The sequence below is a fragment of the Azospirillum lipoferum genome (assembly GCF_024170005.1).
GTDB classification, from domain to species: Bacteria; Pseudomonadota; Alphaproteobacteria; order Azospirillales; family Azospirillaceae; genus Azospirillum; species Azospirillum lipoferum.
This window is the reverse complement of sequence record NZ_JALJXJ010000004.1, coordinates 447,503-503,861: the sequence shown is the minus strand read 5'-3', so window position 1 is coordinate 503,861 and position 56,359 is coordinate 447,503. Positions and strand designations below refer to the sequence as shown.

The following is a 56,359-nucleotide window of genomic DNA, read 5'->3' as shown; positions in this document are numbered from 1 at the left end:
CGGTGGCCAGACGGGGCAGCCACTTCTTCTTCTGCTCCTCGCTGCCGTAGGAATAGATCGGATGCATGACCAGCGAGGACTGCACCGACATGGCGGAGCGGTAGCCGCTGTCGACCCGCTCCACCTCGCGGGCGACCAGACCGTAGGCGACGTGGCTGACGCCCGGCCCGCCATACTCCTCCGGGATGGTCGGGCCGAGCAGGCCCAGCTCGCCCATCTCGGTCATGATCTCGCGGTCGAACCGCTCCTCGCGGAAGGCTGAGATGACACGGGGTTGCAGCCGGTCCTGGCAGTAGGCGCGGGCGCTGTCGCGCACCAGCTTCTCATCCTCGGTCAGCTGGGATTCAAGGAGGAAGGCGTCGTCCCACTGGATGCTCTGCACGGTGCGTCTCCTGGTCATGTCGTGTGGCGGTTGAGCCGCCGGCCATCGATTGAACGGCACTCTGCCGCGCCAGCGCCATAGCTGCAAACACATATTTTCTATCATAGCCATAACGTTTTTATATGGCCCAAAAGAAACAGTCGCTATGTCGCACGGTTCCATAAAAGTTTTAACGTGAAGCTTACCATTTCCTATGCAATTTTGCCGAAGGCACCGTAGCCGCCCCCTACCCAACGGACACCCCGCCCGTGTTTGCTGCATTGCAACCAATAACCGCCTTCGCCGGTTTTCCCCTGTTGCTGGGCCTTGCTTTGCTTACGCTTCTGCACGAAGACGTTGCAATTGCGGTCGGCGCGAGCCTGGTCAGCGTCGGCACCGTCAGCATCGGCGTGACAGCCATCACGCTGCTGTGTGGAATTGTTATCGGCGATTTGTTCATTTATGTCCTCGGACTATTGTCTCTGCGGATCAGTTGGATCCGGCGGCGGACCGAAGGGCCTATGCTTGAACGCTGCCGCGGCGCCTTGCAGAGGAACCTGCTGCCGACACTGGTGACTTGCCGTCTGGTGCCCGGCGTCTTGTTCCCGACCTATTTCGCCTGCGGCGTGATGCGGGTGCCGCTCCTGCGCTTCGTCGCCATCACGCTGGCGACCGCCGGCGTGCATGTCGGGCTGCTGCTGACGCTGATGACCTCCTCGCTGGAGGCGGCGGCGTTGCAGGTCCAGGTGATCGGCATCGGCTGCGCCGCCCTGTTGGTGATCCTGCGCACCAAGCGGGCGCAGTCCGTCGCCCGTGCGCTGTTCGGCCGCATCCGGGCGGCGCTGGAGCCGCTGCTGCCCAAGGGCCTGCGCGATGCGCTGCACGGCAGCCCGACCCCGCGCACCATCGCCCTGCCCGGCCTGCCGCTGGTGCCGGCCGGCGCCCGCACCATCGGCTGGGCGGAGCGCATCCCGCCGCTGCTGTTCTACATCCCGCTGGTGGCGCAGTGGTTCGCGCTGGGTGTCCGCTACCGCAGCCTGTCGCTGCCGACCGCCGCCAACCCGTCGATCGAGGCGGGCGGGCTGCTGGGCGAGTCGAAGATCGCCTGCATGGACCTGATCGGTCCGGAGGCGCGGCAATGGGCGGCGAAATCCGTCGCCCTGGTCAACCGCCCGTCGCTGACCCCGGCGCAGCTGGAGTCGCTGGCGTCCGGCGCCGGGCTGTCCTTCCCGCTGGTCGCCAAGCCCGACATCGGCTGGCGCGGCATCGGCGTGCGGCTGGTGCGCGATGCCGCCGACCTCTGCACCTATCTCCACGGCTTCCCGGCCGACGTCCGGCTGATCCTCCAGGAACATGTGCCCTACGCCGGGGAGGCCGGGATCTTCTACGTCCGCAAGCCGGGGGAACGGCACGGGCGCATCTTCTCGATGACCTTCCGCTATTACCCGCATGTGGTGGGCGACGGCCGCTCCACCCTGCGCCAGCTGATCGCCGCCGATCCGCGCGCCTCCTGGAAGGCCGACATGCATCACGAGGCGCTGGCCGACCGGCTGGACGAGGTGCCGGAGGCCGGACGCACGGTGCGTCTGTCGCTGGTTGGCAGCAGCCGCGTCGGCGGCCTCTACAAGGATGCCTGCGGCCATGTCACGGCGACGCTGACCGCGCGCTTCGACGAGATCGCCGACCAGATGCCGGGCTTCCATTTCGGCCGCTTCGACGTGCGCTTCGCCTCGGTGGAGCGGCTGGCGGTGGGCGAGGATTTCCGCATCATCGAGGTGAACGGCGCCGGGGCCGAGGCCATCCACATGTGGGATCCGGAGTTCAGGCTGGGCGACGCCTATGCCACCCTGTTCCACCAGCAGGCGCTGATGTTCGAGGTGGCGGACGCCTGCCGGGCCGCCGGGGCTCAGCCGCTGACCGCGCTGGAATTGGTACGCTATCAGCGCCGTCAGCAGACCTTGCTTCCGCTCTATCCCGCCTCCAACTGAACCGGCGTGCGCCTCGCCGCACGCCGTCAGTGGAGACAAGATGCGCCGCAGCCTGACCCATCTGCGCAACCGCCCATCGCTGAGCGGGGCCCTGGTGATCGCCCTGCTTGCCGGGGCCGCCGCCGCCGTCTGGCTGCGGCCGACCACCGCCCTGCTGACCGGCTGGGATTGCGGTGTCGCCGCCTACATCCTGCTGGCCAGCATCCTGATGAGCCGGGCCACGGTGGCGTCGATGCGCCGGCGGGCCAAGCTGCTCGACCCCGGCAAATGGGGGGTGCTGGCCGGGGCGGTCCTGGCCTCGCTGGCAGCCCTGGTCGCCATCGTGGCGGAGCTGGTGTCGGCCAAGGGCTCGCCGCATGAGGGCGTGGCGGCCGCCCTGTCGGCGGTGACGGTCCTGCTGTCCTGGGGTTTCCTGCACGTCTTCTTCGCCCAGCATTACGCCCACGATTATTGGCTGGGCGGGCAGGCGGTCCAGGAACGCAGCCTGGATTTTCCCGGCAACGACGCGCCGGACTATCTGGAGTTCCTCTATTTCAGCTTCACCGTCGGCATGACGGCGCAGGTGTCCGACGTGACCACCCGCGGCGCCGGCATGCGCCGTCTGGTGCTGATGCATGGCGCCCTGTCCTTCCTGTTCAACACCGCGGTGCTGGCTCTGGGCGTCAATCTGGCCGCCGGGCTGGTCAGCTAGAGTCCGGAAAAGCTCCCTCTCCCAGGGCGGGAGAGGGAGCCATATGCGCCACCTCCTGACCAAAGCCGCAGGAGAGGCTTCCCGGCCGCGCGATCTGCGCTACTCTGATCGGGTTGACCGCCACGCTTCGCGACGCAAGGCCATGCCGACCGCACCGCTCCCCGCCCGTGCCCTTCCCTTGCGCCCCCGGTGGCCGATCCGGCTCGGCGCGGCACTGCTGCTTCTGCTGCTGGGGCTGCTGTCGACAGCACCGGCGTTCGCGGAGGCGTCGGCTCAGGCCGCGGCGCCGCAGGCCGCCGCTCCCGCCCCAGCCGCCCAAACGCAAGCCGCTGCCGCCACGGACACGGCCGATGGCATGATGATGCAGATGCTCAGCGAGGGGCGCGACCGCATGGCGGGGTTCCGCGGCAAGCTCGCCAAACGGCTGCATGCCACGCCACGGATTCCGGCCGCCATCGTCACCACTCTGACCGCCCAGAGCCCGACCGGCAAACCCGTCTATTTCCTGCAACTGATCGGCCAGATCTTCGCCCTGATGGCGGTCGGCCACGGGGTGCAGCATCTCGTCTATCAGCGGCCGGTCGCCCGGCGCCTGCTGCCCCGCCCTGCCGAGCCGAGGCCGGGCGGTTCGGTGCTGGCCGCCCGCTTTCCCCGTCTGGTCGCCCATGCGCTGCTGACGCTGGGCGGCATGCTGATCGCCACGCTGATCGGGTTCGGGCTCGCCACCGTGCTGCTCCCGGAACCGACGCCGATGGCCGAGAAGACCGCCATCATCGCCGGGGTCGGCTATCTGCTGGTCTGGGCCATCGCCCTGTTCTGGCGGCTGGTGATGCCGCCCGGTGCGGTCGCGGACGCCGGGGTGGCGCCGGCCGTCCGCCGGCTGCGGCGCGACCTGACCGTCAGCGGTGCCGTCGGCGTCGCCCTGATGAGCAGCACCGTCTGGCTGGAAGCGCTGGGGATGCCCTACGACCCGCATGCGGTGCTGGTCGCGCTGTTCGGCCTGCTGACCGTGCTGGCGACGATCACCGCACTCTACGTCAACCGGAAGACGGTCGAGCGCGCCTTCCTTGCCGGGCGCCCGGCGGCGGCGGTGGCGCCGCTGGAGCGGCTGACCCTGCGCCTGTGGTTTCCGGTGGTGGCGGCTTATTTCGCCTATGCCTGGGGGACACTGGTCAACCGCCTGATCCTGGGCTGGCCGACCGAGCTGCCGCTGCTGATCGGCGCCTATGCGGTCGCCGGGGCGATCCTCGCCGTCTATGCCACCGTCACCTATGCCACCGAATGGCTGTTCCACCATCGCCGCACCCTGTGGCGGCCGCTGGAGGAGAGCCAGGAGGGAGCACCGGACGGCAGCCACCCTGCGGAGGCCCCGCGGCCCGCCACCCTCGACAGCTACGAGGCGCTGGCCCGGCGGGTGGCCGGCATCCTCGCCGCCGCCGCCGGGGTGGCGGTGACGCTGTCGGTGTGGAACGTCCCGCGCATGCACGGCGATGCGGCGGACAAGCTCATCAGCATCATGACGGTCTGCCTGATCGGCTATGTCGCCTATCACGGTGTCCGCATCTGGATCGACCGCCGGATCGCCGAAGAGGGGCCGACATCCGGCGCCATTCCAGGCGACGAGGGCGGCGGCCACGGCTCGGCCAGCCGGCTGGCGACGCTGCTGCCGCTGGTGCGCAACTTCATCCTGCTGTCGATCATCGGCGCCATCCTGCTCAGCGTGCTGATGGATCTCGGCGTCAACATCGCGCCGCTGTTCGCCGGGGCGGGTGTGGCCGGCATCGCCATCGGTTTCGGCGCGCAGACGCTGATCCGCGACATCTTCTCCGGCGCCTTCTTCCTGATCGACGACGCCTTCCGCAAGGGCGAGTACATCGAGATCGGCGCCATCCGCGGCACGGTGGAGAAGATCTCGGTGCGCTCGATGCAGCTCCGCCACCATCGCGGCCCGCTGCACACCGTCCCCTTCGGCGAGATCCACCAGCTGACCAACTATTCGCGCGACTGGGTGATCATGAAGCTGCCGCTGCGCATCACCTACGACACCGATGTCGAGAAGGTGCGCAAGCACATCAAGCAGCTGGGCCAGGAACTGCTGGACGATCCCGATCTGGGGCCGAAGTTCCTGCAACCGCTGAAGTCGCAGGGCGTCATCCAGATGGAGGATTCCGCGATGATCCTCCGCGTCAAGTTCATGACCCGGCCCGGCGACCAGTGGGAGATCCGCAAGCGGGTGTATCAGGAACTCCACGCCCTGTTCCGCCGCGAGGGCATCCGCTTCGCCCACCGCGAAGTGACGGTCCGCTTCGCCGGGGAGGCGACGGCGACCAGCCCCAACATCGACCCGATGGGCATGCAGATCGGAGAGGAGGAGCGCACCCTGGCCGCCGGCGCCGTCCTGCACGCGCTGGGCGAGGAGGCGCTGGAGGCCAAGGCCGGAGCCGGACGACGCCTGAAAACCTAGGAGTCCCCACCGCTCCCGTTGCCGCGCAGGACTTCCAGGAACCGTTCCAGCACCAGATTCGGCTGGGCGCCCTTCTTCGTCACCACCTGGAACTCCAGGGCATGACGGTAGGTGTCGGGCAGCAGCGCCCGCATCATGCCGCGTTCCACCCATTGCCGCGCATAGTGGATGGGCAGGAAGCCGACATAGCATCCGGTCAGGATCAGGAACGCCACCCCCTCGCGGTCGGTGGCGGTGGCGGTGTTGTTCAGCTCATGGGGAAGCTGCGCCTGGGTCGGCGCCACCGCGTCGGCCGCCTCCACCGCTTCCCGTGTCACCACGCCACTGGCCCGGTCGAACAGCGGATGGCCGTCGCCACAATAGAGCAGCGACTCCTCACTGTAGAGCGGCAGGCCCACCAACCCCGGCAGCCCCCGGCGCACCGGGACGACGCCGACATGCAGCTGCCCGTCCAGCACGCCGCGCTCGATCTCGTTGGGCGGGATCATGCGGATGTTGACGCGGACCTCCGGCGCCAGCTGCTTCAGGCCGCGCAGCGCATGCGTCACCCGCATCTGCGGCATGGTGACGAGGTTGTCGGTGATGCCGATGTTCAATTCGCCGCGCAGGCGGCGGTGGACCGTGTTGATCTCGCTGCGGAAGCTCTCCGTGCTCGCCAGCAGGCGCAGCGTCGCCTCATAGGCCAGCCGCCCTTCCTCCGTCAGCCGAAACCCCGCCCGCCCGCGCCAGCACAGCGTCAGGCCGAGCCGGCGCTCCAGATCGGCCATATGCTGGCTGATCGCGGCTCGGCTGATGTTCAGCTCCACCTCGGCAGCGGAGAAGCCACCGCACTCAACCACCGTCCGGAATACGCGCAGCAGCCGGATGTCGGCATCGCTGATCGGGGCCATTGACCGGGCCGGCTTGCTCATGCTGTTGCCCAGGAAAGTTAAGCGGGAAAGTTAAGCGGATGGTTACGTGAAGTTCTTCCACTTTGGATTTGATGGCAACCACGAACCGCTCACACTGACGACCGACAGCACCCCTGACATATGCGTCCCCCAAACCGAATCGGGAGAACAGCGGATGGCCCCCCTCGACAACGACCACGCCCATGCCGATGCCCTGGCCACGGCTGCCGGACTGACGCGCGAGGAGCTTGACGCGCACTGGATGCCCTTCACCGCCAACCGCGAGTTCAAGAAGAACCCGCGCATCATGACGAAGGCGGAGGGCGCCTGGTACTGGGACGCACAGGGCCGCAAGATCTATGACAGCCTGTCCGGCCTGTGGTGCAGCGGCGCCGGCCATTGCCGCCGCGAGATCGCCGACGCGGTGGCGCAGCAGATCGCCACGCTCGACTACAGCCCCGCCTTCCAGTACGGCCACACCGCCGCCTTCAAGCTGGCGCACAAGCTGGCCTCGATGACGCCGGCCGGGCTGGACCATGTCTTCTTCGTCAATTCCGGGTCGGAAGCGGCCGACACCTCGCTGAAGATGGCGCGGGCTTATTGGCGAATGAAGGGGCAGCCGGCCAAGACCAAGCTGATCGGCCGGGTGAAGGGCTATCACGGCGTCAATTTCGGCGGCACCAGCCTGGGCGGCATCGTCGGCAACCGCAAGCTGTTCGGCACCGGCGTCGACGCCGACCATCTGCCGCACACTCTGCTGCCGCAGAATCTGTTCATCAAGGGCATGCCGGACGAAGGCGCCCATCTGGCCGACGCGCTGGAGGATCTGGTGGCGCTGCACGACGCCTCCAACATCGCCGCGGTGGTGGTGGAGCCGATGGCCGGGTCGGCCGGCGTGCTGCCGCCGCCCAAGGGCTATCTCCAGCGCCTGCGCGAGATCTGCACTAGGCATGGCATCCTGCTGATCTTCGACGAGGTCATCACCGGCTTCGGCCGCATGGGCACCGCCTTCGGCGCCGATTACTTCGGCGTGGTCCCTGACATCATGAACGTCGCCAAGGGCCTGACCAACGGTGCGGTGCCGATGGGCGCCGTGGTCGCCAGCCGCGAGATCTACCAGACCTTCATGGACAATGGCGGGCCCGAGTATCTGGTGGAGTTCCCGCACGGCTACACCTACTCCGCCCACCCGGTCGCCTGCGCCGCCGGCCTCGCGGCGCTGGAGCTGTTCGAGCGCGAGAAGCTGGCCGACAAGGCCGCGGCGCTGATGCCGCATTTCGAAGGGCTGATCCACGGGCTGAAGGGGCTGAAGAACGTCGCCGACATCCGCAACTGCGGCCTTGCCGGCGCCGTCACCATCGCGCCGCTTCCGGGCGAGCCGGCGCGGCGGCCCTACGAGATCGCCATGAAGTGCTGGGACGCCGGCTATTACGTGCGCTACGGCGGCGACACCCTCCAGTTCGGCCCGCATTTCATCAGCGAGCGCGAGGATCTCGACCGTCTGTTCAACGTCGTCGCCGACGCGATCCAGGCCACGGCGTAAGGGCCACGGCGTAAGAACCTCCACACGCGACATTCCGGGAAAAGCCCAATGCCCATCGTTCCGCACCTGATCGGCGGCAAGACCGACGCCCCCGCCGACAGCCGCACCGCCGACATCGTCAACCCCGCCACCGGCGAGATCGCCGGTCAGGTGGCGCTCGCCGGCCGCAAGACGGTCGAGGAGGCGATCGCCGCCGCCGAGGCCGCCTTCCCGGCCTGGCGCGCCACGCCGCCGGCCAAGCGCGCCCGCGTCATGTTCCGCTTCAAGCAGTTGCTGGAGGAGAATGCGGAGCGCGTCTGCGCCCTCATCACCCAGGAACACGGCAAGGTCCTGGACGACGCCTTCGGCGAGCTGACCCGCGGCATCGAGAATGTCGAATATGCCTGCGGCGTGCCGGAGCTGCTGAAGGGCGAGTTCTCCAAGAATGTCGGCCCCAGCATCGACAGCTGGTCGGAGTTCCAGCCGCTGGGCGTCGTCGCCGGCATCACGCCCTTCAACTTCCCGGCGATGGTGCCGCTGTGGATGTACCCGATCGCCATCGCCTGCGGGAACACCTTCGTCCTGAAGCCGTCGGAGCGCGACCCGAGTGCCGCCCTCTACGTCGCCCAGCTGGCCGAACAGGCCGGCCTGCCGCCGGGCGTGCTGAACGTCGTCAACGGCGACAAGGAGGCGGTGGACACGCTGCTGACCGATCCGCGGGTGCAGGGCGTCAGCTTCGTCGGTTCCACCCCGATCGCCGAGTATGTCTATGCGACCGCCACCGCCCATGGGAAGCGGGTGCAGGCGCTGGGCGGGGCCAAGAACCACGCCATCGTCATGCCCGACGCCGACCTCGACAACGCGGTCAGCGCACTGATGGGGGCAGCCTACGGCTCCTGCGGCGAGCGCTGCATGGCGATTTCCGTCGTCGTCGCGGTGGGCGACGAGGTGGCCGACCGGCTGCGGGACAAGCTGTCGGTGGCGCTGCGCGACCTCAAGGTCGGTGCCGGCACCTCGGCCGGCTGCGAGATGGGGCCGCTGGTCACCCGCGCCCATTACGAGAAGGTGAAGGCCTATGTCGACCAGGGCGTCGCCGAGGGCGCCGAGCTGGCGGTGGACGGCCGCGGGCTGGTGGTGCCCGGCCATGAGAACGGCAATTTCCTGGGCGGCTGCCTGTTCGACCGCGTCACCCCGGACATGACCATCTACCGGGAGGAAATCTTCGGCCCGGTCCTCTGCCTCGTCCGGGTCAGGACGATGCAGGAAGGCATGGACCTGATCGACGCCCACGAATACGGCAACGGCACCTGCCTGTTCACTCGCGACGGCGAGGCCGCCCGCTATTTCAGCGACATGATCAAGGTCGGCATGGTCGGCATCAACGTGCCGCTGCCGGTGCCGGTCGCCTATCACAGCTTCGGCGGCTGGAAGCGGTCGCTGTTCGGCGATCTGTCGGCCTACGGTCCGGACGGCGTGCGCTTCTACACCCGCCGCAAGACCATCACCCAGCGCTGGCCGGCCGGCGGCGTCCGCGAAGGCGCCCAGTTCGCCTTCCCGTCCATGAAGTAGGGGCCTGCGGATAAGGGGCGACGGTGAGGATGGCAGGCCGCCGCCTCACCGCCCCCCAATACAGGACAGCCTCTCAGGGCGGCTTCAGGACCACGAGAAGCACGATCACGACGACCGCGCCGACGATCGCCGGCAGTGCATGGCCCGATGCCGGCGAAGGCCGCTCATCAGGCCGGGCAAGTTTGCGGAGCGTGCCCGACAGCATCCCGTGCAGGCCGGACAGGGCGACGACGAACACCAGCTTCATCATCAGCCAGCGCGCGCCGAACCAGCCGCCTTCGGTCGCCACCGCCAGCCCGAAGAGCCAGGCCAGCAGCATCGCCGGCGAGGTCGCCCGCCGGTCCCAGCGACGCACCGCCCCAATGAGGTCAGCTCGTCCAGGCGCGTCGGGCAGGCTCTTCGATGCGGCGATGGCGGCCACGGCGATGGCCGCGACGAACATCCCGCCGATCCAGACCGTCACCGAGACGATGTGGAACGCCTTCAGCCACAGGTAGATCATGGCCGCGCCTCACTGGGTGGAGGCGAGCGCCGCCCGCCGGGTCAGGGTGCGCGCGCTGAAGAAGGCGCCGAAGGGCACCATGGCGGCGACGAAGAGCTTGATCGTCTCACCCCGCGACCAGCCGCCGGCCGACACCATCCGGGTCAGCATCCAGAGATAGGTCAGGAAGGCGAGACCGTGGATCGGTCCCATCGCCTTCACCGCGTCGGGAAAGCCGGCGAGATGCTTCAACGGCACGGCCACGAAAAGCAGGAAGATCAGCGTGCCGCCTTCGACGAGGCAGGCCGTCCGCATCCACAGCATCTGCCTGCGATCTTCGCTGCCGGCCCTTTCACCATCGGACTGTGGCACCATCATCCGACGTCCTTCAGGACTTTCTCCACGCTGGCGAGCCGGCCCTCGATCTGTGTGACGCTGCCCCTGATCGAAACCAGGGTCGCGGTCAGCTCCTCCTGCGCCTTGAGCGTCCTCTCGGCAAGGTCGCGGTATGCGGCGTCGCCGGCGGTCTGTGCCCGGATCCGGCGGGCCGACGAACAATACTTCATCGCGAAGATCAGGAGGATCGTCATCAGGACGAGGATCGTGACGAGAAGGAAATAGGATTCTCTGCCGGTCATCGGGCGCTCCTTCAGGAGTCGGAATGTCTGCTGGTTGCGGTCAGGGAAGGCGCGGCTTCGGCGATCGCCGCAGGCGTCAGCTCGATCGCGAACGGGGCGACTTCGAAGAAGTTGAGGGCCTTCCCATCCGGAGAGATTTCAAGCCGGCTGGTGACGAGCCCCGCCTCCTCCAGCTTCCGCAGATGAAGGTGCAGAAGCGGGCGGCTGATGCCGATCTCGCGCGCCAGTTGACTGACATAGGTCCGCCCCATGCTGCTCAGCGTCGCCAAGATCCGCAGCCGGTGCGGGTTTGCCAGCGCCGACAGCATCTCGAGCAATTGGTCGCCGCTGCAGGTCATGTCCGCTCCGCCACCCACCAGTAAGATTTTACTTACAGGTGGGCCGACATACCGTCAAGAAAAACTGACAGGTGACAGAATTCCCTTTCGCACTTCCTTCACGCAGCCGGCCGGCCGGGCCACTGCCGCCACAGCTTGACCGCGCAGGCGGCCAGCGGCACCGACAGGGTCGCCCAGCACAGCCAGTCCCACAGGCCGTCGCCCAAAATGGCGGCGGCCAGCCCGATGACGGACAGCACGGCCAGCGCGGCCGGAATGCGCCAGACCCCGCTCATGCCTTCCCCGCTCATGCCTTGCTCCCCAGCTTGGCGCCGGACGCATTCCTGTCAGATGCCGACCGCGCCCGCGGCCGTTTCAGCCAGACGACGAAGCCGGTCACCGTCACCACCCCGGTGACGATGGTGAACAGCGCCCAGATGATCTGCAACGGCAGGCCGCCGTAATCGCCGAAATGGAACGGCCCCGACAGCATCAGCACCGTCATGTACCAGGGCGTGCCGGCCGCCTCGGCGACCACGCCGGTCTCGGCATCGACCAGGGCGACGCTGAGCAGCCGCTGCGTCAGTTCGGTATGGCCGCGCACCACCACGCTGAAATGGCGGCTGCCGGCATACTCGTTGCCGGGATAGGCGATGAAGGCGAGATCCTTGCCGGGAAAGGCCGCCAGCCCAGCCGCGGCCACCCGGTCGATCGACACCGCCGGTCCCGTCATCGGCTCCGGATGGCGGGCGGTCATCGCCGCCAGCTCCGTCTTCTGCCAATAGCCGGTGATCAGCGGCGAGAAGGACAGGATGGCGCCGGTCAGCCCGACGACGAAGGCCCAGACCAGGGTCGCCACGCCGAACAGATTGTGCAGGTCGATGTTGCCAATCCGGGTTCCCCGGCCGAAGCGCAGGATGCCGAAGGCCAGCTTCTTCATGAAGGGGCCGTAGACGACCAGCCCGCTGACCGTGCTGACCACGAACAGCAGCCCCATCACCCCGACGAACATCTGGCCGGCGAAGCCGGTGAACAGGTCGACATGCAGCTTCAAGAGGAAGCCGACCAGCGTCTCCTCCGGCTGCTTCAACATCTGGTTGGCCCCGGTGAAGCCGTTCAGCACCACCCAGCGCCCCAGGTCGAAACCGCGCTCCTCCGGCTGGCCCAGATAGATGTAGTTGACCGCCTTGTCCTCCGGATCGAAGGACAGCAGCTTGGGCACCAGCGCCGGGTCGGCCTTCTGCGCGATGTCGACCAGCGACTGGAGCGGCAGGCGGGCCTGCCCCTCCGTGTAGCTGCTGTCGAGATCCTCCCCCATCAGATGCTGGATCTCGTGGTGGAACACCAGGATCAGCCCGGTGACGCAGAGGATCAGCAGGTTGGCCGAACAGATCAGGCTGGTCCAGCGGTGGACGAGGCGCCAGCCCCGCAGGCTCGCAGGCGTCATGACGGCTTCCTTTGCCAAGGGGGAAGGAGGGACGGCACGGGATTTACCAGCGGTAGCGCAGGCCGGCGGTCACCGTCCGCCGATACCCGTAGGCACACCAGTCGCCGTAGTAGCAGGAGGCGACATATTCCTTGTCGAACAGGTTCTTGCCGTTGACGGTGACCTCCGCCCCCTGGAGCTTCGGCGACAGGGCGCCCAGGTCGTAGGACACCGTGGCGTCGACCAGGGTGAAGGACGGCACCTTGAAAGTATTGGCCGTGTTCACGGTGCTGCCGGTGTAGCGCAGGCCGGCGCCGACGCCGAGGCCAGTCAACGCGATGCCCTCCGGCATGTGGTACATCGCCCAGGCCGACGCCTGATGGCGCGGCACGGCGGCCAGGCGCTTGCCCTCCAGCCCGCTGTTGTCCTTGGTGTATTTGGTGTCGAGGAAGGTGTAGGTGCCGATCAGCTCCAGGTCCTTGGTGACGCTGGCCTTGGCCTCCAGTTCGATGCCGCGCGACCGCGCCTCGCCGGTCTGGACGGAGAAGCCGGGGTGGGCGGGGTCGCTGGTCAGCAGGTTGCTGCGGGTCAGGTCGAACAGCGCCGCGGTGAACAGGCTGTTGAGGCCGGGCGGCTGATACTTCACGCCGACCTCGTACTGGGTCCCCTCCTCCGGCTTGAAGGGCTTGCCGCCGAAATCGACGCCGCTGCTGGGCGTGAAGGATTCGGCATAGCTGATGTAGGGGGCGATGCCGTTCTCGAAGACGTAGGTCAGGCCGGCGCGGCCGGTCCAGGCCTGATCGGACTGTGTGCTGCTGCCGAACGCGGTGGTCGAGGTGGTCTTCGCCCAGTCGCGGCGCCCGGCGACCGTCAGGACGAAGCCGCCCAGCTTCATCTGGTCCTGGAGATAGACGCCGGTCTGACGGCCGTCGATGTCGGTGCGGTAGACCGCCGGCGGAGTGACGGCGATGCCGTAGACCGGGTTGAAGACGTCGATGGATGGCGCCAGCCCGAAGCCGGCTGTGTAATGGCCGTCCAGCCGCTGATGGTCGACGCCGGCCAGCAGCGTGTGGCCGACCGGACCGGTGGAGAAGCGCCCTTCGATCTGGTTGTCGAAGGCGTAGGCGTTCATCTCCTCCCGCGAGGTGGCGATGCCGCGGTAGAGGGTGCGGTTGTCGGCGTCGAGGCCGTTGGCATACAGGCTGTCGTAGGCGACCTTGGCGTTCAGCCAGCGCCCGTTCAGCCGCATGGTCCAGACGTCGCCCAGCTTCTTGTCGAAGGCATAGCCGACCGAGGCCTGACGGCGGTCGAACTTCTCGTAATTCGGGTCGCCGTCATAGAAATCGACCGGGATTTTGCCCAGCGGGTTGGACAGCACCGTACCCTGTGGCGGGATGCCGCCATAGGAATTGCCCTTCGGGTCGTGCTGGTAGAAGCCCAGCAGGGTCAGGCTGGTCTCGGCATCCGGCCGCCAGGTGAAGGAGGGGGCGACGGCGATGCGCTCGTTCTCCGTCATCCGGATCTGGCCGTCCTCGCTGAGGCCCACCGCGGTCAGCCGGTAGAGGAACTTGCCGTCCTTGTCGATCGGACCGGAGAAATCGGCGGTGCCGCGCCAGTGATTGTCGGTGCCGTATTCGATCCCGACCTCGTTCAGCGCGGTGGCGGTCGGGCGCTTGCTGACCTGATTGATGATGCCGCCGGGCTGCGCCTGCCCATACAGCACGGAGGTCGGGCCCTTCAGCACCTCCGCCCGCTCCAGCAGATAGGGATCGATCTGCGATGCCGTGTAATAAAGCGACTGGAGCTTCAGCCCGTTCAGATAGGTGTCGGCGTCGAAGCCGCGGATCTTCAACTGGTCATAGCGGGTCGCCACCGCGCCGCGCGTCTCCGCCGTCACGCCGGCGGTGTAGCGCACCACCTGATTCAGCGTCTGCGCGTTCTGGTCGCGGATCTGGTCGGCCGGGATGACGGAGATCGACTGCGGCGTCTCGATCAGCGGCGTATCGGTCTTGGTACCGGTCGCCTGCTGGTTGGCGACATAGCCGGTCACCGGCGTCAGCGCCGTTTCGCCCCGCCCGGTCACCGTCACCGCCGGCATCTGCAAGGCGGTACCATCGGGTCCACCGGCGCCCTGCCCCCCGGCACTTTGCGCCACCGCCACCTGGGCCACCGCCGGCACCATCAGGCCACCCAGCACCATGGCGCCGAACGCCGCCCCTCGCGACATCCGACCGCCGTCCACTCGTCTCTTCACGTGATCGCCCCCTCAATACGAATAAGAATCATTCGCACTTTGACGCCCTCATAATGCAAATGATTATTATCTTCAATTCCTATTCGGGTATGCACGCCGACAATCGCGTGCACCCCCCTCTTCCGCCCCGGGAGAGGGCAGCAGGTGCCTCTAAAAAAATCTTCACCACCCCCCCGACGAATCCGCCCCGCCGCCCCGTACCAGGGACGGACAGAAAGACCGGGGCGGCCGAACGCGCCGTCCGGTCAAGCGTCCGGACAAGCGTCGGAACAGGTCATGACGATTCGTTGGAAGCCGGTGGTCACCGGTGTTGTTCTTGCCGGGCTGGTCGGCGGCATCGGGTACGCGGTCCAGCAGAAGCTGGCGCCTCAGGCGACGTCCGAGCCGGGCCAGCCCCCCGGTCCGCGCGGCGCTCCTCCCGGCGGACCGCGCAACAGCGTGGTGGCGGTTCAGGCCGGCACGGTGGCGCGCGAGGACGTGCCGATCTGGTTCGACGGCATCGGCACGGTCCAGGCCTTCAACACGGTCACCGTGCGCGCCCGCGTCGACGGCGAGCTTCAACGCGTCTCGCTCCAGGAAGGCCAGCTGGTCAAGGCCGGCGACCTGCTGGCGACCATCGATTCCCGCCCGCTCCAGGCCCAGCTGGCGCAGGCGGTCGCCAAGAAGGCGCAGGACGAGGCTCAGCTCGCCAATGCCCGCCGCGACCTCGAGCGCAATATGGGCCTGAAGGAATTCGCCTCGCGCCAGACGGTGGACACCCAGCGCGCCCTGGTCGCCCAGTACGAGGCGCAGATCCGCGCCGACGAGGCGGCGATCGAGGCGGTGCAGGTCCAGTTGAACTACACCACCATCACCGCCCCGCTCAGCGGCCGGATCGGCCTGCGCAACGTCGACCAGGGCAACGTGGTGCGGGCCAGCGACCAGAACGGCATCGCCACCATCACGCAGATCCAGCCCATCGCCGTCCTCTTCACCCTGCCGGAGAAGCAGTTGCAGGCGGTGCTCGCCGCCCAGGCGCAGGGGCCGGTGAAGGTGGAGGCGCAGGACCGCGAAGGCCGCCGCCTGCTCGACTCCGGCAAGCTGTCGGTGGTGGACAATTTGATCGACACCGGCACCGGCACCATCCGGCTGAAGGCCGAGATGCCCAACGACCCGCAGAAGCTGTGGCCGGGCCAGTTCGTCAATGTCCGCCTGCTGTCCACCATCCGCCGCGGCGCCACCACCGTCCCCGCCACCGTGGTGCAGCGCGGGCCGCAGGGCACCTACGCCTACGTCATCAAGGACGACCTGACGGTGGAGCAGCGCCCGATCAGGGTCGCCCGCCAGGAGGAGACCAAGGCGATCATCGACGAGGGCCTGACCCCCGGCGAGCGGGTGGTGGTGGACGGCCAGTACCGTCTGCAGCCCGGCTCCAAGATCCGCATCGTCGAGCCCGTCGCCTCGGCAGCGCCGGTTGGGGCAGCCCCGGCCGGCACCGCCCCCGCCGCCCCGCGTGAGGGACGGCAGCCCTCATGAACATCTCCGCCCCCTTCATCTTGCGGCCGGTCGCTACCGGCCTGCTGATGCTGGCGGTGGTGCTGCTGGGCCTGCTGGGCTACAGCACCCTGCCGATCTCCTCGCTGCCGACGGTCGATTTCCCGACGGTGCGCGTCACCACCCAGTTGCCGGGTGCGGCCCCCGACGTGATGGCCTCCTCAGTCACCGCCCCGCTGGAACGGCAGCTTGGCCAGATCGCCGGCATCTCGTCGATGGTGTCGACCAGCTCCTTCGGGCTGTCGGTCATCACCCTGCAATTCGACCTGACCCGCGACATCGACGCCGCCTCGCAGGATGTGCAGTCTGCGATCAGCGCCGCGTCGGGCACTCTGCCCAAGGGCCTGCCCAATCCGCCGGTCTACGACAAGGTCAACCCGGCCGACACGCCGGTGATGGTGCTGGCGCTGAGTTCCGAGTCCCTGCGGCTGGAGACCGTCAGCGACGCCGCCGACACGCTGCTGGCGCAGAAGCTGTCCCAGGTCGACGGCGTCGGCTATGTCGGGATCGAGGGCGGGCTGCGCCCCGCCGTCCGCGTCCAGGTCAACCCCGCCGCGGTCGCCGGTCTCGGCCTGACGCTGGAGGACGTGCGGACCACCATCACCCAGGCCAACGTGAATGCGCCCAAGGGCAGCTTCGACGGCCCGCGCCAGTCCTGGTCGATCGGCGTCAACGACCAGATCGAGAATGCCGCCGCCTACCGCCCGATCATCGTCGCCTACAAGAACGGCGGCCCGGTGCGGCTGACCGACATCGGCACCGTCGTCGATTCGGTGGAGAACACCCGGCTCGCCGCTTGGCATGACGGCAAGCCGGCCGTGCTGCTGAACGTGCTGCGCCAGCCCGGCGCCAACATCATCGACACGGTCGACCGCATCCGCAAGCTGCTGCCCGCGCTCCAGGCCAGCCTGCCGCCGCAGATCCACATGGCGGTGCTGACCGACCGGACGGAGACCATCCGCGCCTCGGTGGTCGATGTGCAGAAGACGCTGGTGCTGACCGCCGGGCTGGTGGTGCTGGTGATCTTCCTGTTCCTGCGCAAGGCGTGGGCGACGGTGATCCCGGCCGCAGCATTGCCGCTGTCGCTGATCGGCACCTTCGGCATCATGGCGCTGTGCGGCTTCAGCCTGGACAACCTGTCGCTGATGGCGCTGACCATCGCGTCCGGCTTCGTCGTCGACGATGCCATCGTGATGATCGAGAACATCGTCCGCTACATCGAGGAGGGCGAGAAGCCGTTGCAGGCGGCGCTGAAAGGGGCGCGCCAGATCGGCTTCACCGTCGTTTCGCTGACCCTGTCGCTGATCGCGGTGTTCATCCCGCTGCTGTTCATGGGCGGCGTGGTCGGCCGGCTGTTCCGCGAATTCGCCATCACGCTGTCCATCGCCGTGCTGGTGTCGGCGGTGATCTCGCTGACGCTGACGCCGATGATGTGCGCCCGCCTGCTGAAGCCCGAAACGGAAAGCAAGCCCAACGGCCTGTTCCGCTGGACCGAGCGCGGCTTCGACGCGCTGCTGAGCGGCTATGCCGCCTCGCTGCGCTTCGTGCTGCGCCACCAGCCGGCGACGCTGCTGGTCACCATCGCGACGCTGGCCGCCACCCTCTACCTCTATGGCGTGGTGCCGAAGGGCTTCCTGCCGCAGCAGGACACCGGCGTCGTCATCGGCGTCACCGACGCCGCCCCTTCCATCTCGGTCAAGGCGATGGCGGAGCGCCAGCGCGAGGTCGCCGACATCGTGCGGCGCGATCCCGACGTCGCCGGGGTGGCGAGCTTCGTCGGCACCGGCACGGTGAACGCCACCACCAACACCGGCAACCTGACCATCGCGCTGAAGCCGCGCGACCAGCGGAGTTCTTCGGCGGAGGAGATCATCGCCCGCCTGCGCGCCGCCACCGGCGACCTGAAGGGCGTCTCGCTGTTCATGCAGGCGGTGCAGGACGTGCAGATCGACAGCCGGGTCAGCCGCACCCAGTACCAGTATGTCCTGCAGGACGCCGACCCGCGCGAGCTGGAAAGCTGGACTCCGCGCCTGCTGGAGGCCTTGCGCGCGAGGCCCGAACTGACCGACGTGGCGACCGACCAGCAGCCGGACGGCCTGCAGGTCTATCTCACCATCGACCGCGACGCGGCGAGCCGCCTGCATGTGCTGCCCCAGGCCATCGACGACACGCTGTACGACGCCTTCGGCCAGCGTCAGGTCTCCACCATCTACACCCAGACCAACCAGTACCGCGTGATCCTGGAGGTCGAGCCGTCCTTCCAGATGGACCCGGCGTCGCTGTCCAAGATCTATGTAAAGGCCAGCGGCGGCACCGTCGTGCCTTTGAACGCCATCGTGTCGGTGGAGCGCAAGACCGCGCCGCTGGTCATCACCCACCAGGGCCAGTTCCCCTCCGTCACCCTGTCCTTCAACGTGGCGCCCGGCGTCTCGCTGGGGGCGGCGGTGGCGGCGATCCAGCAGGCGCGCGACGGCATCGGCATGCCCGACACCGCGACCGCCCGCTTCGCCGGCACGGCCGCCGAGTTCCGCTCCTCGCTCGACACCCAGCCCTGGCTGATCCTGGCGGCGGTGGTCGCCGTCTACATCGTGCTGGGCGTGCTGTACGAGAGCACGATCCACCCCATCACCATCCTGTCGACCTTGCCGTCCGCCGGCATCGGCGCCCTGCTGGCGCTGATGGCGACCGGCCATGACCTGTCGCTGATCGCGCTCGTCGGCATCGTGCTGCTGATCGGCATCGTCAAGAAGAACGCCATCATGATGATCGACTTCGCCCTGGAGGCGGAGCGCAACCAGGGCATGGCGCCGGAACGCTCGATCTACGAGGCCTCGCTCCTGCGTTTCCGCCCGATCATGATGACCACCATGGCGGCCCTGCTCGGCGCCCTGCCGCTGGCGCTGGAGAACGGCACCGGCTCGGAACTGCGCAAACCGATGGGCATCGCCATCGTCGGCGGGCTTCTGCTCAGTCAGGTGCTGACGCTCTACACCACGCCGGTGGTCTATCTCTACATGGACCGGCTGGGCAACCGGCTCGGCCGCTGGCTGCGGCCGTGGCGGCGGAAGGACGCGGCGGAGCCCGGCAACGACGCCTCCGCCGGCCGGGCGGCGGCGGAGTAGCCGGCCATGCTTCCCGCGAATCTCCTCCCCTCGGCATCCTCGCTCTCCGCCCTGTTCATCCGGCGGCCGGTCGGCACGTCGCTGCTGATGGTCGGGCTGATGATCCTCGGTGCGGTGGCCTACCGCTTCCTGCCGGTGGCGCCGCTGCCACAGGTGGAATTCCCCACCATCATCGTCACCGCCTCGCTGCCCGGCGCCAGCCCGGAAACCATGGCCGCCTCCGTCGCCACGCCGCTGGAGCGCCGCCTCTCCCGCATCGCCGGCGTGTCGGAGATGACCTCCAACAGCAAGCTCGGCAGCACCACCGTCGTCGTGCAGTTCGACCTGAACCGCGATGTCGAGGCGGCGTCGCGCGACGTTCAGGCCGCCATCAACGCCGCCGGCGGCGACCTGCCGGCCGACCTCCCGAGCCCGCCCCGGATGCGGCGGATCAACCCGGCCGACGCGCCGGTGATGACGCTCGCCATGACCTCCAAAACGATGGCCCCGGCGGACCTCTACAACCTCGCCGACAGCATCATCGGCCAGCGCCTGAGCCAGATCGAGGGGGTGGCCCAGGTCTCCATCAACGGGGCGGAGAAGACGGCCATACGCGTCCGGGTGAACGCCACCGCCGCGGCCAACATGGGCGTCAGCCTGGACTCGATCCGCACCGTCATCTCCCAGGCCAACGCCAACGGCGCCAAGGGCAGCTTCGACGGCACCCACGAATCCTGGTCCATCGGCGCCAGCGACCAGCTTTTCGGCGCCGACGCCTACCGCCGGCTGATCGTGACCGAGAAGAACGGCGCCACCATCCGGCTCGGCGATGTCGCCGAGGTGATCGAGGCGCCGGAAAACAGATACACCGCAGCCTGGCAGGACGGCCATCGCGCCATCCTGATCAACATCCAGAAGCAGCCGGGCTCCAACGTGGTCGACACGGTCGACCGCATCCGGGCGGAGCTGCCGACGCTGCGCGGCTGGATGCCGCCGGGGGTCAGCCTGTCGGTGCGCACAGACCGCACCCCGACCATCCGCGCCTCCATCGACGACGTGCAGAAGACGCTGGCGGTCACGGTGGCGCTGGTGGTGATGGTGATGGCGCTGTTCCTGCGCCGGCTGTGGGCGACCGTCATCCCGGCGGCCTCGGTGCCGCTGTCGCTGGCCGGCACCTGCGGCGTCATGTGGATCGTCGGCTACAGCCTGGACAATTTCTCGCTGATGGCGCTGACCATCTCGGTCGGCTTCGTGGTCGACGACGCCATCGTCGTCATCGAGAACATCGTCCGCCACATCGAGAAGGGCGCCAGACCCTTCGAAGCGGCGGTGAAGGGCGCCCGGCAGGTCGCCTTCACCGTGGTGTCGATCAGCCTGTCGCTGGTCGCCGTCTTCATCCCCATCCTGTTCATGGGCGGCATCCAGGGCCGGCTGTTCCGCGAGTTCGCCGTGGTGCTGTCGGTCGCCATCGCCGTCTCGGCGGTGGTGTCGCTGACCCTGACCCCGATGATGTGCGCCCATCTGCTGGAGCCGGAGGCGGAGCGCGATTCCCCCGGCCGCCTCGCCCGTGCGCTCGGCTGGATCGGCGACCGGCTGTTCGGCCTCTATGCCGGCGGGCTGGACTGGGTGCTGGCCCACCGCCGTACCATGCTGCTGGCGACCGTGGCCATCATCGGCATCAGCGTCTGGCTCTACGGGCAGGTGCCGAAGGGCTTCGTGCCGCAGCAGGACACCGGCCTGCTGATCGGCTTCAGCGACCCGCCGCCCGACATCTCCTTCCGCGCCATGGTGACGCGCCAGCAGGCCTTGCAGGACGCGGTGGCCGGCGACCCGGCGGTGGACAGCGTCGGCGGCACCATCGGCGGCGGCGGGCCGGGCGGCACCTATTCCGGCCAGATCTTCATCGGCCTGAAGCCGAAGGCGGAGCGCGACGACCTCGCCACCGTCACCCAGCGGCTGCGCCAGCGCGCCGGCCGGGTGCCGGGGGTGCAGCTCTACCTGACGCCGGTGCAGGACATCCGCGTCGGCGGCTTCCAGGGCCGCAGCCAGTACCGCTACAGCCTGCAGGATTCCGACATCGCTGCGCTGAACGAGTGGGCGCCCAAGCTGGTCGACAAGATGCGCACCCTGCCGGAGCTGGTCGACGTCGCCAACGACCGCCAGAACGGCGGCATCCAGGCCAACGTCATCGTCGACCGCGACGCCGCCACCCGCCTCGGCGTGTCGCTCAGCGCCCTGGAGTCGACGCTGTACGACGCCTTCGGCCAGCGGCAGGTCTCCACCATGTATCTGGCGCAGAACCAGCACAAGGTGGTGCTGGAGGTCGAACCGTCGGAAGCGCTCGGCCCCGACGACCTGAAGCGCATCTATGTGAGCGGCCGCAGTGGCATGGTGCCGCTCTCGGCGGTGTCGCGCGTCGTCATCGGCAATCAGGCCGCCAGCATCCAGCACCAGAGCGGCTTCCCGGTCGCCAACCTGACCTTCGACCTCGCCCCCGGCGTCTCGCTGTCCCAGGCGACCGAACTGATCCAGCGCGCGGCGGAGGACATCGGCATGCCCGCCAGCATCCGCGCCGGCTTCCAGGGCGACGCGCGGGCCTTCCAGCAATCCTCCTCCAGCCAGCCGCTGCTGATCCTGGCGGCGTTGATCACCATCTACATCGTGCTGGGCGTCCTCTACGAAAGCCTGATCCACCCGCTGACCATCCTGTCGACCCTGCCGTCCGCCGGTCTGGGGGCGCTGATCGCGCTGATCCTGACCGGCTACGACCTGTCGATCGTGGCCCTGATCGGCATCATCCTGCTGATCGGCATCGTCAAGAAGAATGCCATCATGATGATCGACTTCGCCCTGGAGGCGGAGCGGGAGCGCGGCCTGTCGCCCCTGGAGGCGATCCGCGAGGCCGGGCTGGTCCGCTTCCGCCCGATCATGATGACGACGATGGCGGCGCTGCTGGGTGCGGTTCCGCTGGCCTTCGATTACGGCACCGGCGGCGAGATCCGCCGCCCGCTCGGCATCGCCATCATCGGCGGCCTGCTGGTCAGCCAGATGCTGACGCTCTACACCACGCCGGTGGTCTATCTGACATTGGAACGGCTGGCCCTGCGGCGCAACCGCCGCCACGCCATCGCCGCGCCCGCGGAATAGGGGGGCGGCGGATGGGTGCACTTTCCGTAATCCTCAGGATTTCCATCACCCTCGCAAGATCCCCTCTCCCCCCCGGGGAGAGGGAGAAATCGCCACGCTGGAACCCACTTGCCCTCTTGGGCATAGTGCTCGCCCACGGCAGGAGCGGAGCCCCGGTGATCGAGGCCAGCGACGACGAACTGATGGGCCGCGTGGCCGGCGGCGACGCCGCCGCCTTCGACCGTCTGGCCGCCCGCCACATGCGCCGCGCCGTGGCGCTGGCCCAGCGGATGACCGGCAACCCGTCCGACGCCGACGAGATCGCGCAGGAGGCCTTCCTGCGGGTCTGGCAGCATGCCGGCCGCTGGGACGGGGGGCGGGCCGCCTTCACCACCTGGCTCTACCGCATCGTCATGAATCTCGCCATCGACCGCGGCCGCCGTCCCGGCTGGTCGCCGCTGGAGGACGCCGGCGATCCGCCCGACGAGCAGCCCGACGCGCTGACCCGCATCGCCGAACGCCAGACCGCCGAACAGGTCAACCGGGCACTGGCCGCCCTGCCCGACCGCCAGCGCGCCGCTGTCGTGCTGTTCCACCAGGAGGGCCTCAGCCTGCGACAGGCCGCCGAGATCCTGACCATGAATGAAAGCGCCTTCGCCTCGCTGCTGGCCCGCGCCCGGGCCGCGCTGAAGGCGGCGCTCAGCCCCGATCCCGCGTGAGGGAGGATGCCATGACCGACGAAGACTTCCTCCGCCATCTGGACGATTACGGCGCCGCGCCGGAACGCTGGCCGCCGGAACTGCGTGCGGACGCCGACACCGCACTCGCCCGCTCCCCCGCCCTGCGCGCAGCACTGGAACAGGCCCGGTCCTTCGACCGCCTGCTGACCGCCCCGGCCGCGCCGGTGGAGGACGCCCGCGTCACCCGCCTGCTGTCGGCCGTCGGCGCCGCAGCACGCGGCATGCCGCAGGAGGGCGTGGTCATGCTGCTGCTCGGCCGGATGCAGCGGCGGAGGGTGGCCGGCTTCTGCGTTGCCCTGCTGGCACTCGGCTGGCTGGCTGGAGGCTGGCTCACCGGCCAGTTCGCCGGCCCCGCCGCCACGGCACCACGCGGCCAGGAGCTGGCCCTGCTCAACGACGAGGTCGTCACCCTGTTCGACGGAGAGTCCCGATGAGCGGTTTCGCCGCCCCCCGTCGCCCACAGCATTCCATGCTGGCCCGCCTGCGGCAACGGATGAGCCTGCGCCGGCTGGCGCTGATGTCGCTGGCGCTGAACCTGTTCCTGGCCGCCATGCTGGTCGGCACCACCGGCAAGCCGGCGCCTCCGCCCTACCGGCCGATGCCCGACCGCTTCGTCGAGCATATGGCCGCCGGCCTGTCCGACGCCGATGCCACCCGCCTGCGCGCCATTTTCGAGCCGCTGCGCCCGCGCTACGACGCGCTGACAGAGGACTATCGCGAAGAGGGGCAGCGGGTGCGCAGCCTGCTTCAGGCCGAGCCTGTGGATTTCGACTCCCTGAACGCGGCGATCACCGCCGCCCGCGCCAAGCGCCGCCTGATCGCTGAATTGACGGAGCAGACCGTGCTGCTCGTCCTGCCCGACCTCTCGCCCGCCGGGCGGCTGCGGCTGGTCGGCGGCTGGGGAACCACCGGCGCCCCCGATACGCCCAAAAAATAGGCAAACCCACTCATCCACAGGCCGGATTGGCCGACCGGCAGGGTGCGGATGATTCTGTTCGGAGATTGCGCACACATCTATCCACAGATTCTGTGGAGAAGAAAACCGGCAGAAATTTTATCCACACAAATTCACAAGTTATCATCCCCAAGTTTTATCGCCCGTCTTCCCGACGATCCTTGTATCCACCCCCGATCCGGCATATCCAAACAGCGTGGATCAGCAAGATTGGTGGGGGATCGTCATGATCGGAGATCCGTTTCATCCAAAGAAGGCGACGATCTCTTTGCGCGTCGACCGCAGAATCAAAGATGTCGCCAAGAATTACGCACGTCAGCGGCAGACGCCTTTGGCCGAGGTCATGCGCGACCTCTTGGCCCGCTATGTCGCCGAATGCGCGCGGGAAAATGCCCAGGCGGCCCCGGACCTGTTGCGGGACCGGCCGGCGCAATATGTGGATTTCGCAAAGCTGGAGGGCTTGATGGGCCGGCGGGAGTAGCCCCGCCCGTCTTGAGCGGGCGGCTCCGGCCCCATACATCGACGGTGGACAAGCTGCCAGGGGAAGGAGCCCCACGATGCCGCCCACCGCCCATTCTTCCACAGCCGGTCAGTCATCCACGGGTGCCGGCAGCCTGCACGTTGCCTGTCCGCATTGCGACACGCTGAACCGCGTGCCTCCGGACCGACTCGGCGGCGGCAAATGCGGCCGTTGCGGCAAGGCCCTGTTCGAAGGCAAGCCGGTGGCGCTCGACGCCCGCCGCTTCGCCGCCCATGCCGAAAAGGGCGACCTGCCGCTGCTGATCGACTTCTGGGCCGACTGGTGCGGCCCCTGCCGCATGATGGCTCCCGTCTTCGCCCAGGCCGCGGCCCAGCTCGAACCCCAGGTCCGCCTCGCCAAGATCGATACCGAGGCCTCGCCCGACCTCGCCGGCCGTTTCGGCATCCGCAGCATCCCGTCGCTGGTCCTGGTCCAGCACGGCCGCGAGATCGCCCGCACCGCCGGCGCGATGCCGCTGCCGGCCCTGGTGGCGTGGATGCGCCAGACAATCCCCTCTCCCCCCTGGGGAGAGGGTTAGGGTGAGGGGGGAGCACAACGAGGATTCTCAAGAACCGCGCAGTCCCCATTCGCCATCCAATCCACCCCTTGCATCCCCCTCACCCCGACCCTCTCCCCGGGGGGGAGAGGGGGAATTACGCCGCCCGCACCGTCGCGATGAAGGTCCCCACTTCCCTGCGCAGCCGCTCGGCCTCGGCGGCCAGTTCGCGCGAGGTGCCGTGGACGCGGCCGGCGGCGTCGCCGGTCTCATGCACCGCGGTGCTGACGCCGGCGATGTTGCTCGACACCTCCTCGGTGCCCTGCGCCGCCTGGGTGACGCTGGAGGCGATCTCGCGGGTGGCGGCGGCCTGTTCCTCGATGGCGGCGGCGATGGCGGTGGTGATCTCGCTCATGTGGCCGATGGTCTTGCCGATGCTGCCGATCGCCTTCTGGGCGCCGCCGGTGGTCTGCTGAATCTCCTGCACCTTGGCCTGGATCTCGTCGGTGGCACGCGCGGTCTGGGTCGCCAGCGCCTTCACCTCGCTCGCCACCACGGCGAAGCCCTTGCCGGCCTCGCCCGCCCGCGCCGCCTCGATGGTGGCGTTCAGCGCCAGCAGGTTGGTCTGGGCGGCGATGCCGCTGATCAGTTCCACCACGGCGCCGATCTGCTCGGCGGCGGAAACCAGGTCGCGCATGGTGCGGTCGGCGCCGTCGGCGTCGGCCACCGCCTGGGTGGCGATGCGGGTGGAGTTCTCCACCTGCTGTCCGATCTCGCTGATGGAGGCCGACAGCTCCTCCGTCGCGGTGGCGACGGTCTGCACGTTGGCGGACGCCTGTTCGGAAGCCGACGCCACCAGCAACGAGCGCTCGCTCGCCTCCTGCGCGGTGGCGCTCAGGGCGGTGGCGGCATCGCGCATGCCGGTGGCGGCGGTGGCGACGGTGTCGACGATGCCCTTCACCGTGCTTTCGAAGGTGTCGGCCATCTGCATCATCGTCTGGCGGCGCTGGGCGGCGGCCTGCCGCTCGCTCTCCTCCTGCGCCTTGCGCATCCGCTCCATCTCCAGCGCATTCGTCTTGAAGACCTGGAGCGCGCGGGCGAGCGCGCCGATCTCGTCCCGGCGGTCGTCGTCGGTGACGGTCACCGTCAGGTCGCCCTGGGCCAGCCGCCCCATCTCCCGCGTGATGCTGCCGAGCGGCCGGGTGATCGCCCGCGAAATCGCCCAGGCCAGCAACAGGCCGAGCAGCACCGCAACGACCGTCACCGCGGTGCCGCGGCCCTCCGCCGATGCCACCTCGGCAGCGGCGGTGACCTCCAGCTGCGACAGGAAATCGGCCGAGTGCGACCGGATCAGCCCGATCTTGTCGTTGATCTGCTTGCCGGCGTTGCCCAGCGTCTCGCTGTTCAGCGACTTCAACTGCTCGGTCAACACGGCGATGCGGTCGATCCCGGCGGCATAGGTGGGGAGCTTGGCGGCCGCGTTGGACAGCTTGGCCTTGATCGGGCCGTCGGCCATGCCGTCGCGCAAGGCGCCGGCCTTCGCCGTCAGTTCGGCCAGATCCTTGCGGATGCGGGCCAGATCCTCGGCCTTCGTCTCCGCCACGAAACGGGCGACCAGCACGCGGACCAGCAGGAACTGTTCGCTGACGTCGGCGGCCCGCACCGTGCGGTCCAGGTCGCCGCCATCCTTCTCCGCCTTGACCGTGTCGCTCAGCGTGCGGCGGATGTCGGCACCCAGCGTGTTCACCACCGACGCGACAATGGAATCGCGCTCCGTCCGCGCGGCGACCAGCCGGTCGAAACCGGCGGTCAGCGTCTGGTGCAGGGTGGCGATCTCCTGCGCCGCCTGCCGGTCGCCCGCATCGGTCATCCGCGCCGACGCATCCTCCAGCTTCCGGCGGAACTTGTCCACTTCGCTGCGGAAGCGGTCGGCGACGGCGGCCGACCCGCTGGACACGAACTCCTCCGCCGCCCCCAGGGCGTCGGACATGTTGGTGTCGGCCTCCGCCACCGCCATCGCCACATGCGACTGCGCCGCGTAGCGGCGAAGCGCATCGTCGCTGGACCGCAAGCCGCTCCACGACACCGCTCCCAGCCCGACCAGCAGCGCCAGCGTGACGCCGAAGCCGGTGTAGATCTTGACCGCCGTGCGCAGATTGGCGAAGGGGCCGGCTTTGCTGGGCCGGCTTTGGCCCGGCTGGCTTGGGCTGGTGGCGTTCATGGTTGGTGACCTCGTCTTCTGACCCGACCGCTGGCGGCGTCCCGATCGTTCGGTCGATCGGTTGTTGACGAGGTAGCCTACAAGAACAGTGCCAAGGGACCATTAACGCCGGGATGTTTTTCTACCCTGCGAAATCGATCTATTTCTGAAGCAGGGACACATTCACCCTCTGCATTTTGCAAAGATCATTGAGATTGCTTCGCATTTTGCCAAAACTTGACCTGCGCAATTGCAAAACCTAAGCCATTAGTTATAGAACTGGCCACCGTTGACCTCGATGGTCTGGCCGGTGATGTAGCCGGCCAGCCGGTTGGAGGCGAGGAACAGGTAGGCGCCGACGCAATCCTCCGCCGTTCCCAGCCGTTTCAGCGGGATGCGCGCCGCGGTCTGCGCCAGCTTGTCGGCGGTCGAGTAGCGCTGGTGGAAATCGGTGTCGATGGTGCCGGGCGACACCGCGTTGACGCGGATGCCGTGCGGCGCCAGCTCCGTCGCCAGCGAGCGGGCGAGGCTGGCCTGGAAGGCCTTGGCGGCGCTGTAGAGCGACGAGCCGGCGCTGCCCCCGGTGCGGCCGGAGATGGAGCCGGTGTTGACGATGGCCCCCGCCGACGCGATCAGCGCCGGCAGGGCGGCGCGGCTGGCGACGACCGCCGAGGCGGCGTTCAGGTCGAACTGCCGTTGCAGGAAGCCGTCGTCGATGTCGGCCAGCGCCACCCGGCCCAGCATGGTGCCGGCATTGTTGACCAGCACGTCCAGCCCGCCCAGCCGGTCGACCGCCTGTTCCACCACCGCACGGGTCTGCCCCTTGTCGGCGAAGTCGCCGGCCAGCCCGACCACGCCACCCCCAATTCCGGCTCCCATCCCGGCCGCCACCGCTTCCACCGCGGCTTGGTCGCGGCCATGGATGGCGACGCGGGCGCCGAGCTGGGCGAAGGCCGCCGCCACCGCCGCACCGATGCCGCGGCGGCTGCCGGTGACCAGAACCCGCTTGCCGCGGAACTCCTGCGCCAGCAGGTCGGCGGGCCAACTGGTGGTCTCGGTGGTGGTCATGACGCGCGGTCTCCCCTGATGTCCGGCCCATCCCATGTTCGGAATCGCAAGCCGGCTTGATTGTTCGTGTTCCGATCCGATCATAGGGGCCGGCATTCCGGCGTCAACAGCCGGGCCATTCCGCGAGAATCCTGTCGATGGAACGCAGCCCTTCGGGCTATGTAGGCGCATGAACACCGACCCGACCAGCCCCGCCCAGCCTTTCGAGATTTTCCTGGTGGCCGCCCCCGGCCTGGAACCCGTGCTGTGCGCGGAGGCCGGCGACCGCGGCTTCACCAACCCGACCGTGGTGAAGGGCGGGGTGACGGTCACCGGCGGCTGGCCGGAGGTCTGGCGCGCCAATCTGGAACTGCGCGGCGCCACCCGCGTGCTGGCGCGCATCGCCAGCTTCCGTGCCCTGCATCTGGCGCAGCTGGACAAGCGCGCCCGCCGCGTCCCCTGGGCCGAGATCCTGCGCGCCGACATTCCGGTGCGGGTCGAGGCGTCCTGCAAGGCCTCGCGCATCTACCATGCCGGCGCCGCCGCCCAGCGCATCGAGCGCGCCATCGCCGAGGAACTCGGCGCCCCCATCGTCAAGGCCGCGCCCAAGAAGACCGGAAAGTCCGCCGACCGGGACACGCCGGAAGAAGACACCCGGGCCGTCCAGATCAAGGCGCGGATCGACGACGACCTCTGCACCATCAGCGTCGACAGCTCCGGCGAGTCGCTGCACAAGCGCGGCCACAAGGAGGCGGTCAACAAGGCGCCGATGCGCGAGACGCTGGCCGCCTTGTTCCTGCGCCAGTGCGGCTATGACGGGCGCGAACCGGTCCCCGTGGTGGATCCGATGTGCGGCTCCGGCACCTTCGTCATTGAGGCGGCCGAGATCGCCGCCGGCCTGAAGCCCGGCCGCTCCCGCTCCTTCGCCTTCGAACAGCTCGCCACTTTCGACGCCGCCCGCTGGCAGAGCCTGCGCAGCGCCGGCACGGTGACGCCGCCGGCGGTGCGCTTCTACGGCAGCGACCGCGACGCCGGCGCCATCACCATGAGCCGCGCCAATGCCGAGCGCGCCGGCGTTGGCGCCTGGACCGACTTCGCCCACCACGCCATCAGCGACCTGACCCCGCCGGAGGGGCCGCCCGGCCTCGTCATCGTCAACCCGCCCTACGGCGCCCGCATCGGCGAGGGCAAGTCCCTGATCCCGCTCTACCACGCCATGGGCCAGACGCTGAAGTCACGCTTCACCGGCTGGCGCGTGGGCATCATCACCAACGAGGCCGCCCTGGCGAAGGCGACGGAACTGCCGTTCCAGGAGGGCGGGGTGTCGGTGTCGAACGGAGGGATCAGGGTGACGCTGTATCAGACGGGAGTTTTGGAATAAAATTTCAATCCTTATGGAAGTCCACGCACCCCTCTGAACAAAGCTGGTTGTACCTACACATTCCCTCATGTATATATCTTATTAGGTATTCGCTTTCACCTGTGTTAAGCGGGCAAACCAATGCAACCAGGATGTGCTACATTGAGAATCCCTCCATCCTTTGTTTAGACACTTAATCTAGGAACAAAAGAAAACTTAATAGACTTTACCCGAGAGGGAACAAAATGCTTGTGCCAAGCGGGCGAAATATTGTGACAGACCAAAAATTTAATTCCGACGAGAATAATTCTTGTTATTCAAATACAACTTTTACACGACTCATTGCAAAGAAACAAAAATTTACGAAAGTAGACTTTAAATACTCTAATTTCGATAGCTGTTACTTGCGCGAATGTCAATTCGATTCATGTGACTTCACAGGATGCCGGTTCGTAGGAAGTAATTTCCACGGCTCTGTATTTGTTGGCTGCAAGTTTGACTATACGTACTTTGAAAAAACTAATATCGATGCAACAATACTGGAAACAGAAAGCCCTGCTCTCGAAAATATTAGACTTAGATTTGCAAGAACTCTTCGCACTAATTTCCAGCATTTAGGAGATGCAAGATCCATTAACCGCGCAATCTCAATTGAACTGCGAGCAACAGGCGAGCATTTGTATAACTCATGGCGCTCACCAGGAAGTTACTATAGAAAAAAGTACTCCGGCTTTTACGCGAGGATTCGGCAGTTTTTGCTATGGTCTGAGTTTAAGGCGTTAGACTTTATTTGGGGAAACGGAGAAAGCATTCTTAAGCTCATTAGGTTTGCACTAATTTTTATTTCAGGAATTTCCATACTCAACGTATATCTCTATGGAGATGCAAAGAGCTTAGACTCTTATTGGAATTCTTTAGCAGATGCTCCGAGCATATTCCTCGGCGTTAACTCGCCAGCTAACTATAACAAGGCATATTTAGCATTTATCGCGCTAATACGACTAATAGTTATTGGTTTTTTCCTTTCCATTATTATAAAGCGATTTAATAGGCGGTGACATGCATATATACGTCTTTGGCTCCATATGTCGTGGTGAACTCGATAAGAACTCTGATGTAGATCTTCTGGCTCTGACCGAAAGCCATGACGCTCTCCTGAGCCAAGAAATGTTCTCAATCTACTCCTACGATAGAATTAAATTTTTATGGAAACAGGGAAATCCATTTGCGTGGCATTTACGTTTGGAGTCAAAGTTGATATTTTCTCCAGACAAAAGTGACTTTTTAGCCGAATTGGGAGATCCTTCTGAATACGAGGCATATAATGATGATTTTTCGAAATTCTACAATCTGTTCCGCAGCTCACGAGACTCGCTTATTTTAGAGAATGAATGCCGGGTGTTTGATCTATCTTCTATATTTCTCAGCATAAGGAATATTGCAACATGCTTTTCACTGGCAGCATTGAATAGTCCTGTCTTTTCTAGAAGCTCTGCTATGAATATCGGTAAGCACAGCATATGTATAGATCCAGATGCATATAGGGTTCTTAAGCGCGCTCGCATATTATGCACGAGAGGAACTGGTGAAAAGATCACAGAGAATGAGTTCTCCCTAGTTATGTCTTGCCTGCAAGACATCGAAGATTGGATGCTAAATGTCTTGAAATTGGAGAGTACCCGTGAGCGAGTTTAATAATCGTATGGAAGCTCAACGCCACATTCTAAAAACTATCAACAAATTTCCCGGCTGGGCAGAGGAGCTATATGGCTTATCGCGAAAAGCAATTGAACGATGGGTAGGTTCAAACCATCTGGACTCGTCGTCACCACTCGTACTTTCTGTTAACGATGCGTCTGAAGCATTGTTTTTTATGGCGAATAAAAGCCAAGAACATATCACCGATGAATACGCTAAAGTTGTTCGAAGGATAGATTCCATCTCTTATCAGATAGAAATCGAGATTGAGAGGATGACTAGATCACCCAAGAAAATGCTGTAATATCTGGAAATAAGTAGGGTAATTAGAAAAATGGCGTCCCCGACGGGAGTCGAACCCGTGTCGCCGCCGTGAAAGGGCGGTGTCCTAGGCCTCTAGACGACGGGGACGTTGTACCTTCAACCTGCGCTCAACGAACTCATCCAGCGCGTGGATGGCGTCCCCAAGGGGAGTCGAACCCCTGTTACCGCCGTGAGAGGGCGGTGTCCTAGGCCTCTAGACGATGGGGACGTCTGGTCCCGATGCATGGCATGCGGCGGTGGAGGCTGCCACCGGCCGCGCGACCCAACCCTGGAAGGTTGGCGTCCCCAAGGGGAGTCGAACCCCTGTTACCGCCGTGAGAGGGCGGTGTCCTAGGCCTCTAGACGATGGGGACGTCATCGGCGTGGGCGGCTTTCTATCGAAGGCCGCCCGTCCGATCAAGCCTTTTCTTACAGGCTGCGCAAAATACCCAGCAATCCATCGACCGCTGCCGCCGGCGTGTCGAAGGCCGTCACGAAGCGCGCCGTGCCGTCGTCCCAGCGGTAGAAGCCGTAGCCGGCCGCCTCCAGCACCTCGGCGTAACGCCCCGGCAGGCGGACGAACAGCTCGTTCGCCTCCACCGGATGGGCCAGCTCGACGCCCGGCAGTACCGTAAGCCCGGCGGCCAGCCGGTCGGCCATGGCGTTGGCGTGGGCGGCCAGCCGCAGCCACAGCCCGTCATCCAGCCAGGCGTCGAGCTGTGCCGACAGGAAGCGCATCTTCGACACCAGATGGCCGCCGCGCTTGCGGCCGAAGCCGAAATCCTCGGCCATCGCCGGGTTGAAGAACACCACCGCCTCGGCGGCGAGGCAGCCGCCCTTGGTGCCGCCCAGCGTCAGAACGTCGACCCCGGCGCGCCACGTCACGTCGGCCGGCTTGCAGCCCAGCCGGGCGATGGCGTTGGCGAAGCGGGCGCCGTCCATATGCACGGCCATGCCGTTGGCATGGGCGACCTCGACCAGAGCCTCGACCTCCGCCGGGCTGTAGACGGTGCCGGCCTCCGTCGCCTGGGTCAGGCTGAGGGCGGCGGGCTGCACGCGGTGGACGACGCCGACGCCGGCCTTCGCGATGTGGCGCGACACCGTGTCGGGCGTCAGCTTGCCATGCTCGCCGGCCAGCGGGACGAGCTTGGCGCCGCCGGTGAAGAACTCCGGCGCGCCGCATTCGTCGATGGTGATGTGCGCCTCGTCATGGCACAGCACGGCGCCATAGGGCGGCACCAGCGCCGACAGCGCCAGCGAGTTGGCCGCCGTGCCGGTGGCGACGGGGAAGACCGCGACCTCGGTCTCGAAGATCGCGCACAGCCGCTCGGTCACCCGCGCGGTCCAGGGATCGTTGCCATAGGGCGAGGCGGTGCCGGAGGACGCGGCGGCCAGCGCCGTCATCACCTGCGGGGCGGCACCGGCGACGTTGTCGCTGCGGAAATCATGCATCATCTGTGTCCGGATAGGAGGGAACGGTCACTTGCCGGCGGTCACCGTCGCGGTGACGGCGCCGTTGCGCGGGTCGATCAGATAGAGGCGGTCCGGCCCCTGCGGCACGGTCACCTTGAACAGGACGCGGTTGCCGACCGCCAGCATCTCGCCGATGCGGGCGCCGGCCGGGACGTCCAGCGTCACCTCGGCCGGGCGCTCGGCCGGGATGGGCGCCGGGGCGGCGGCGGTCAGCGAGGCGCGGTTGGGGTCCGACATCCGCTTGTACAGCTCCACCCCCAGAAAGGTGAAGCCGGCGATGATCAGAACGCCCATGATGACGACGAGTGCCTTGAGGATCTGCACGGTTTGGGGTCCACTCCCGGACGATTGAAACAGGACGCGATACGCAAAGCCGATGGCCGCCGATACACCTGAAGACCTGTCCGACGATTTCCTCGATGCGGACGACGATGCCGGTTCGCCGGCCGGCACCCTCGCCTACACCATTCCCGACGAGGCGGCGGGGCAGCGGCTGGACAAGGCGTTGGCGGCGGGCCTGCCGGACCTGTCGCGGTCGCGCGTGCAGGCCCTGCTTGACCAGGGCTGCGTGCGCGGCGACGGCCGGACGATAACGGACCCGTCCCTGAGGGTCAAACCCGGCCAGACCTTCGAGGTCCAGGTTCCGGGCTCGCAGGCCGCCGAACCGGTGGCGCAGGACATCCCGATCGACGTGGTCTACGAGGATGCCGACGTGCTGGTGATCGACAAGCCGGCCGGGCTGGTGGTGCATCCCGCCGCCGGCAACCCGGACGGCACGCTGGTCAACGCCCTGCTGGCCCATTGCGGCGACAGCCTGTCCGGCATCGGCGGGGTGCGGCGGCCGGGCATCGTCCACCGGCTGGACAAGGACACCAGCGGCCTGATGGTGGTCGCCAAGAACGACCGCGCCCACCACGGCCTTTCCGACCAGTTCTCCGACCGCACGCTCAGCCGCACCTATCTGGCGCTGGTCTGGGGCGTGCCGAATCCGGCGCAGGGCCGGATCGAGGGCAACATCGGCCGCAGCAGCGCCGACCGCAAGAAGATGGCGGTGGTCACCGGCGGCGGCAAACCGGCCGCCACCAAGTACCGCGTGGTGAAGAGTTTCGGCATGGCCGCCTCGCTGATCGAATGCGTGCTGGAGACCGGGCGCACCCACCAGATCCGCGTCCACCTGACCCACATCGGCCATCCGCTGGTCGGCGATCCGCTCTATGGCCGCGGGCGGTCGGGGCGTCCGGGCGGGAAATTCGCCTCGCTGCTGCCGGAACCGGCGCGGTCCGGTCTTGTTGGGTTTCCGCGGCAGGCATTGCATGCCGCGGCGCTGACCTTCCGGCATCCGGTTAGTGGCGAAATTGTGGCATTCCGCTCCTCAATTCCGGCGGATATTCATGAACTAATTGTCACCCTGGAGTCGTTTTAAAACGGTACACCGGGAAATGTTTCTTGGTTAGACTCACCGTCAATGGCGAGGTTCCTTCGCCCGCTCATTGCGAGGGGCCTATGGAACCCGCGCTGAAGAACGGCGGCGGCCCCTGAAATCCTTCGGATGGGAATGCCGGCTGTCAGGAGAGGGGTTTTACCATGGCGACGGCATCCAACCTTCCGGCGATCGGGTCAGAAAGCAATCTGTCCCGCTATCTCCAGGAGATCCGCAAGTTCCCGATGCTGGAGCCGGAGCGGGAATACATGCTCGCCAAGAGCTGGCAGCAGCATGAGGATTCCGGCGCCGCCCACCAGCTCGTCACCAGCCATCTGCGGCTGGTGGCCAAGATCGCCATGGGCTACCGCGGTTACGGCCTGCCGCTGTCGGAGCTGATCTCCGAGGGCAATGTCGGCATGATGCAGGCGGTGAAGCGCTTCGACCCCGACCGCGGCTTCCGGCTGGCGACCTACGCCATGTGGTGGATTCGCGCGGCGATCCAGGAATATATCCTGCACAGCTGGTCACTGGTGAAGATGGGCACCACCGCCGCCCAGAAGAAGCTGTTCTTCAACCTGCGCCGGCTGAAGGGCCAGATGCAGGCGATCGAGGAGGGCGACCTGTCTCCCGAACAGGTCCAGGCCATCGCCACCAAGCTGGACGTGCCGGAACAGGACGTCGTCAACATGAACCGGCGCCTCGCCAGCCCCGACCATTCGCTGAACGCGCCGCTGCGGGCGGAGAGCGAGGGCGAATGGCAGGATTTCCTGGTCGACGAGAGCGCCAGCCAGGAAATCACGCTGGCCGACCGCGAGGAGCTGGGCAAGCGCCGCAAGCTGCTGGCGAACGCCATGACCGCGCTGAACGACCGCGAACGCGACATCCTGACCGAACGCCGCCTGCGCGAGGCGCCGACGACGCTGGAGGATCTGTCGCAGAAATACGGCATCAGCCGCGAGCGCGTCCGCCAGATCGAGGTCCGCGCCTTCGAGAAGCTGCAAAAGGCAATCAAGGCCGCCGCGGTGGACCAGAAGATGGAGACCGAGGCGTAAGGCACGCCCCCCCGCCCCCGCTACAGAGTCATGACGGGAACGATGCAGGATAGCGAAGTCACGCTCGCGGTCGTCGATCCGGGCGACCTGCCGGCTTTCAAGCGGCAGATGGAGGACGCCTTCGCGGTAGCGGTCATCGAGGAGTTCGGAGCCGTGACGGAGGGCTCGATTCCGTCCGCCGAGGATCTCGACCACTCCATGGAGTCTCCGGACGCGGTGGTGCTGCACATCCTGTGCGGCGGCGAAAAAATCGGCGGCGCCGTCCTGATGATCGACGACGAGACCCACCGCAATTCGCTGGACCTCTTCTTCATCTCGTCGCGGGACCATGGCCGCGGCCTGGGCTTCAAGGCCTGGACGGCGATCGAGCAGCGCTATCCCCGGACCCGCGTCTGGCAGACCCACACGCCCTATTTCGAGAAGCGCAACATTCACTTCTACGTGAACAAGTGCGGCTTCAGGATCGTCGAGTTCTTCAGCGACCGCCATCCGGACCCGCATTCCCCTGGGCCCTCCGGCCTGCCCGGCGGCGGCGAGATGTTCCGCTTCGAGAAAGTCATGTGACACCACCATCGCGCCTTTACAGACGCCGTCCTTTCCGCACATAGTTGTATGATACAACCATGTGCGGACCAATCATGCCTGTCACCAAGGATGCCGTCCTGCCGATCCGCGACGCGTCGCGCCGGATCGTGCGCGAACTTGGCTTCATGAAGCCGACGCTGGCCGGAACGGAACTGCCGGCCTCGGCCGTGCATGCGCTGATCGAGATCGGCAACCGGAGCGGCCTGACCGCGACCGACCTGTGCGATCGGCTGAATCTGGAGAAATCCAGCGTCAGCCGGATGCTGCGCAAGCTCATCGACGGCGGGGAACTGACGGAGGAAAGCAGCGATACGGACGGACGGGCGAAACGGCTCACCCTGACCGTCCAGGGGCGGCGGACGCTGGCCGCCATCGACGCCTTCGCCCAGGAACAGGTCGGCAGCGCGCTGGCCTGCCTGCCGGCCACCGACCATGCCATGGTGGTGGAGGGATTGCGGCTGTACGCGGATGCCCTGCATGCCCGCCGGGCCGCGGCCGGCGGCGGACCGAGGGTGGCGACTCCTCCGGCCGTGCGCATCGAACGCGGCTATCGGCCTGGACTGATCGGCCGGGCGGTGGACATGCATGCGCAATTCTACGCCCGTGCCCATGGCTTTGGTGCCGTCTTCGAAAGCAGGGTCGCCGCCGGGCTGGCGGATTTCCTGCCGCGGCTCGACCGTCCCGACAACGCCGTCTGGACGGCGCTGGACGGCGACCGCATCGTCGGCACCATCGCCATCGACGGCGAGGATCTGTCCGGCGCCGCGCCGGCTCCCCGCATCGCCCATCTGCGCTGGTTCATCGTCGAGGACGGGCGGCGCGGCGGCGGGGTGGGCCGGCGGCTGCTCGACGAAGCGCTGGCCTTCGCCGACCGCAGCGGTTTCGCCGAAACCCGGCTCTGGACCTTCCGCGGTCTGGACGCCGCCCGGCGCCTCTATGAAGCTGCCGGCTTCATCCTCGCCGCCGAATCGCCGGGCGACCAATGGGGCACCGAGGTGACCGAGCAATCCTTCGTCCGGCCCCGCCGGTCCTGACGGCGTCTCACGCCTTCACATACACCCAGGCCTCCGCCCCGGACTTCAGCCGGACCATGACGCGCCTGTAATCCGCGACCTCGTAGGAATCGGCAGCGGCCAGTTCTTCCGGGGTAATCTCGAACAGCATGCCGGCGACCTCGTCGGCCGGATCGCCGCTTTCGCTGACCACGGGGTGGAAGCGCTTGCCGCTGGTGCGGATCACCTCCGGGTCGGTGATCTCCAGCATGTCGCGGCGATAGCCGGGCATGGCGTCCGCCCGCCCGGCGAGCCGCCGGCCGAAGGACGCCAGCTGCACATTCTCCTGCTGCAAGGTGCCGTAGGAGAACAGAAGAACCGTATCGTCAGCCATCGCCGTCCCTCCCCGCTTCCGCACCGACCCGCAGCAGATTGCCGTCCGGATCGATATGGGCGAACTCGCGCAACCCATAGGGCGTGTCGGACACCGCCGTCAGCCGCCCACCCACCTTCGCGGCCGTCCACGCCGTGTGCAGGGCGTCGGCGTCGCTGACATAGAGGTAGCAGGCGACGACCGAGCGTTCCGGATCCAGGTCGGGAACCCGCGTCAGATGCAGGCTCACCCCGCCCCAATCGAGAAACCCATAAACGGGATCCGCGGCGTCATCGTCATAGGCGGTCACCGTGAAACCGAGCTGCCAATAGTGGGCGAGTGCCGCCCGCACATCCCGCACCGGCAGGATCGGTGCCACCCGCTCGAACTGAACGGTCATCACTCCCTCACACCCGGATCGAGCCTTCAAGATACAGCACCGCCTGCCCGCCGATCTTCACCCGGTCGCCGGCCAGTTCGCACAGCAGGTCGCCGCCGCGGGCCGAGACCTGACGCGCCGTCAGCACCGTCTTGCCCAGCCGCTCCGCCCAGTAAGGCGTCAGCATGCAGTGGGTGGAGCCGGTGACCGGATCCTCCGGGATGCCCTGGGCCGGGGCGAACAGGCGCGACACGAAATCGACCCCGCCCTCACCCGGTGCGGTGACGCAGACGGCGAACAGGTCCAGCTTCGACAACAGCGCCATGTCCGGCGCCAGCGCCCTCACCGCGTCGGCCGACTCATAGACCACCAGATAGTCGCGCCCGCTCAACACCGCGACCGGTGCCGGACCGCCCAATGCGGCCAGCAGGTTGGGGTCGGGGTTCTCCGCCGGCTCGGGCGGGCGGTTGGGGAAGTCCAGCGTGTAGCGCTCGCCGTCGCGGGTGACGGTCAGCGTGCCGGCCTGCCGGGTGGCGAACTCCATGCGCTCGCGCCCCGGCTCCAGAATCGTGGAGATGACGAAGGCGGTCGCCAGCGTGGCATGGCCGCACAGCTCGACCTCCACCGCCGGGGTGAACCAGCGCAGCTCATATTCCTCACCGCTGCGGATGAAGAAGGCGGTCTCCGCCAGATTGTTCTCCGCCGCGATGGCCTGGAGCTGCGCATCGGGCAGCCAGGACTCCAGCGGCACCACCGCCGCCGGGTTGCCGGCGAAGACACGGTCGGTGAAGGCATCGACCTGATAGATGGGCAGGCGCATGGCTTTCCCGGTCATGAATAGGGATCCCTTACGTTTCGGGGGAATGCAATTCGCAGGAAAAGGGCGTTCAGCCCGCCTGCACCAGCGAGGCGAAGCGGGCGAGGTCGACGTTGCCGCCGGTGACGACGATGCCGACGCGCTTGCCGCGCACGTCGAACTTGCCTGACAGCACCGCGGCGGCGGCGAGGCAGCCGGTCGGCTCGACCAGCATCTTCATCCGGCTGGCGAAGAAGCGCATGGCGTCGACCAGCTGGTCGTCGGTGACGGTCACGATGTCGTCGACCAGCCGCTGGATCACCGGGAAGGTCAGCTGACCGACCGCGCGGCTCTGGGCGCCGTCGGCGATGGTCTTCGGCGCGTCGATGCGGACGATGGCGCCGCTGCGCAGGCTCTGCTGGGCATCGTTGCCGGCCTCCGGCTCGACCCCGACGACGCGGCAGCCGGGATTGAGCGTCCTGGCGGCGATGACGCAGCCGGACAGCAGCCCGCCGCCGCCGGTCGGCACCACCAGCAGGTCGAGCGGCCCGCCCGTCTCTCCCGCCTCCTCGATCAGCTCCTTGGCGACGGTGCCCTGGCCGGCCATCACATGCGGATGGTCGAAGGGCGGGATCAGGACGCCGCCCCGCTCCTCCAGCACGCGGGCGACGGCGGCGTCCGGCGGCTCGGCATAGCGGTCGTACAGCACCACGTCGGCGCCATAGCCGCGCGTCGCCGCCAGCTTGGCCGCCGGGGCGTCCTGCGGCATGACAATGGTGGACTTCACCTTCAGCATCGATGCCGCCAGCGCCAGCGCCTGGGCGTGGTTGCCCGACGAATAGGCGACGACGCCCAGCGCGCGCTGCACCGGGGTGAAGCGCGACACCGCGTTGTAGGCGCCGCGGATCTTGAAGGCGCCGGTGCGCTGGAAATTCTCGCACTTGAACAGCAGTTCGCCGCCGGTCAGCGTGTCGGCGGTGCGGCTGGTCAGCACCGGCGTGCGGTGGGCGACGCCGGCGATCCGCTCCGCCGCCCCGGCCACGTCGGCATAGGAGATGGCGAGGCCGGCGGTGTCGATCCCGCTATCGGCGGCGCTGTTGACGATCATGTCGGGCATGGCAGCGGTGCTCCCCCCCTTATCTTGATTCCAGAGCCTTGATTCCGAAGGCTCACTCCAGATCGGTGAACAGGAAGGCGTGGTTGTGCCGCGTCAGACCGGCCGTCTCGTAGAAGGTGATGGCGCCGGGCGCGGACAGCAGCAGGCACATGGTGCCCGGCCCCATCGCGTCGCGGGTGCGGCGCATCAGTTCCTTGCCGATGCCGCGCCCCTGCAGGGCGCGGTCGACGGCGAGGTCGGACAGATAGCAGCAATAGACGAAGTCGGTGATCGATCGGGCGACGCCGACCAGCCGGCCCTGCTCCCTTGCGGTGACAATCAGGCCGGCGTTGCGCAGCATCGCCTCCACCCGGGGACGGTCGCCCACGGGCCGGCGTTCCGCCAGCCCGGAGCGTTCCAGAACGTCGATGAACGCGTCCGCGCTCAGCTCCGGTTCGACCGCGTAGTCGATTTGGACGGATTGTCCCTGAATGGATCGGTCCTGAATGGATTCATCGGCCATCGTCTCATCCCCGCCAGAACGGCTTCGACACCTCCTGCTCCGCCTCGGACCGGCTGATTCCGATGTCCTTCAGCAGATAGTCGTCGAGCGCCATGAGTGCATGACGTTGTTTGCGCCGTTCCATCACGGAAAACAACAGGTCGAGCAGCCGCCAGAGGGGGCGACGGGCGACACGGGTGACGCGGTCGGCGGCCGGAACGGCGCCCTGGGCTGCCGTGTAAAGGCCGGAACTGCGGGTCACATCGGTCTGGCGCATCGGATCCTCCATAATCTGGCGCACAACGCTCGAACAATCGAGACAATCAGGATTATGAAGAGGAAATCGGCGGGGTCAAACGGAACATTGTCACCATTACATTTCCGATATCGGATGTATCTTTTCGGCCACAGGCGGGGAAAGCCCCCGCTCTGTATCCGGAAAACCTCCAAAAACCCTTGAGATACCGGGGTGTTCGCCGTTCCACATGGAGATCGTTCGCACCTGCCGATCGTTTGTGTGACAAGTCACGGCCAGACAGTGGGATTGTCCCGGTCACATTGTTCCTGCCCGCCGACCTCCCCTCACCGCCGCATCCTGGCTGCGAGGACAAGCGCCACGCCGATCAGCCCCGCCGCGACGGCGAAGGTCGTCCGGGTTCCCGCCGCAACAGCGTCCGGCGCCGCCGCGGCGATCTCCGCCCCCACCCCCAGCGTGAACACCGTCCCCATCACCGAGGCGCCGGTGATCAGCCCCAGATTGCGCGAGAGGTTCAGCACCCCCGACACCACGCCGCGTCGGTCCTTCTCCACATCCGCCATCACCGCGGTGTTGTTGGCGGCCTGGAACAGCGCATAGCCGGCGGTGACGACGACAAGCGGCCCGACATAGCCAACCACGCCCAACGTCGCCGGCAGCAGCGCCAGCAACACACAGCCGACCGTCGTCGAGGTCAGCCCCAGGATGGTCATCCGCGCCGCGCCGAACCGGTCGACGACCCGGCCGGCCGGCACGCCGGTCAACGCCGACACCAGCGGCCCGGCCGACATGGCGAGGCCGACCATGCCCGTCTCCAGCCCCAGGCCACGGGCGAGGTGGAACGGCCCCACCACCAGCGTCGCCATCAGCACCGTCGCCACCAGCATGTTCATCGCCAAGCGCCCGCGCAACGCCCGGTCGCGCAGCATCTCCAGCCGCAGCAGCGGCGACGCCGTCCGGGACTCCACCGTCAGGAACAGCCAGGCTCCACCGGCCGCCGCCAGCAGCAACAGCATTTCGGACCAGCCGAAGCCGCTGCGCCCGCCGGTCATCGCCAATGCGTAGGTCCCCAGCGTCAGCGCCAGGATCAGCATGCCGGGAATGTCGAAGCTCTCCCGTGCCCGCCCCGCTCCGCCTGCCATCTCCACTCGGGCCTCCGCCCGGCCGGCCGGCAGGTAACGCCGTACCAGCAGGAAGGCCACCAGCCCCGGCGGCACGGTGACCAAGAAGATCGCCGGCCAACCGAACGCCGCGATCAGCACGCCGCCCAGCGTCGGGCCCAGCGCGGTGCCGATCGCCGATGTCGTTCCCATCAGCCCCATCGCCCGGCCGATCCGCTCCTTCGGCACCGCATCGCCGACGAAGGCGGTGGCGAGCGCCATCATCGCGGCCGCCCCCAACCCCTGCACCGCCCGCGCCGCCACCAGCATCCACAGACCGGACGCGGCGGCGCAGGCGGCGGAGCCTACCGTGAACAAGCCGATCCCGGTCAGCAGCAGACGCCGCCGCCCGACGATGTCGCCCAGCCGCCCCACCCCGACGATCAGCGTGGTGATCGCCAGCAGATAGGCCAGCACCACCCACTGTACTTCGCGGAACGGCACGTCGAAGGCCCGCGCCAGCGCCGGCAACCCGACATTGGCGATGCTGACGCCGAGCGACGACAGCAGCATCGCCAGCGCCAGCCCGGCCAGCCCCCACCTGACCGTCCCGCCCGCCGCCTCCGCCGCTCCCCCCTCCTGTGCAACCGCCTGTCTCATGACACCTCTCCTGTTTTGAATGACAGGCGCCAAGGCTAGGACGCGGGGTGACATGGCGGAACGCGCAGCATCCGCATTGTATTCGTGCACGCGGCGCCATGTCCGGGTGGGGCCCATCGGACAAGCCGTGCTACGATCCGGCGCATGACCGCCCCCGACCTGAACATGCTCGTCACCCTGGATGCCCTGCTCGCGGAAGGCAGCGTCGCCGGTGCGGCACGGCGCCTGCGGCTCAGCCCGTCGGCGATGAGCCGGGCGCTGGCGCGGCTGCGCGAGGCGACCGGCGACCCGCTGCTGGTCCGGGCCGGGCGCGGCCTCGTCCCCACGCCCCGCGCGGTCGAGTTGCGCGACCGCGTCCGCCTGCTGGTGCAGGAGGCCGAAGCGGCGCTGCGCCCGGCCGAAAACCTCGATGTCGGCCAACTGACCAGGACCTTCACCCTGCGGACCAGCGACGGCTTCGTCGAAAGCTACGGCGCCGCCCTGCTGACCCTGCTGGCCGCGGAGGCGCCCGGCGTCCGCATCCGCTTCCTGGCGAAGCCGGACAAGGACAGCGGCCCTCTGCGCGACGGCTCGGTCGATCTGGAGACCGGAGTCGTCGGCAAGGACAGCGGCCCCGAACTGCGCACCCAGGGGCTGTTCCACGACCGCTTCATCGGCGTCGTCCACCCCGGCCATCCGCTGGCCTCGGGCACGATCACCCCCGCCCGCTATGCCGCCGGCCGCCATGTGCTGGTGTCGCGGCGCGGCGACGACCGCGGGCTGGTGGACGAGGCGCTGGACCGGCTGGGGCTTCGGCGCAGCGTCGTCGCCACGGTCGGCGGCTTCGCCGCGGCGCTGGCGCTTCTGCGCGGCACCGACCTGATCGTCAGCGTCCCCGAACGGCACACGGAGGGGCTGCGCGCCGGCCTCCACAGCTTCGCCCTGCCCTTTCCGGCGCCGGAGGTCACCGTCTCGCTGATCTGGCACCCACGGCTGGACGCCGACCCGGCCCACCGCTGGCTGCGCGGCTGTGTGCGCAGGGTGTGCGTCTCGCCATCCGGCCCGGAAAGCCGGGAGTGATATGACCGGCGAGGCCATTGCACATCGCCGCACCGCCGCCCTATGCTGATATATCACTCAGAAACATATCGGGAGAAAACGCCATGCAGCCGCCCTACCTTGCCGCCGACCGGCGTTACGAGGGCATGAGCTATCGCCGCACCGGCCGCAGCGGGCTGGACCTGCCGGCCATTTCGCTGGGGCTCTGGCAGAATTTCGGCGGCGCCGACGTGTTCGCCACCGGGCGCGCCGTGCTGCGCCGGGCCTTCGACCGCGGCGTCAGCCATTTCGACCTCGCCAACAATTACGGCCCGCCGCCGGGTTCGGCGGAGGAGAATTTCGGCCGCATCCTCGCCACCGATTTCCGCCCCTACCGCGACGAGATGGTGATCTCGACCAAGGCCGGCTACGAGATGTGGCCCGGCCCCTACGGCAACTGGGGCTCCCGCAAATATCTGGTCTCCAGCCTGGACCAGAGCCTGAAGCGGATGGGCCTGGACTATGTCGACATCTTCTATTCGCACCGCGTCGATCCGCGCACCCCGCTGGAGGAGACGATGGGGGCGCTCGACCATGTCGTCCGCCAGGGCAAGGCGCTCTATGTCGGCATCTCCTCCTACTCGCCGGAGATGACGCGGCGGGCGGCGGGGATCCTGAAGCAGCTGGGCACCCCCTGCCTGATCCACCAGCCCTCCTACTCGATGCTGAACCGCTGGGTGGAAGGCGGGCTGCTGGAGACGCTGGAGGATCTCGGCATGGGCTGCATCGCCTTCTCGCCGCTGGCCCAGGGCATGCTGACCAACAAGTACCTCAGTGGGAATTCTCAGAGCGGGTTGCCTGCCGACGCCCGCGCCGCCAAGGGCGGCAGCCTGCGCGCCAACTTCCTGTCGCCGGAGAATCTGGAGCGCGTCCGCGCACTCGACGCCATCGCCGGACGGCGCGGCCAGACGCTGGCGCAGATGGCCATCGCCTGGGTGCTGCGCGACCCGCGCGTGACCTCCGCCCTGATCGGCGCCCGCAACGTCGAGCAGCTCGACAACTCTCTGGACGCGCTGAACAACCTGTCCTTCAGCCCGGAGGAACTGGCGGAGATCGACACCCACGCCGTCGCCGACGCCGGCATCAACCTGTGGAGCGCCTCCTCCGCGGCCGAGGCGGGGTGAGCGCCTCCCAATCCCCTCTCCCCCCGGGGAGAGGGTTAGGGTGAGGGGGGCGCGCGGCGAGGGTTTTCAAGAACCGCGCAGTCCTCATTCTCCACCAAGTCCACGCGACGCATCCCCCCTCACCCCGTCCCTCTCCCCAGGGGGGAGAGGGGGGATTTCGCCGATTCAAAACTCACTCCGCCTTATCGGTGGCGCGATACCGCTCCAGCCAGTGGGCGTAGGGCGCCGGCAGCACCCAGGACGGACGCTCCACCCCCAGCTCCTTGGCGGCGCGGTAGGGGTAATGCGGGTCGGCCAGATGGGCGCGGCCGATCATCACCAGATCCAGCTGCCCGTCGGCGACGGTGCGGTTGGCGACCTTCGGCGCGTCGATGCCCCAGGCCGCCGCCACCGGCAGTTCCGCCTCGCGCCGCACCCGTCCGGCGATCGGCGCCAGGAACGGCGATCCCCACGGGACGTTGGCGTTGGGGGTGGAGAAACCGACGCTGACGTTGAGCAGATCGAGCCCGCCGGCGCGGAAGTTACGGGCGAGTTCGATCGACTCGGCCAGCGTCTCCTCGTCGCGCCCGTCATACTCGATGACGCCGAAACGGGCGGTCAGCGGCAGGTTTTCCGGCCATACCGCGCGCACCGCCGCCAGCGTCTCCAGCAGGAAGCGGCTGCGCCCGGCAAGGTCGCCGCCATACTGGTCGGTCCGCTTGTTGGCGTGGACCGAGAAGAAGCTCTGCCCCAGATAGCCGTGGGCGAAATGCAGCTCCAGCCACTTGAAGCCGGCATCGCGGGCACGGATGGCAGCAGCCACGAAATCGGCACGGACGCGGGCGATATCGTCCAGCGTCATCGCCTTCGGCACTTTCGGCAGATAGGCGCCGAACGGCACGGCCGACGGCGAGAGCGTCTCCCAGCCGCGTGGATCGCCCTCGGCGATGTGGTCGTCACCCTCCCACGGGCGGTTGGCGCTGGCCTTGCGGCCGGCATGGCCGATCTGGATGCCGGGAACGGCGCCGGCCGCGGCGATGGAGGCGGCGATGCGCGCCATCCCTTCGGCCTGGGCGTCGTTCCACAGCCCGGTGCAGCCCGGCGTGATGCGGCCTTCCGGCGACACCGCCGTCGCCTCGACGATCACCAGACCGGCACCGCCGCGGGCAAGGCCGGGATAATGGACGAGATGCCAGTCGTTGATGACGCCGTCGACGGCGCTGTACTGGCACATCGGCGGAACCGCGATGCGGTTGCGCAGGGTGACGTCCTTCAGCGTGAAGGGCGTGAACAGAGCGGACATGCGAATTCCCGTCTCGATCTTGTCGGTGGCGGCGGGGGATGAGGCGTCAGCCTTCCCCCGCCGCGGATCGGGGAGATTTATGGTCCGCCCAAGCCTCAGCCAACCCGCCCGGCGGCCAAACGCCCCAACATTGCCGCATGGCTGCGGATACCGTTGCGCAGGCATTTCAGCTCGAACTTCTCGTTCGGCGAGTGGATGCGGTCGTCGTCCAGCCCGAAGCCGACCAGAATGGTGTCCAGCCCCAGATGCTCGCGGAACCAGCCGACGATGGGGATCGACCCGCCGCCGCCGATCAGCACGCCGTCGCGGCCTGTTGCCTCCTTCAGCCCGCCGCGCACCGCCTCCATCCACGGCGTGTCGGTCGGCACCTCGATGCCGGGGGACGCGCTGAAGCGGCGGAAGCTGACCGTGCAGTCCTCCGGCAGCCGTTCCTCGAAGAAGCGCTGGACCGACGCCTCGATCGCCGCCGGGTCCTGGCCGGGCACCAGCCGGCAGCTCAGCTTGCAGGACGCCTTGGCCGGGATGACGGTCTTCGATCCCTCGCCGGTATAGCCACCCCAGATGCCGTTGATGTCGCAGGTCGGCCGGGTCCAGATGCGCTCCAGCAGCGTCCGTCCCGTCTCGCCATGGCTGCGGGTCAGGCCGAGAACGCCCAGGAACTGCGCCTCGTCCAGCGGCAGGCCGCGGATCTGCGTCCGCAGTTCGTCCGGCAGTTCGCGCACACCGTCGTAAAAGCCGTCGAAGCGCACCCGCCCGTCGACGTCGTGGATCTGGCCCAGGATGCCGGTCAGCACATTGATCGGATTCGGCACGGCGCCGCCGAACAGGCCGGAATGCAGGTCGTGGCTGGGACCGGTGACGGTGGCTTCCAGATAGAGCAGCCCGCGCAGCCGGGTGGTGATCGCCGGGGTGTCGACGTCCCAGGCGTTGGTATCGGTGACGAGGCAGAAATCGGCTTGCAGCTCTGCCGCATGCTCCTTCAGGAAGCGCGGCAGCGACGGGCTGCCGGTCTCCTCCTCGCCCTCCAGCAGCACGGTGGCGCGGATCGGGATGGAACCGTGGACGGCATGCCAGGCCTCGAAGGCTTCCATGAAGGTCATGGTCTGGCCCTTGTCGTCGGCGGCCCCGCGGGCGACGACGCGGCGCCCCCGTTCGGCCTCAACGATCACCGGCTCGAAGGGCGGGCTGTTCCACAGCTCGACCGGGTCGGCAGGCTGGACGTCGTAATGGCCGTAATAGAGCACATGCGGCGTCTCCACCCCATCCAGCCCTGGCCCCGGATGATGGGCGACCAGGATGGGATGGCCGGGCGTCTCATGGAGGGTGACGGTGAAGCCCAGCGCCGCCAGCCTGTCGGAGCACCATCCGGCCGCCCGCCGGACCTCGCCGGCATAGGCGGGGTCGGTGCTGACCGAGGGAATGCGCAGCAGTTCGCAAAGCCGGCCGACGGACTCCTCGAACGACTCATCCACCTTGCGCAGAACGGCATCGACAGGAAGCATGACGGCCTCGTCTTGTTGATCGCAGGATCCACCGGTCCCCCTCTCCCCCCGGGGAGAGGGAAAGTCTCATCCCCCAAGCCCAAGCAATTTCCCGAGGATCGGCTGCCCCACCGCCGCCCCCAGCGCGAAGCCGGCGGCCAGCCCGATCACCAGCCCGACGATGCCGGCCCCCATTCCGCCGCGGCCGGAGGACTGTGCCCGCTCCGCCTGCCGCGCCCCATTGCTCCCGCCCGAGGGCTCGTCCCCCTCGTCGATCGACGACGCGCGCCGTGCGCTGTAGGAGGTGTCGGTCGCCTCGTGCCACGACCGGATGCGCTCCAGCGCCGGCTTCAGTTGGGCGTCGTCGGGGGCGTTGCCGCGGCCATGGACGATCTCCCAGGCCAGCGCCGCGAAGCGGCTGGTCGTCCGCCCCTCCGGCGTGAAGATCGCCGCTGGCATACGCCGGTATGTCGCCTTCACCACATCCACGTCATAGGGGAAGGCGGTGCGGAACATCTGCTCCGGGAACTCGCTGCGCAGCTGGTTCAGCGATTCGCGCCCGACCTCGTCGTTGGTGATCGACAGCATCAGGATGCCGGCCAGCGACAGGCTGGGGTTCAGCCCGTTCTGGATATGCTCCACCACCTGCAACGTCCGCCGCAGCCCGTCCAGCGCGTAGCGCCCCGGAAACACCGGCACGATCAGCCGGTCCGACGCCGCCAAGGCACCGGCCGCCAGATGGCCCAGCGCCGGCGGGCAGTCGATGACGACATAGTCCGGCGGGTTGCGCGAGAAGTGCAGCGCCTTGCGCAGCCCCCGCTGCGAGCCGCCGCGGCTGTCCAGCGCATGTTCCAGCGAATAGAGCTTGCGCGCGCCGACGATCATCGACAGCCCGTCGAAGGCGGTCGGGGTGATGGCGTCCTCGACGAAGGTTTCCTTGCGCAGCAGGTCGTTGATGCCGACCTTCGCTTTGTCGCGCAGCAGGAAGTTGCTGGTGGCGCTGCTCTGCGGATCGAAATCGATCAGGACGACGCTCTTGCCCAGCGCCGCCAGCGCGAGGGCGAGGTTCACCGATGTGGTCGTTTTGCCGACGCCGCCCTTCTGATTATAGACCGACAGGATGGTCGGCTGCCGTGTCTCCGGCATGTCGAAGACGTCATCGTGGCTGGTCATGTCCATTCCGCTTCGCCGTTTCTGCGGCAATCCCCACGGCCCGGAACCGGGGGAGTCCCGCTGCTTGAGCGCGGGCGCACTATAAGCGGTAGGGTCTCAACTCTCCACCCACCTTTGGGGACAGGTCAGACCCTCAAGTCATCAGGCATCCCAGGCCGCGTCGCGCCAGGACTGCGCCGGCCCCGACACTTCCAACAGCCCAGGCTGCGGGCAGGACCGCCCCGCCGGCAGCGCCAGCAGGTTCAGCGCCACCACCCCCGGAAAGCCGTTGCCGCCCTGCCCCGCATGGTTGCCCGGATCGAACAGCGGCACGATGTGCCACCACAGCCGATAGCCGAAGCTCTGCACCAGCGCGATCAGCTCGCCCAAGCCCTCCTCGCGGTCGTTCTCCAGATAGAGCGCCGGCCGGCAGCGGGCGATCAGCCCGGCCACCTCCCGCACCGCCGGGATCACGGCACTGCCGACATCGACCTTCAGCAGGTCGAGCCGCTCTAGCCCCTCCGGATCGGCCAGCCCCGCCCGGTGCAGGACGACGGAGCCGATCCCGTTGGCGGCAAGGTTCGCGGCCAGCAGTTCCCGCAAATCCTCCCGCGGCTCGACGGCATGCACCCGCCCGCCCGCCCCGACCCGGCGCGCCAGCGGCACGCTGTGGGCGCCGACGCCCACCCCGACCTCCACCACCACGTCCCCCGGTTCCAGCAGCGCCGCGCAGAGCCTCTGCGCGCCCTCCAGGAACTCGCCATAGAGCGCCAGCGACCGGCCCACACAGCCATCTTCGGGCAGAAAGCGCATCGGCCCATGCCGGGTCGCGGCCTCCACCGGCGCCGCCCCGCCGGGCGCCTCCTCCGCCGCCGCATCGGCGGCAACGGTCCGCAACTCCAGCACCTTCGCCCCGATGTGCGGCGACACCGGATCGTCGGGGGCCGGCGGAAAGGGCCGCCCGGCTCCCGGATGGGCGCTGTCATGGACCAGCACGCGCCCGCGGATGCGCGGCCACACCCAGTCGGCCAGGAAGCGCTGGTCCTGCCAGCGGTCGGCCTCGCGGTTGGCGACCTCCTCGATCACCGGCGCCATCGGCGGCAGCAGCCCGGCCATGCCGCCCCACAGGCCGGCCAGGATCAGGTCGGTGTGCAGCAGATGGTCGCGCATGACGTGGAAGGGCAGCCCCGACGCCATCCACGCCTCGACCGCCGCCTTCTCCCGCAACGTCGGCCGCGAATCGCAGTCGCGGCAGAGGAAGCGCGCCACCGTCGGATCGTCGGCGGCCAGGAAGCGCCAGTAAAGCCCCTGCGACGGCCCGCTGCCGGCCGGCATCGCCACCGTCTCCGCCCCCAGCCGGTTCAGTTCCACGATCAGGGCCGGCGGCACCGACTCGTCATGGTAGAAGCGGCAGCTCCAGCCCGGCAACAGCGCCGGCACCGTCCGGGCGTTGGCGACGGCGCCCTGGGTATAGACCTCGCGCCGGCCCCACAGGCTGAAGGCGACGACATTGCGGGTCCGCCCCTCCGGGTCGGTCGGGCTGGCGGGAAGCGGCGGCACGTCGATCTCCGCCCGCTTCTGTTTCAGGGCCAGCGTCTCGGCGGACCACAGCGCCGCCTCCACCGGGTCATGCGGCTCCAGCGCCAGGGTCAGCGAATCGCGCACGCCGATGTGGCCGGGGTCGAGGCGGGCGGCCCGGCGGAAGACCGCCACCGCCATTGCCAACGCCTGTTCCGTCCTGTCATCCCTGGTCAGCGCAATCCCCAGATTGTACAGCGCCGCTCCCGCCGCCGGTTCCAGCGCCAACACCCGGCGATAGGCGGCCACGGCAGCCGCGACCGCCCCGGAATCGAGCAGCAAACTGCCCAGTTGCAGCCAGGGCTCCGCCTCCCCCGGTTCCAGCAGGGCCGCGCGCCGGAAATCGGCCATCGCCAGCTCCGGCTGCGACCGCCCCACCCGCTCCATCCCGCGCTGCCGGCACAGCAGGGCCAGCCGCCCGGCCATCTCCGCCCGCTCCGGCGCCAGCGCGCAGCCATGCTCCAGCGCCGCGATGGCGGCATCCACGCCGCCGGCATGATGCTCCGCCAGCGCCAGCAGCTCCCAGCCCTGGACATCGTCGGGCACCAGTGCCAGCGCCGGGCGCAGGGCGGCGGCGGCGTCCGCCCACTCCGCGACGGCCAACAGCGCCTTGCCCTGGTCGATGCGGTAGGCGGCGGCAGCGGGAACCTCCGCCACCGCGCGGCGCAGCAGGCCCAGCCCCTCTTCCGGCCGCCCGGTCTGGCAGGCCAGCACCCCGGCCAGATGCAGGGTCGACGCGTTGCGCGGATCGGCCGCCAGGATGCGGCCATAGATGGTTTCCGCCTCCAGGAGGCGGCCGGCGGCATGGTGGTCGACCGCGATGTTCAAAGCCTCTTCGATCGTCGCCATCGTGGTTCCCGTATCCTCTCAATCGGGGCCACTATAGCAAAGGATCACGGCAAAGGACGGCCCCTTGCCGCATTCCTGCACAACCGATGCGCAAAGTTTCGGGTCGCCTCGACGGGCCGCTCAGGTCCACATGGTGACAAACAATCCTGAGGGAGGACAATAGGATGACCACCGAACTTCAGCACCTGATCGGCGGCAAGCTGGTTTCCGGCACCTCCGGCCGCTTCGCCGACGTCTACTCCCCGATGACCGGCGAGGTGCGCGCCCGCGTGCCGCTGGCGAGCGTCGAGGAGATGCGCGCCGCGGTCGAGAACGCCAAGGAGGCGCAGCGCGGCTGGGCCGCCACCAACCCGCAGCGCCGCGCCCGCGTGCTGATGCGCTTCCTCGACCTCGTCCAGCGCGACTATGACGAGCTGGCGCTGCTGCTGTCGCTGGAGCATGGCAAGACCATCGTCGACGCCAAGGGCGACATCCAGCGCGGCCTTGAGGTGGTGGAGTTCGCCTGCGGCATCCCGCACCTGCTGAAGGGCGAGTTCACCGACGGCGCCGGTCCCGGCATCGACATCTATTCGATGCGCCAGCCTCTCGGCGTCGTCGCCGGCATCACGCCGTTCAACTTCCCGGCCATGATCCCGATGTGGAAGTTCGCCCCGGCCATCGCCTGCGGCAACGCCTTCATCCTGAAGCCGTCGGAGCGCACGCCGGGCGTCCCGGTCAAGCTGGCCGAGCTGATGCTGGAGGCCGGCCTGCCGGCGGGCATCCTCAACGTCGTCCATGGCGACAAGGTGGCGGTGGACGCCATCCTCGACGACCGCGACATCAAGGCGGTGGGCTTCGTCGGCTCCACCCCGATCGCCGAATACATCTACAACCGCGGCTGCGCCAACGGTAAGCGCGTGCAGTGCTTCGGCGGCGCCAAGAACCATGCGCTGGTGATGCCGGACGCCGACCTCGACCAGGCGACCGACGCGCTGATCGGCGCCGGCTTCGGTGCTGCGGGCGAGCGCTGCATGGCGATCTCCGTCGTCGTCCCGGTCGGCAGGAAGACCGCCGACGCCCTGATGGACCGCCTGATCCCGCGGGTGGAAAGCCTGAAGGTCGGTCCCTCGACCGACAGCAGCGCCGATTTCGGCCCGCTGGTGACCGCCGAGCATCTGGAGCGGGTGAAGTCCTACGTCGATCTCGGCGTCAAGGAAGGTGCCAGGCTGGCGGTCGATGGCCGCAACTTCAAGATGCAGGGCTACGAGAACGGCTTCTACATGGGCGGCTGCCTGTTCGACGAGGTGAAGCCGGACATGCGCATCTACAAGGAGGAGATCTTCGGCCCGGTCCTCTCCGTCGTCCGCGCCGACAGCTATGAGGAGGCGCTGTCGCTGCCGAACGACCACGAGTACGGCAACGGCGTCGCCATCTTCACCCGAGACGGCGACGCCGCCCGCGACTTCGCCTCCCGCGTCGATGTCGGCATGGTCGGCATCAACGTTCCGATCCCGGTTCCGCTCGCCTACTACACCTTCGGCGGCTGGAAGCGTTCGGGTTTCGGCGACCTGAACCAGCACGGCCCCGACGCGGTGCGCTTCTACACCAAGACCAAGACCGTCACCTCCCGCTGGCCCTCGGGCGTCAAGGAAGGCGCCAGCTTCGTCATTCCGACCATGGAGTGATGGGCTAACATATCCCCCCACCCCCGCGCGCGAAGCTCGCGCGCGGGGGTGGGGGTGATTTGGAAGGAGGTGACGCATGTCCTTTGAACTGACCGAAGACCAGATCGCCATCCGCGACATGGCGCTGTCCTTCGCCCGCGACGAACTGGCGCCGAATGCCGTCGAGTGGGACCAGAAGAAGCATTTCCCCGTCGATACGCTGCGCGCCGCCGGCGAGCTCGGCATGGGCGGCATCTATGTGTCGGAGGATCATGGCGGGTCGGCGCTCAGCCGCTTCGACGCCGTGGTGATCTTCGAGGCGCTGAGCCAGGGCTGCCCGACCATCGCCTCCTACATCTCCATCCACAACATGGTGGCGGGGATGGTGGACAATTTCGGCAACGACGAGCAGAAGGCCCATTGGCTGCCGAAGCTCTGCACCATGGAATGGCTCGCCAGCTATTGCCTGACCGAGGCGAATGCCGGCTCCGACGCCGCGGCCCTGCGCACCAGGGCGGTTCGCGACGGCGACAGCTATATCCTGAACGGCGCCAAGCAGTTCATCTCCGGCGCCGGCAGCTCCGACCTCTACCTCGTCATGGCCCGCACCGGCGAGGACGGCCCCGGCGGCATCAGCGCCTTCCTGGTGCCCAAGGACACCCCCGGCCTCTCCTTCGGCGCCAACGAGCATAAGATGGGCTGGAACGCCCAGCCGACCCGCGCCGTCATCCTGGAGGACGCCCGCATCCCGGCATCCACCCTGCTGGGGCAGGAGGGAATGGGCTTCAAGTTCGCCATGAAGGGGCTGGACGGCGGCCGCATCAACATCGCCGCCTGCTCCATCGGCGGCGCCCAGGCGGCGCTGGACAAGGCGCTGACCTACATGAGCGAGCGCAAGGCCTTCGGCCAGACGCTCGACCGTTTCCAGGCGCTCCAGTTCCGCATCGCCGACATGGCGACGGAGCTTGAGGCCGCCCGCACCTTCGTCCACCGCGCCGCCTCGGCGCTGGACGCCAAGAGCAAGGACGCGACGCGCCTCTGCGCGATGGCGAAGCGCTTCGCCACCGACACCGGCTTCGAGGTGGCGAACAACGCGCTCCAGCTGTTCGGCGGCTACGGCTATCTGGCCGATTACGGCGTGGAGAAGATCGTCCGCGACCTGCGGGTCCACCAGATCCTGGAAGGCACCAACGAGATCATGCGCCTGATCGTCTCGCGCAGCGAGATCGGGCGGATGGCCTGACCAACACGATCCCTAGTCCCCTCTCCCCGGGGGGAGAGGGGGAAGCACCATAAAAACCAAACCAACGGGAGACGCGACGATGGCGGTGATCGGTTTCATCGGATTGGGCAACATGGGCGGCCCGATGGCCGCGAACCTCGTGAAGGCGGGGCATCAGGTGGTGGGCTACGACCTCGTGCCCGCAGCCATCGAGGCGGCCAAGGCGGCCGGCGTCACCATCGGTGAGTCTCCCGCCGCCATCGCCGCGGCGGCGGAGGTGGTCATCACCATGCTGCCGGGCGGCCGCCATGTGCTGGGCGTCTATGGCGACATCGCGCCGGTGGCGCGCCCCGGCACCCTGCTGATCGACTGCTCCACCATCGACGTGGACTCCGCCCGCAAGGCGCATGCCCAGGCGGTGGAGCATGGCGCCGCCTCTCTCGACGCCCCGGTGTCGGGCGGCGTCGGCGGCGCTGCCGCCGGCACGCTGACCTTCATGGCCGGCGGCGAAACGGACGCCTTCGAACGCGCCCGCCCGATCCTGGAGGCGATGGGCAAGAAGATCGTCCATTGCGGCGGTGCCGGCGCCGGTCAGGCGGCGAAGATCTGCAACAACATGATCCTCGGCATCTCGATGATCGGCGTCTGCGAGGCCTTCGTGCTGGCGGAGAAGCTCGGCCTGTCGCATCAGGCGCTGTTCGACGTGTCGTCGACCTCGTCGGGCCAGTGCTGGTCGCTGACCAGCTATTGCCCGGTCCCCGGCCCGGTGCCGACCAGCCCGGCCAACCGCGATTACCAGCCCGGTTTCGCCGCGGCGCTGATGCTGAAGGACCTGAAGCTGGCTCAGGAAGCGGCCCAGAGCGCCGGCGCCCCCACCCCGCTGGGGGCCGCGGCGGCGCAGCTCTACGCCCTGATGAACGCGCAAGGAGAGGGCAGCACCGACTTCTCCGGGATCATCCGCATGCTGCGCGGCGAGGGCTGACTCAGCCGGTAAATCAGAGCGTGGCCGGGGGCAGGAACAGCGCCTGCTCCCGCCGCACCAGATCGGCGATATAGTCGGCGGTCATCGAAATCCGCGCCAGCGAGCGCAGATCCTCATGCACGATCAGCCAGAAGGACCGGGTGATCGTCACCTCCGCCGCCAGCACCGGCACCAGATCCGGCTCGCCGGCGGCGATGAAGGCGGGCAGCATGCACAGACCGGCACCGGCCAGCGTCGCCTTCAGCTGGGCGACGAGGCTGCTGCTCTTGATGCGCGGCGCCACCTCCCCGATGGTCTCGACATAGTCCAGTTCGGGGGCGAAGATCAGGTCGTCGATATAGCCGATGAAGGAATGGCCGCGCAGGTCGCCGCGGCTGCGGATCGCCGGCCGGGCATCCAGATAGGCGGCGGTGCCGTACAGCCCCAGCCGGTAGTCGGTCAGCTTGCGCGCGAACAGCCGCCCTTCCTGCGGACAGGACAGGCTGATGGCGATGTCGGCCTCGCGTCTCGACAGGCTGAAGACGCGCGGCATGGCGACCAGCTGCACCTCCAGCTCCGGGTGGCGTTCGCACAAGGACCCGATGCGCGGCGCCAGGAAACAGCTGCCGAATCCGTCCGGCGCCCCGATGCGCACCGCACCGGCCAGTGCCAGATCGCCGTCGGCCACCATGCCCTGGGCCAGCAAAGCGGCACTCTCCATCACCTCCGCCGTCTGCTTCAGCCGTTCGCCCTGCGGCGTCAGGGTGAAGCCGCTGGGCCGCCGTTCGAACAGGGTGACGCGCAGCGCATCCTCCAGCGCGGTGATGCGGCGGCTGACCGTGGTGTGATCGGCGCGCAGGCGCTGGGCCGCCGTGGTCAGCGTGCCGGCGCGGGCCACCGCCAGGAAAAAGCGCAGGTCGTTCCAGTTGAAGTCGGCCATGTCGCCGGCGGTGCCGTCCTATTTGCTAATCGAAGAGGGGCCGAACTGTCCCACCAACCCGGCTGCCTGACAAGAGCGCCAACCCGCCCCTGCGACAACGCTGCACGCCAATGGGCGGTGCATGGCTGAAAGAGCCTGATCCGAAGGAGTACCGCTTCTTCCGGATACCGCCCCCATTTCGCGCGGACGAACAGGCTCTCTGTTGCGTTTATCTGTTAAGCGACGCGATTGCGACGATCGAGAGGACGGGGAATGCCGGGCGCGGGCCGGACGGTGAGGTTGAGCGGGGCGATAACCGTGGCAGCACTTGCGGCCTTGCTCGCCATGTCTGCCGTAAACCGCGCTGCCGCGGAACCGCTTCTGTCCGCACCGGAGGCGCAGGAATCCACTGCTCCCCAGCCCTCCCCCACCCTGGCCAAGCCGCAAACCGACGCCTTCGATTGTTGGCTGCTGGATCCCGATCGCCTGGAACAGGCGTCCGGCCACGGCCTGTGCGGCGACGCCTTCGCCCGCGCACCCGAAACCGCGTCGCTACCGGAGGCCCCTCCCCCGCCGCTACCGTCGGTAACCCCGGCCCGTAAGCCGAAGGCGCCGGAACGGCGTGTCCGCAGCGCTGGCCGCAGTGTCAGCAGCGCGGAAAGCCACACCGTGACCAGTTCGCCCGCCCGGGTTGCACGCAGCAG

52 protein-coding genes and 3 tRNA genes (2 of these 55 cut by a window edge) are annotated in these 56,359 nt (G+C 67.8%); 27 read left to right on the top strand and 28 right to left on the bottom strand.

Annotation, left to right across the window (positions count from 1 at the left end; all coding sequences use genetic code 11):
- Positions 1-382, bottom strand: partial view of an acyl-CoA dehydrogenase gene (locus J2848_RS12415; protein ID WP_211103093.1) — the start only. It extends 797 nt beyond the left edge of the window; 382 of the gene's 1,179 nt are visible here — the first part of the coding sequence; the start codon lies at positions 380-382; the stop codon falls past the left edge of the window.
- Between the two features lie 248 nt (positions 383-630).
- On the opposite strand from J2848_RS12415, the gene J2848_RS12410 reads away from it, so the two are divergent.
- The 3 genes from J2848_RS12410 to J2848_RS12400 all read left to right on the top strand — a co-directional run bounded on the left by J2848_RS12410 (position 631) and on the right by J2848_RS12400 (position 5,504).
- Positions 631-2,349: a VTT domain-containing protein gene (locus tag J2848_RS12410; protein ID WP_149231294.1), complete on the top strand. Its 1,719-nt coding sequence runs from the start codon at positions 631-633 to the stop codon at positions 2,347-2,349.
- Between the two features lie 40 nt (positions 2,350-2,389).
- Positions 2,390-3,040: a DUF1345 domain-containing protein gene (locus tag J2848_RS12405; RefSeq protein WP_149231293.1), complete on the top strand. Its 651-nt coding sequence runs from the start codon at positions 2,390-2,392 to the stop codon at positions 3,038-3,040.
- A gap of 142 nt (positions 3,041-3,182) precedes the next feature.
- On the top strand, positions 3,183-5,504 hold the full coding sequence (locus J2848_RS12400) for a mechanosensitive ion channel family protein (RefSeq protein WP_149231292.1): 2,322 nt from the start codon (positions 3,183-3,185) through the stop codon (positions 5,502-5,504).
- Here the strand turns inward: J2848_RS12400 and J2848_RS12395 are convergent.
- A complete protein-coding gene (locus J2848_RS12395; RefSeq protein WP_149231291.1) occupies positions 5,501-6,415 on the bottom strand; it encodes a LysR family transcriptional regulator in 915 nt (304 codons plus the stop codon). The genes J2848_RS12400 and J2848_RS12395 overlap by 4 nt on opposite strands.
- Before the next feature lie 154 nt (positions 6,416-6,569).
- Here J2848_RS12395 and aptA point away from each other — a divergent pair, with 154 nt between their 5' ends.
- A complete protein-coding gene (gene aptA / locus J2848_RS12390; RefSeq protein WP_149231290.1) occupies positions 6,570-7,937 on the top strand; it encodes an omega-aminotransferase AptA in 1,368 nt (455 codons plus the stop codon).
- Between the two features lie 48 nt (positions 7,938-7,985).
- Positions 7,986-9,485 (top strand): CoA-acylating methylmalonate-semialdehyde dehydrogenase, encoded by a 1,500-nt coding sequence (locus tag J2848_RS12385; protein WP_149231289.1) that lies wholly within the window; start codon positions 7,986-7,988, stop codon positions 9,483-9,485.
- Positions 9,486-9,558: 73 nt separating this feature from the next.
- On the opposite strand, the gene J2848_RS12380 is transcribed toward J2848_RS12385, so the two are convergent.
- The 7 genes from J2848_RS12380 to J2848_RS12350 form a co-directional block, all read right to left on the bottom strand.
- Positions 9,559-9,987 (bottom strand): CopD family protein, encoded by a 429-nt coding sequence (locus J2848_RS12380; protein WP_149231288.1) that lies wholly within the window; start codon positions 9,985-9,987, stop codon positions 9,559-9,561.
- Between the two features lie 9 nt (positions 9,988-9,996).
- Positions 9,997-10,290: a DUF3817 domain-containing protein gene (locus tag J2848_RS12375; RefSeq protein ID WP_246193841.1), complete on the bottom strand. Its 294-nt coding sequence runs from the start codon at positions 10,288-10,290 to the stop codon at positions 9,997-9,999.
- 50 nt (positions 10,291-10,340) lie between these two features.
- Complete coding sequence (locus J2848_RS12370; protein WP_149231286.1) at positions 10,341-10,604, bottom strand: hypothetical protein; 264 nt, start codon at positions 10,602-10,604, stop codon at positions 10,341-10,343.
- 11 nt (positions 10,605-10,615) lie between these two features.
- A complete protein-coding gene (locus tag J2848_RS12365; RefSeq protein ID WP_149231285.1) occupies positions 10,616-10,942 on the bottom strand; it encodes an ArsR/SmtB family transcription factor in 327 nt (108 codons plus the stop codon).
- Positions 10,943-11,040: 98 nt separating this feature from the next.
- Positions 11,041-11,232 carry a hypothetical protein gene (locus J2848_RS12360; protein ID WP_170307013.1) on the bottom strand — a complete coding sequence of 64 codons (192 nt, stop codon included), beginning with the start codon at positions 11,230-11,232 and terminating at the stop codon, positions 11,041-11,043.
- Positions 11,229-12,368 (bottom strand): PepSY-associated TM helix domain-containing protein, encoded by a 1,140-nt coding sequence (locus J2848_RS12355; protein ID WP_149231284.1) that lies wholly within the window; start codon positions 12,366-12,368, stop codon positions 11,229-11,231. The genes J2848_RS12360 and J2848_RS12355 overlap by 4 nt, the downstream gene beginning before the upstream one ends.
- Before the next feature lie 43 nt (positions 12,369-12,411).
- Entirely contained in the window at positions 12,412-14,601 is a 2,190-nt protein-coding gene (locus tag J2848_RS12350) for a TonB-dependent siderophore receptor (RefSeq protein WP_246193840.1), read from the bottom strand.
- A 276-nt stretch (positions 14,602-14,877) separates the two neighbouring features.
- Here J2848_RS12350 and J2848_RS12345 point away from each other — a divergent pair, with 276 nt between their 5' ends.
- The 8 genes from J2848_RS12345 to trxC all read left to right on the top strand — a co-directional run bounded on the left by J2848_RS12345 (position 14,878) and on the right by trxC (position 25,114).
- Entirely contained in the window at positions 14,878-16,116 is a 1,239-nt protein-coding gene (locus tag J2848_RS12345; RefSeq protein ID WP_246193839.1) for an efflux RND transporter periplasmic adaptor subunit, read from the top strand.
- Complete coding sequence (locus J2848_RS12340; protein WP_149231283.1) at positions 16,113-19,256, top strand: multidrug efflux RND transporter permease subunit; 3,144 nt, start codon at positions 16,113-16,115, stop codon at positions 19,254-19,256. The genes J2848_RS12345 and J2848_RS12340 overlap by 4 nt, the downstream gene beginning before the upstream one ends.
- 6 nt (positions 19,257-19,262) lie before the next feature.
- On the top strand, positions 19,263-22,382 hold the full coding sequence (locus J2848_RS12335; RefSeq protein WP_149231282.1) for an efflux RND transporter permease subunit: 3,120 nt from the start codon (positions 19,263-19,265) through the stop codon (positions 22,380-22,382).
- A 155-nt stretch (positions 22,383-22,537) separates the two neighbouring features.
- Entirely contained in the window at positions 22,538-23,080 is a 543-nt protein-coding gene (locus J2848_RS12330) for an RNA polymerase sigma factor (RefSeq protein ID WP_149231281.1), read from the top strand.
- Positions 23,081-23,091: 11 nt separating this feature from the next.
- Complete coding sequence (locus J2848_RS12325) at positions 23,092-23,535, top strand: hypothetical protein (protein ID WP_246193838.1); 444 nt, start codon at positions 23,092-23,094, stop codon at positions 23,533-23,535.
- Positions 23,532-24,038 carry a periplasmic heavy metal sensor gene (locus tag J2848_RS12320; protein ID WP_149231279.1) on the top strand — a complete coding sequence of 169 codons (507 nt, stop codon included), beginning with the start codon at positions 23,532-23,534 and terminating at the stop codon, positions 24,036-24,038. Before J2848_RS12325 ends, J2848_RS12320 begins: the two co-directional genes overlap by 4 nt.
- Before the next feature lie 244 nt (positions 24,039-24,282).
- The gene (locus J2848_RS12315) at positions 24,283-24,537 is read left to right on the top strand and encodes a hypothetical protein (protein ID WP_149231278.1); all 255 of its coding nucleotides are present in this window, start codon (positions 24,283-24,285) and stop codon (positions 24,535-24,537) included.
- A gap of 76 nt (positions 24,538-24,613) precedes the next feature.
- Positions 24,614-25,114, top strand: a complete 501-nt coding sequence (gene trxC, locus J2848_RS12310; RefSeq protein WP_149231277.1) for a thioredoxin TrxC — start codon at positions 24,614-24,616, stop codon at positions 25,112-25,114.
- 115 nt (positions 25,115-25,229) lie between these two features.
- On the opposite strand, the gene J2848_RS12305 is transcribed toward trxC, so the two are convergent.
- Positions 25,230-27,293 carry a methyl-accepting chemotaxis protein gene (locus J2848_RS12305; protein ID WP_149231276.1) on the bottom strand — a complete coding sequence of 688 codons (2,064 nt, stop codon included), beginning with the start codon at positions 27,291-27,293 and terminating at the stop codon, positions 25,230-25,232.
- A 246-nt stretch (positions 27,294-27,539) separates the two neighbouring features.
- Positions 27,540-28,340: an SDR family NAD(P)-dependent oxidoreductase gene (locus J2848_RS12300; RefSeq protein ID WP_149231275.1), complete on the bottom strand. Its 801-nt coding sequence runs from the start codon at positions 28,338-28,340 to the stop codon at positions 27,540-27,542.
- A 169-nt stretch (positions 28,341-28,509) separates the two neighbouring features.
- Between J2848_RS12300 and J2848_RS12295 the strand changes: the two genes are divergently transcribed.
- The 4 genes from J2848_RS12295 to J2848_RS12285 all read left to right on the top strand — a co-directional run bounded on the left by J2848_RS12295 (position 28,510) and on the right by J2848_RS12285 (position 31,681).
- Complete coding sequence (locus tag J2848_RS12295; protein WP_149231274.1) at positions 28,510-29,700, top strand: THUMP domain-containing class I SAM-dependent RNA methyltransferase; 1,191 nt, start codon at positions 28,510-28,512, stop codon at positions 29,698-29,700.
- Between the two features lie 224 nt (positions 29,701-29,924).
- Entirely contained in the window at positions 29,925-30,737 is an 813-nt protein-coding gene (locus J2848_RS12290; RefSeq protein WP_149231273.1) for a pentapeptide repeat-containing protein, read from the top strand.
- A 1-nt stretch (position 30,738) separates the two neighbouring features.
- Positions 30,739-31,374 carry a nucleotidyltransferase domain-containing protein gene (locus J2848_RS36105; protein WP_149231272.1) on the top strand — a complete coding sequence of 212 codons (636 nt, stop codon included), beginning with the start codon at positions 30,739-30,741 and terminating at the stop codon, positions 31,372-31,374.
- Positions 31,361-31,681, top strand: a complete 321-nt coding sequence (locus J2848_RS12285) for a hypothetical protein (protein WP_149231271.1) — start codon at positions 31,361-31,363, stop codon at positions 31,679-31,681. The genes J2848_RS36105 and J2848_RS12285 overlap by 14 nt, the downstream gene beginning before the upstream one ends.
- Before the next feature lie 31 nt (positions 31,682-31,712).
- Here the strand turns inward: J2848_RS12285 and J2848_RS12280 are convergent.
- From J2848_RS12280 to J2848_RS12260, 5 genes are all read right to left on the bottom strand, one after another.
- Positions 31,713-31,788, bottom strand: a tRNA-Glu gene (locus J2848_RS12280).
- 45 nt (positions 31,789-31,833) lie between these two features.
- A tRNA-Glu gene (locus J2848_RS12275) sits at positions 31,834-31,909 on the bottom strand.
- Positions 31,910-31,978: 69 nt separating this feature from the next.
- Positions 31,979-32,054: transfer RNA gene (locus J2848_RS12270), tRNA-Glu, on the bottom strand.
- 55 nt (positions 32,055-32,109) lie between these two features.
- The gene (locus J2848_RS12265; protein WP_149231336.1) at positions 32,110-33,132 is read right to left on the bottom strand and encodes a threonine aldolase family protein; all 1,023 of its coding nucleotides are present in this window, start codon (positions 33,130-33,132) and stop codon (positions 32,110-32,112) included.
- A gap of 27 nt (positions 33,133-33,159) precedes the next feature.
- Positions 33,160-33,477, bottom strand: coding sequence for a hypothetical protein (locus tag J2848_RS12260; protein ID WP_149231270.1), 318 nt, complete (start codon positions 33,475-33,477; stop codon positions 33,160-33,162).
- Positions 33,478-33,529: 52 nt separating this feature from the next.
- Between J2848_RS12260 and J2848_RS12255 the strand changes: the two genes are divergently transcribed.
- The 4 genes from J2848_RS12255 to J2848_RS12240 all read left to right on the top strand — a co-directional run bounded on the left by J2848_RS12255 (position 33,530) and on the right by J2848_RS12240 (position 37,247).
- A complete protein-coding gene (locus tag J2848_RS12255; RefSeq protein ID WP_149231269.1) occupies positions 33,530-34,576 on the top strand; it encodes an RluA family pseudouridine synthase in 1,047 nt (348 codons plus the stop codon).
- A gap of 161 nt (positions 34,577-34,737) precedes the next feature.
- Positions 34,738-35,628, top strand: a complete 891-nt coding sequence (gene rpoH / locus J2848_RS12250) for an RNA polymerase sigma factor RpoH (protein ID WP_149231268.1) — start codon at positions 34,738-34,740, stop codon at positions 35,626-35,628.
- A gap of 42 nt (positions 35,629-35,670) precedes the next feature.
- Entirely contained in the window at positions 35,671-36,192 is a 522-nt protein-coding gene (locus tag J2848_RS12245) for a GNAT family N-acetyltransferase (protein WP_246193837.1), read from the top strand.
- 74 nt (positions 36,193-36,266) lie between these two features.
- Positions 36,267-37,247, top strand: a complete 981-nt coding sequence (locus J2848_RS12240) for a bifunctional helix-turn-helix transcriptional regulator/GNAT family N-acetyltransferase (protein ID WP_149231266.1) — start codon at positions 36,267-36,269, stop codon at positions 37,245-37,247.
- Positions 37,248-37,254: 7 nt separating this feature from the next.
- Here the strand turns inward: J2848_RS12240 and J2848_RS12235 are convergent, their stop codons facing one another.
- The 7 genes from J2848_RS12235 to J2848_RS12205 all read right to left on the bottom strand — a co-directional run bounded on the left by J2848_RS12235 (position 37,255) and on the right by J2848_RS12205 (position 42,367).
- Positions 37,255-37,599: a gamma-glutamylcyclotransferase family protein gene (locus J2848_RS12235; RefSeq protein WP_149231265.1), complete on the bottom strand. Its 345-nt coding sequence runs from the start codon at positions 37,597-37,599 to the stop codon at positions 37,255-37,257.
- Complete coding sequence (locus J2848_RS12230; RefSeq protein ID WP_149231264.1) at positions 37,592-37,978, bottom strand: bleomycin resistance protein; 387 nt, start codon at positions 37,976-37,978, stop codon at positions 37,592-37,594. Before J2848_RS12230 ends, J2848_RS12235 begins: the two co-directional genes overlap by 8 nt.
- A 7-nt stretch (positions 37,979-37,985) precedes the next feature.
- On the bottom strand, positions 37,986-38,792 hold the full coding sequence (locus J2848_RS12225) for a PhzF family phenazine biosynthesis protein (RefSeq protein WP_246193836.1): 807 nt from the start codon (positions 38,790-38,792) through the stop codon (positions 37,986-37,988).
- 52 nt (positions 38,793-38,844) lie between these two features.
- Entirely contained in the window at positions 38,845-39,870 is a 1,026-nt protein-coding gene (locus J2848_RS12220; RefSeq protein ID WP_149231263.1) for a threo-3-hydroxy-L-aspartate ammonia-lyase, read from the bottom strand.
- Positions 39,871-39,922: 52 nt separating this feature from the next.
- Positions 39,923-40,372: a GNAT family N-acetyltransferase gene (locus tag J2848_RS12215; protein ID WP_149231262.1), complete on the bottom strand. Its 450-nt coding sequence runs from the start codon at positions 40,370-40,372 to the stop codon at positions 39,923-39,925.
- 4 nt (positions 40,373-40,376) lie between these two features.
- On the bottom strand, positions 40,377-40,628 hold the full coding sequence (locus J2848_RS12210) for a DUF1127 domain-containing protein (RefSeq protein ID WP_246193835.1): 252 nt from the start codon (positions 40,626-40,628) through the stop codon (positions 40,377-40,379).
- Positions 40,629-40,933: 305 nt separating this feature from the next.
- Entirely contained in the window at positions 40,934-42,367 is a 1,434-nt protein-coding gene (locus tag J2848_RS12205) for an MFS transporter (RefSeq protein WP_149231260.1), read from the bottom strand.
- Between the two features lie 144 nt (positions 42,368-42,511).
- Between J2848_RS12205 and J2848_RS12200 the strand changes: the two genes are divergently transcribed.
- The gene (locus J2848_RS12200; protein ID WP_149231259.1) at positions 42,512-43,426 is read left to right on the top strand and encodes a LysR family transcriptional regulator; all 915 of its coding nucleotides are present in this window, start codon (positions 42,512-42,514) and stop codon (positions 43,424-43,426) included.
- A gap of 83 nt (positions 43,427-43,509) precedes the next feature.
- Positions 43,510-44,568, top strand: a complete 1,059-nt coding sequence (gene mgrA, locus J2848_RS12195; RefSeq protein WP_149231258.1) for an L-glyceraldehyde 3-phosphate reductase — start codon at positions 43,510-43,512, stop codon at positions 44,566-44,568.
- Between the two features lie 172 nt (positions 44,569-44,740).
- Here mgrA and J2848_RS12190 read toward each other — a convergent pair whose 3' ends face one another.
- From J2848_RS12190 to J2848_RS12175, 4 genes are all read right to left on the bottom strand, one after another.
- The gene (locus J2848_RS12190; RefSeq protein ID WP_149231257.1) at positions 44,741-45,850 is read right to left on the bottom strand and encodes an NADH:flavin oxidoreductase/NADH oxidase; all 1,110 of its coding nucleotides are present in this window, start codon (positions 45,848-45,850) and stop codon (positions 44,741-44,743) included.
- Positions 45,851-45,945: 95 nt separating this feature from the next.
- Positions 45,946-47,352, bottom strand: coding sequence for a M20/M25/M40 family metallo-hydrolase (locus tag J2848_RS12185; protein ID WP_149231256.1), 1,407 nt, complete (start codon positions 47,350-47,352; stop codon positions 45,946-45,948).
- Positions 47,353-47,418: 66 nt separating this feature from the next.
- Complete coding sequence (locus J2848_RS12180) at positions 47,419-48,504, bottom strand: ParA family protein (RefSeq protein ID WP_281288560.1); 1,086 nt, start codon at positions 48,502-48,504, stop codon at positions 47,419-47,421.
- A 141-nt stretch (positions 48,505-48,645) separates the two neighbouring features.
- Positions 48,646-50,910: a protein arginine N-methyltransferase gene (locus J2848_RS12175; RefSeq protein ID WP_149231254.1), complete on the bottom strand. Its 2,265-nt coding sequence runs from the start codon at positions 50,908-50,910 to the stop codon at positions 48,646-48,648.
- A 164-nt stretch (positions 50,911-51,074) separates the two neighbouring features.
- On the opposite strand from J2848_RS12175, the gene J2848_RS12170 reads away from it, so the two are divergent.
- The 3 genes from J2848_RS12170 to mmsB all read left to right on the top strand — a co-directional run bounded on the left by J2848_RS12170 (position 51,075) and on the right by mmsB (position 54,757).
- The gene (locus J2848_RS12170) at positions 51,075-52,574 is read left to right on the top strand and encodes a CoA-acylating methylmalonate-semialdehyde dehydrogenase (RefSeq protein ID WP_149231253.1); all 1,500 of its coding nucleotides are present in this window, start codon (positions 51,075-51,077) and stop codon (positions 52,572-52,574) included.
- A gap of 76 nt (positions 52,575-52,650) precedes the next feature.
- The gene (locus J2848_RS12165) at positions 52,651-53,796 is read left to right on the top strand and encodes an isobutyryl-CoA dehydrogenase (protein WP_149231252.1); all 1,146 of its coding nucleotides are present in this window, start codon (positions 52,651-52,653) and stop codon (positions 53,794-53,796) included.
- A gap of 79 nt (positions 53,797-53,875) precedes the next feature.
- Positions 53,876-54,757: a 3-hydroxyisobutyrate dehydrogenase gene (gene mmsB / locus J2848_RS12160; protein WP_149231251.1), complete on the top strand. Its 882-nt coding sequence runs from the start codon at positions 53,876-53,878 to the stop codon at positions 54,755-54,757.
- A 13-nt stretch (positions 54,758-54,770) separates the two neighbouring features.
- On the opposite strand, the gene J2848_RS12155 is transcribed toward mmsB, so the two are convergent.
- A complete protein-coding gene (locus tag J2848_RS12155; protein WP_149231250.1) occupies positions 54,771-55,676 on the bottom strand; it encodes a LysR family transcriptional regulator in 906 nt (301 codons plus the stop codon).
- Positions 55,677-55,973: 297 nt separating this feature from the next.
- Between J2848_RS12155 and J2848_RS12150 the strand changes: the two genes are divergently transcribed.
- Positions 55,974-56,359: the 5' portion of a hypothetical protein gene (locus tag J2848_RS12150; RefSeq protein ID WP_246193834.1), read on the top strand. 127 nt of this gene lie beyond the right edge of the window; only the first 386 of its 513 coding nucleotides appear in the window; it begins with the start codon at positions 55,974-55,976; the stop codon falls past the right edge of the window.

Bases quoted from the DNA above. Each gene is read 5' to 3' on its own strand.
- J2848_RS12235 (WP_149231265.1), bottom strand. From the start codon at position 37,599: ATGGCTGACGATACGGTTCTTCTGTTCTCCTACGGCACCTTGCAGCAG.
- J2848_RS12295 (WP_149231274.1), top strand. From the start codon at position 28,510: ATGAACACCGACCCGACCAGCCCCGCCCAGCCTTTCGAGATTTTCCTG.
- J2848_RS12225 (WP_246193836.1), bottom strand. From the start codon at position 38,792: ATGACCGGGAAAGCCATGCGCCTGCCCATCTATCAGGTCGATGCCTTC.
- J2848_RS12340 (WP_149231283.1), top strand. From the start codon at position 16,113: ATGAACATCTCCGCCCCCTTCATCTTGCGGCCGGTCGCTACCGGCCTG.
- J2848_RS12320 (WP_149231279.1), top strand. From the start codon at position 23,532: ATGAGCGGTTTCGCCGCCCCCCGTCGCCCACAGCATTCCATGCTGGCC.
- J2848_RS12210 (WP_246193835.1), bottom strand. From the start codon at position 40,628: ATGCGCCAGACCGATGTGACCCGCAGTTCCGGCCTTTACACGGCAGCC.
- J2848_RS12240 (WP_149231266.1), top strand. From the start codon at position 36,267: ATGCCTGTCACCAAGGATGCCGTCCTGCCGATCCGCGACGCGTCGCGC.
- J2848_RS12380 (WP_149231288.1), bottom strand. From the start codon at position 9,987: ATGATCTACCTGTGGCTGAAGGCGTTCCACATCGTCTCGGTGACGGTC.
- J2848_RS12370 (WP_149231286.1), bottom strand. From the start codon at position 10,604: ATGACCGGCAGAGAATCCTATTTCCTTCTCGTCACGATCCTCGTCCTG.
- trxC (WP_149231277.1), top strand. From the start codon at position 24,614: ATGCCGCCCACCGCCCATTCTTCCACAGCCGGTCAGTCATCCACGGGT.
- J2848_RS12245 (WP_246193837.1), top strand. From the start codon at position 35,671: ATGCAGGATAGCGAAGTCACGCTCGCGGTCGTCGATCCGGGCGACCTG.
- J2848_RS12315 (WP_149231278.1), top strand. From the start codon at position 24,283: ATGATCGGAGATCCGTTTCATCCAAAGAAGGCGACGATCTCTTTGCGC.
- mgrA (WP_149231258.1), top strand. From the start codon at position 43,510: ATGCAGCCGCCCTACCTTGCCGCCGACCGGCGTTACGAGGGCATGAGC.
- J2848_RS12405 (WP_149231293.1), top strand. From the start codon at position 2,390: ATGCGCCGCAGCCTGACCCATCTGCGCAACCGCCCATCGCTGAGCGGG.
- J2848_RS12290 (WP_149231273.1), top strand. From the start codon at position 29,925: ATGCTTGTGCCAAGCGGGCGAAATATTGTGACAGACCAAAAATTTAAT.
- J2848_RS12345 (WP_246193839.1), top strand. From the start codon at position 14,878: ATGACGATTCGTTGGAAGCCGGTGGTCACCGGTGTTGTTCTTGCCGGG.
- J2848_RS12400 (WP_149231292.1), top strand. From the start codon at position 3,183: ATGCCGACCGCACCGCTCCCCGCCCGTGCCCTTCCCTTGCGCCCCCGG.
- J2848_RS12255 (WP_149231269.1), top strand. From the start codon at position 33,530: ATGGCCGCCGATACACCTGAAGACCTGTCCGACGATTTCCTCGATGCG.
- J2848_RS12190 (WP_149231257.1), bottom strand. From the start codon at position 45,850: ATGTCCGCTCTGTTCACGCCCTTCACGCTGAAGGACGTCACCCTGCGC.
- mmsB (WP_149231251.1), top strand. From the start codon at position 53,876: ATGGCGGTGATCGGTTTCATCGGATTGGGCAACATGGGCGGCCCGATG.
- J2848_RS12165 (WP_149231252.1), top strand. From the start codon at position 52,651: ATGTCCTTTGAACTGACCGAAGACCAGATCGCCATCCGCGACATGGCG.
- J2848_RS12360 (WP_170307013.1), bottom strand. From the start codon at position 11,232: ATGAGCGGGGAAGGCATGAGCGGGGTCTGGCGCATTCCGGCCGCGCTG.
- J2848_RS12200 (WP_149231259.1), top strand. From the start codon at position 42,512: ATGACCGCCCCCGACCTGAACATGCTCGTCACCCTGGATGCCCTGCTC.
- rpoH (WP_149231268.1), top strand. From the start codon at position 34,738: ATGGCGACGGCATCCAACCTTCCGGCGATCGGGTCAGAAAGCAATCTG.
- J2848_RS12385 (WP_149231289.1), top strand. From the start codon at position 7,986: ATGCCCATCGTTCCGCACCTGATCGGCGGCAAGACCGACGCCCCCGCC.
- J2848_RS12395 (WP_149231291.1), bottom strand. From the start codon at position 6,415: ATGAGCAAGCCGGCCCGGTCAATGGCCCCGATCAGCGATGCCGACATC.
- J2848_RS12365 (WP_149231285.1), bottom strand. From the start codon at position 10,942: ATGACCTGCAGCGGCGACCAATTGCTCGAGATGCTGTCGGCGCTGGCA.
- J2848_RS12325 (WP_246193838.1), top strand. From the start codon at position 23,092: ATGACCGACGAAGACTTCCTCCGCCATCTGGACGATTACGGCGCCGCG.
- J2848_RS12220 (WP_149231263.1), bottom strand. From the start codon at position 39,870: ATGCCCGACATGATCGTCAACAGCGCCGCCGATAGCGGGATCGACACC.
- J2848_RS12170 (WP_149231253.1), top strand. From the start codon at position 51,075: ATGACCACCGAACTTCAGCACCTGATCGGCGGCAAGCTGGTTTCCGGC.
- aptA (WP_149231290.1), top strand. From the start codon at position 6,570: ATGGCCCCCCTCGACAACGACCACGCCCATGCCGATGCCCTGGCCACG.
- J2848_RS12155 (WP_149231250.1), bottom strand. From the start codon at position 55,676: ATGGCCGACTTCAACTGGAACGACCTGCGCTTTTTCCTGGCGGTGGCC.
- J2848_RS12205 (WP_149231260.1), bottom strand. From the start codon at position 42,367: ATGAGACAGGCGGTTGCACAGGAGGGGGGAGCGGCGGAGGCGGCGGGC.
- J2848_RS12265 (WP_149231336.1), bottom strand. From the start codon at position 33,132: ATGCATGATTTCCGCAGCGACAACGTCGCCGGTGCCGCCCCGCAGGTG.
- J2848_RS12230 (WP_149231264.1), bottom strand. From the start codon at position 37,978: ATGACCGTTCAGTTCGAGCGGGTGGCACCGATCCTGCCGGTGCGGGAT.
- J2848_RS12335 (WP_149231282.1), top strand. From the start codon at position 19,263: ATGCTTCCCGCGAATCTCCTCCCCTCGGCATCCTCGCTCTCCGCCCTG.
- J2848_RS12300 (WP_149231275.1), bottom strand. From the start codon at position 28,340: ATGACCACCACCGAGACCACCAGTTGGCCCGCCGACCTGCTGGCGCAG.
- J2848_RS12375 (WP_246193841.1), bottom strand. From the start codon at position 10,290: ATGCTGTGGATGCGGACGGCCTGCCTCGTCGAAGGCGGCACGCTGATC.
- J2848_RS12355 (WP_149231284.1), bottom strand. From the start codon at position 12,368: ATGACGCCTGCGAGCCTGCGGGGCTGGCGCCTCGTCCACCGCTGGACC.
- J2848_RS12305 (WP_149231276.1), bottom strand. From the start codon at position 27,293: ATGAACGCCACCAGCCCAAGCCAGCCGGGCCAAAGCCGGCCCAGCAAA.
- J2848_RS12215 (WP_149231262.1), bottom strand. From the start codon at position 40,372: ATGGCCGATGAATCCATTCAGGACCGATCCATTCAGGGACAATCCGTC.
- J2848_RS12180 (WP_281288560.1), bottom strand. From the start codon at position 48,504: ATGACCAGCCACGATGACGTCTTCGACATGCCGGAGACACGGCAGCCG.
- J2848_RS12175 (WP_149231254.1), bottom strand. From the start codon at position 50,910: ATGGCGACGATCGAAGAGGCTTTGAACATCGCGGTCGACCACCATGCC.
- J2848_RS36105 (WP_149231272.1), top strand. From the start codon at position 30,739: ATGCATATATACGTCTTTGGCTCCATATGTCGTGGTGAACTCGATAAG.
- J2848_RS12185 (WP_149231256.1), bottom strand. From the start codon at position 47,352: ATGCTTCCTGTCGATGCCGTTCTGCGCAAGGTGGATGAGTCGTTCGAG.